General features: G+C 57.9%; 57 protein-coding genes and 1 tRNA gene (1 of these 58 only partly in view). 33 read left to right on the forward strand and 25 right to left on the reverse strand.

Annotation, left to right across the window (positions count from 1 at the left end; all coding sequences use genetic code 11):
* Positions 1–614: the 3' end of a M3 family metallopeptidase gene (locus tag AVO44_RS14540; RefSeq protein ID WP_068338210.1), read on the forward strand. It extends 1402 nt beyond the left edge of the window; only the last 614 of its 2016 coding nucleotides appear in the window; its start codon lies off the left edge, out of view; the stop codon is at positions 612–614.
* Here AVO44_RS14540 and AVO44_RS14545 read toward each other — a convergent pair.
* Genes AVO44_RS14545 through AVO44_RS14570 form a run of 6 tightly spaced genes read right to left on the reverse strand, consistent with a single transcriptional unit; the run spans position 611 to position 7172 of the window.
* Complete coding sequence (locus tag AVO44_RS14545; protein WP_068338212.1) at positions 611–1543, reverse strand: 2-hydroxyacid dehydrogenase; 933 nt, start codon at positions 1541–1543, stop codon at positions 611–613. The genes AVO44_RS14540 and AVO44_RS14545 overlap by 4 nt on opposite strands.
* 15 nt (positions 1544–1558) lie before the next feature.
* Positions 1559–2698, reverse strand: a complete 1140-nt coding sequence (rodA, locus tag AVO44_RS14550) for a rod shape-determining protein RodA (protein ID WP_068338214.1) — start codon at positions 2696–2698, stop codon at positions 1559–1561.
* The gene (mrdA, locus tag AVO44_RS14555; protein ID WP_068338216.1) at positions 2695–4644 is read right to left on the reverse strand and encodes a penicillin-binding protein 2; all 1950 of its coding nucleotides are present in this window, start codon (positions 4642–4644) and stop codon (positions 2695–2697) included. The genes rodA and mrdA overlap by 4 nt, the downstream gene beginning before the upstream one ends.
* Entirely contained in the window at positions 4644–5174 is a 531-nt protein-coding gene (locus tag AVO44_RS14560; protein ID WP_068338218.1) for a rod shape-determining protein MreD, read from the reverse strand. Before AVO44_RS14560 ends, mrdA begins: the two co-directional genes overlap by 1 nt.
* Positions 5167–6069 (reverse strand): rod shape-determining protein MreC, encoded by a 903-nt coding sequence (gene mreC / locus AVO44_RS14565; protein WP_068338220.1) that lies wholly within the window; start codon positions 6067–6069, stop codon positions 5167–5169. The genes AVO44_RS14560 and mreC overlap by 8 nt, the downstream gene beginning before the upstream one ends.
* 56 nt (positions 6070–6125) lie before the next feature.
* A complete protein-coding gene (locus AVO44_RS14570; protein WP_039523195.1) occupies positions 6126–7172 on the reverse strand; it encodes a rod shape-determining protein in 1047 nt (348 codons plus the stop codon).
* 154 nt (positions 7173–7326) lie between these two features.
* Between AVO44_RS14570 and AVO44_RS14575 the strand changes: the two genes are divergently transcribed.
* Positions 7327–8118 carry a 23S rRNA (adenine(2030)-N(6))-methyltransferase RlmJ gene (locus AVO44_RS14575; protein WP_068338222.1) on the forward strand — a complete coding sequence of 264 codons (792 nt, stop codon included), beginning with the start codon at positions 7327–7329 and terminating at the stop codon, positions 8116–8118.
* A 161-nt stretch (positions 8119–8279) separates the two neighbouring features.
* Here the strand turns inward: AVO44_RS14575 and AVO44_RS14580 are convergent, their stop codons facing one another.
* On the reverse strand, positions 8280–9854 hold the full coding sequence (locus AVO44_RS14580) for a 2-isopropylmalate synthase (protein ID WP_068338224.1): 1575 nt from the start codon (positions 9852–9854) through the stop codon (positions 8280–8282).
* 287 nt (positions 9855–10141) lie between these two features.
* Between AVO44_RS14580 and AVO44_RS14585 the strand changes: the two genes are divergently transcribed.
* Positions 10142–10807 carry an SDR family NAD(P)-dependent oxidoreductase gene (locus AVO44_RS14585; protein WP_068338226.1) on the forward strand — a complete coding sequence of 222 codons (666 nt, stop codon included), beginning with the start codon at positions 10142–10144 and terminating at the stop codon, positions 10805–10807.
* Positions 10808–10811: 4 nt separating this feature from the next.
* On the opposite strand, the gene AVO44_RS14590 is transcribed toward AVO44_RS14585, so the two are convergent.
* Positions 10812–12248 (reverse strand): MORN repeat-containing protein, encoded by a 1437-nt coding sequence (locus AVO44_RS14590; RefSeq protein ID WP_068338369.1) that lies wholly within the window; start codon positions 12246–12248, stop codon positions 10812–10814.
* 146 nt (positions 12249–12394) lie between these two features.
* Here AVO44_RS14590 and AVO44_RS14595 point away from each other — a divergent pair, with 146 nt between their 5' ends.
* The 3 genes from AVO44_RS14595 to AVO44_RS14605 all read left to right on the forward strand — a co-directional run bounded on the left by AVO44_RS14595 (position 12395) and on the right by AVO44_RS14605 (position 16092).
* A complete protein-coding gene (locus AVO44_RS14595) occupies positions 12395–14053 on the forward strand; it encodes an NAD+ synthase (RefSeq protein WP_068338228.1) in 1659 nt (552 codons plus the stop codon).
* Positions 14054–14370: 317 nt separating this feature from the next.
* Positions 14371–14604, forward strand: a complete 234-nt coding sequence (locus AVO44_RS14600) for a hypothetical protein (protein WP_068338230.1) — start codon at positions 14371–14373, stop codon at positions 14602–14604.
* Positions 14605–14763: 159 nt separating this feature from the next.
* Positions 14764–16092: an NAD(P)/FAD-dependent oxidoreductase gene (locus AVO44_RS14605; RefSeq protein ID WP_068338232.1), complete on the forward strand. Its 1329-nt coding sequence runs from the start codon at positions 14764–14766 to the stop codon at positions 16090–16092.
* A 4-nt stretch (positions 16093–16096) separates the two neighbouring features.
* Here the strand turns inward: AVO44_RS14605 and AVO44_RS14610 are convergent, their stop codons facing one another.
* Positions 16097–17029, reverse strand: a complete 933-nt coding sequence (locus AVO44_RS14610) for an MBL fold metallo-hydrolase (protein ID WP_068338234.1) — start codon at positions 17027–17029, stop codon at positions 16097–16099.
* A 190-nt stretch (positions 17030–17219) separates the two neighbouring features.
* On the opposite strand from AVO44_RS14610, the gene gltX reads away from it, so the two are divergent.
* Complete coding sequence (gltX, locus tag AVO44_RS14615; protein WP_068338235.1) at positions 17220–18545, forward strand: glutamate--tRNA ligase; 1326 nt, start codon at positions 17220–17222, stop codon at positions 18543–18545.
* 51 nt (positions 18546–18596) lie between these two features.
* On the opposite strand, the gene AVO44_RS14620 is transcribed toward gltX, so the two are convergent.
* Positions 18597–19166 (reverse strand): gamma-glutamylcyclotransferase family protein, encoded by a 570-nt coding sequence (locus AVO44_RS14620; RefSeq protein WP_068338237.1) that lies wholly within the window; start codon positions 19164–19166, stop codon positions 18597–18599.
* A 93-nt stretch (positions 19167–19259) separates the two neighbouring features.
* Here AVO44_RS14620 and AVO44_RS14625 point away from each other — a divergent pair, with 93 nt between their 5' ends.
* Positions 19260–19706, forward strand: a complete 447-nt coding sequence (locus AVO44_RS14625; protein WP_068338239.1) for an RrF2 family transcriptional regulator — start codon at positions 19260–19262, stop codon at positions 19704–19706.
* Here AVO44_RS14625 and AVO44_RS14630 read toward each other — a convergent pair.
* Together AVO44_RS14630 and AVO44_RS14635 are read right to left on the reverse strand one after the other, a co-directional pair.
* Positions 19703–22231 (reverse strand): ABC transporter permease, encoded by a 2529-nt coding sequence (locus tag AVO44_RS14630; protein WP_068338241.1) that lies wholly within the window; start codon positions 22229–22231, stop codon positions 19703–19705. The genes AVO44_RS14625 and AVO44_RS14630 overlap by 4 nt on opposite strands.
* Positions 22228–22923 (reverse strand): ABC transporter ATP-binding protein, encoded by a 696-nt coding sequence (locus AVO44_RS14635; RefSeq protein WP_068338243.1) that lies wholly within the window; start codon positions 22921–22923, stop codon positions 22228–22230. Before AVO44_RS14635 ends, AVO44_RS14630 begins: the two co-directional genes overlap by 4 nt.
* Before the next feature lie 47 nt (positions 22924–22970).
* On the opposite strand from AVO44_RS14635, the gene AVO44_RS14640 reads away from it, so the two are divergent.
* Entirely contained in the window at positions 22971–23621 is a 651-nt protein-coding gene (locus tag AVO44_RS14640) for an arylesterase (RefSeq protein ID WP_068338245.1), read from the forward strand.
* Here AVO44_RS14640 and AVO44_RS14645 read toward each other — a convergent pair.
* From AVO44_RS14645 to ettA, 6 genes are all read right to left on the reverse strand, one after another.
* Complete coding sequence (locus AVO44_RS14645; protein ID WP_068338248.1) at positions 23608–24168, reverse strand: L,D-transpeptidase; 561 nt, start codon at positions 24166–24168, stop codon at positions 23608–23610. The two genes, AVO44_RS14640 and AVO44_RS14645, sit on opposite strands and share 14 nt — an antisense overlap.
* Before the next feature lie 188 nt (positions 24169–24356).
* Positions 24357–24563, reverse strand: a complete 207-nt coding sequence (locus tag AVO44_RS14650) for a cold-shock protein (RefSeq protein WP_068338249.1) — start codon at positions 24561–24563, stop codon at positions 24357–24359.
* Between the two features lie 212 nt (positions 24564–24775).
* Positions 24776–25309: a hypothetical protein gene (locus AVO44_RS14655; protein ID WP_068338251.1), complete on the reverse strand. Its 534-nt coding sequence runs from the start codon at positions 25307–25309 to the stop codon at positions 24776–24778.
* Between the two features lie 451 nt (positions 25310–25760).
* Positions 25761–26285 (reverse strand): hypothetical protein, encoded by a 525-nt coding sequence (locus AVO44_RS14660; protein ID WP_157769987.1) that lies wholly within the window; start codon positions 26283–26285, stop codon positions 25761–25763.
* On the reverse strand, positions 26278–26475 hold the full coding sequence (locus AVO44_RS21080) for a hypothetical protein (protein WP_157769988.1): 198 nt from the start codon (positions 26473–26475) through the stop codon (positions 26278–26280). The genes AVO44_RS14660 and AVO44_RS21080 overlap by 8 nt, the downstream gene beginning before the upstream one ends.
* A gap of 28 nt (positions 26476–26503) precedes the next feature.
* Positions 26504–28171 (reverse strand): energy-dependent translational throttle protein EttA, encoded by a 1668-nt coding sequence (ettA, locus tag AVO44_RS14665; RefSeq protein WP_068338255.1) that lies wholly within the window; start codon positions 28169–28171, stop codon positions 26504–26506.
* Between the two features lie 137 nt (positions 28172–28308).
* Between ettA and AVO44_RS14670 the strand changes: the two genes are divergently transcribed.
* From AVO44_RS14670 to dacB, 3 genes are all read left to right on the forward strand, one after another.
* The gene (locus AVO44_RS14670) at positions 28309–28779 is read left to right on the forward strand and encodes an MOSC domain-containing protein (protein ID WP_068338257.1); all 471 of its coding nucleotides are present in this window, start codon (positions 28309–28311) and stop codon (positions 28777–28779) included.
* A gap of 32 nt (positions 28780–28811) precedes the next feature.
* Positions 28812–29432, forward strand: coding sequence for a nicotinate-nucleotide adenylyltransferase (locus tag AVO44_RS14675; protein ID WP_068338259.1), 621 nt, complete (start codon positions 28812–28814; stop codon positions 29430–29432).
* Between the two features lie 66 nt (positions 29433–29498).
* A complete protein-coding gene (gene dacB / locus AVO44_RS14680) occupies positions 29499–30977 on the forward strand; it encodes a D-alanyl-D-alanine carboxypeptidase/D-alanyl-D-alanine endopeptidase (protein ID WP_068338261.1) in 1479 nt (492 codons plus the stop codon).
* A gap of 2 nt (positions 30978–30979) precedes the next feature.
* Here the strand turns inward: dacB and AVO44_RS14685 are convergent, their stop codons facing one another.
* A complete protein-coding gene (locus AVO44_RS14685; RefSeq protein WP_068338262.1) occupies positions 30980–31402 on the reverse strand; it encodes a tellurite resistance TerB family protein in 423 nt (140 codons plus the stop codon).
* Positions 31403–31485: 83 nt separating this feature from the next.
* Entirely contained in the window at positions 31486–31953 is a 468-nt protein-coding gene (locus tag AVO44_RS14690; protein WP_068338265.1) for an Lrp/AsnC family transcriptional regulator, read from the reverse strand.
* 108 nt (positions 31954–32061) lie between these two features.
* On the opposite strand from AVO44_RS14690, the gene phhA reads away from it, so the two are divergent.
* From phhA to AVO44_RS14715, 5 genes are all read left to right on the forward strand, one after another.
* Entirely contained in the window at positions 32062–32862 is an 801-nt protein-coding gene (gene phhA / locus AVO44_RS14695) for a phenylalanine 4-monooxygenase (RefSeq protein ID WP_068338266.1), read from the forward strand.
* A 7-nt stretch (positions 32863–32869) separates the two neighbouring features.
* Positions 32870–33223, forward strand: coding sequence for a 4a-hydroxytetrahydrobiopterin dehydratase (locus AVO44_RS14700; protein ID WP_068338268.1), 354 nt, complete (start codon positions 32870–32872; stop codon positions 33221–33223).
* 122 nt (positions 33224–33345) lie between these two features.
* Complete coding sequence (locus AVO44_RS14705; protein ID WP_068338371.1) at positions 33346–34920, forward strand: lysine--tRNA ligase; 1575 nt, start codon at positions 33346–33348, stop codon at positions 34918–34920.
* 48 nt (positions 34921–34968) lie between these two features.
* Positions 34969–35370, forward strand: a complete 402-nt coding sequence (locus tag AVO44_RS14710) for a DUF4864 domain-containing protein (RefSeq protein ID WP_068338271.1) — start codon at positions 34969–34971, stop codon at positions 35368–35370.
* A gap of 142 nt (positions 35371–35512) precedes the next feature.
* The gene (locus AVO44_RS14715; protein ID WP_068338272.1) at positions 35513–37801 is read left to right on the forward strand and encodes a glycosyl hydrolase family 28-related protein; all 2289 of its coding nucleotides are present in this window, start codon (positions 35513–35515) and stop codon (positions 37799–37801) included.
* Positions 37802–37845: 44 nt separating this feature from the next.
* On the opposite strand, the gene AVO44_RS14720 is transcribed toward AVO44_RS14715, so the two are convergent.
* Positions 37846–38475, reverse strand: a complete 630-nt coding sequence (locus tag AVO44_RS14720; RefSeq protein ID WP_233421994.1) for a hypothetical protein — start codon at positions 38473–38475, stop codon at positions 37846–37848.
* A 179-nt stretch (positions 38476–38654) separates the two neighbouring features.
* Here AVO44_RS14720 and AVO44_RS14725 point away from each other — a divergent pair, with 179 nt between their 5' ends.
* On the forward strand, positions 38655–38981 hold the full coding sequence (locus AVO44_RS14725) for an antibiotic biosynthesis monooxygenase family protein (protein ID WP_068338276.1): 327 nt from the start codon (positions 38655–38657) through the stop codon (positions 38979–38981).
* Positions 38982–39046: 65 nt separating this feature from the next.
* Positions 39047–39454, forward strand: coding sequence for a universal stress protein (locus tag AVO44_RS14730; protein WP_068338372.1), 408 nt, complete (start codon positions 39047–39049; stop codon positions 39452–39454).
* On the opposite strand, the gene AVO44_RS14735 is transcribed toward AVO44_RS14730, so the two are convergent.
* Complete coding sequence (locus AVO44_RS14735) at positions 39439–39942, reverse strand: HugZ family pyridoxamine 5'-phosphate oxidase (RefSeq protein WP_068338278.1); 504 nt, start codon at positions 39940–39942, stop codon at positions 39439–39441. The genes AVO44_RS14730 and AVO44_RS14735 overlap by 16 nt on opposite strands.
* Before the next feature lie 148 nt (positions 39943–40090).
* Here AVO44_RS14735 and AVO44_RS14740 point away from each other — a divergent pair, with 148 nt between their 5' ends.
* The 4 genes from AVO44_RS14740 to AVO44_RS14755 all read left to right on the forward strand — a co-directional run bounded on the left by AVO44_RS14740 (position 40091) and on the right by AVO44_RS14755 (position 42095).
* On the forward strand, positions 40091–40486 hold the full coding sequence (locus tag AVO44_RS14740) for an excalibur calcium-binding domain-containing protein (RefSeq protein ID WP_233421995.1): 396 nt from the start codon (positions 40091–40093) through the stop codon (positions 40484–40486).
* A gap of 98 nt (positions 40487–40584) precedes the next feature.
* Positions 40585–40875, forward strand: a complete 291-nt coding sequence (locus AVO44_RS14745) for a hypothetical protein (RefSeq protein WP_068338279.1) — start codon at positions 40585–40587, stop codon at positions 40873–40875.
* A gap of 48 nt (positions 40876–40923) precedes the next feature.
* Positions 40924–41277 carry an MmcQ/YjbR family DNA-binding protein gene (locus AVO44_RS14750; RefSeq protein WP_068338281.1) on the forward strand — a complete coding sequence of 118 codons (354 nt, stop codon included), beginning with the start codon at positions 40924–40926 and terminating at the stop codon, positions 41275–41277.
* A gap of 371 nt (positions 41278–41648) precedes the next feature.
* Positions 41649–42095 carry an NYN domain-containing protein gene (locus tag AVO44_RS14755; protein WP_068338282.1) on the forward strand — a complete coding sequence of 149 codons (447 nt, stop codon included), beginning with the start codon at positions 41649–41651 and terminating at the stop codon, positions 42093–42095.
* Positions 42096–42099: 4 nt separating this feature from the next.
* Here the strand turns inward: AVO44_RS14755 and uvrB are convergent, their stop codons facing one another.
* Positions 42100–44286, reverse strand: coding sequence for an excinuclease ABC subunit UvrB (uvrB, locus tag AVO44_RS14760; protein ID WP_068338284.1), 2187 nt, complete (start codon positions 44284–44286; stop codon positions 42100–42102).
* A 150-nt stretch (positions 44287–44436) separates the two neighbouring features.
* Between uvrB and AVO44_RS14765 the strand changes: the two genes are divergently transcribed.
* The 3 genes from AVO44_RS14765 (at position 44437) to AVO44_RS14775 (ending at position 45508) form a co-directional block, all read left to right on the forward strand.
* Positions 44437–44748: an ETC complex I subunit gene (locus AVO44_RS14765; protein ID WP_068338286.1), complete on the forward strand. Its 312-nt coding sequence runs from the start codon at positions 44437–44439 to the stop codon at positions 44746–44748.
* Positions 44749–45213 carry a GNAT family N-acetyltransferase gene (locus AVO44_RS14770; protein WP_068338288.1) on the forward strand — a complete coding sequence of 155 codons (465 nt, stop codon included), beginning with the start codon at positions 44749–44751 and terminating at the stop codon, positions 45211–45213. It abuts the gene before it with no gap.
* 217 nt (positions 45214–45430) lie between these two features.
* Positions 45431–45508: transfer RNA gene (locus AVO44_RS14775), tRNA-Arg, on the forward strand.
* A gap of 28 nt (positions 45509–45536) precedes the next feature.
* Here the strand turns inward: AVO44_RS14775 and AVO44_RS14780 are convergent.
* Together AVO44_RS14780 and AVO44_RS14785 are read right to left on the reverse strand one after the other, a co-directional pair.
* Positions 45537–46505 carry a DMT family transporter gene (locus tag AVO44_RS14780; RefSeq protein ID WP_068338290.1) on the reverse strand — a complete coding sequence of 323 codons (969 nt, stop codon included), beginning with the start codon at positions 46503–46505 and terminating at the stop codon, positions 45537–45539.
* 9 nt (positions 46506–46514) lie between these two features.
* Entirely contained in the window at positions 46515–47129 is a 615-nt protein-coding gene (locus AVO44_RS14785) for a nitroreductase family protein (RefSeq protein WP_068338292.1), read from the reverse strand.
* Between the two features lie 147 nt (positions 47130–47276).
* On the opposite strand from AVO44_RS14785, the gene AVO44_RS14790 reads away from it, so the two are divergent.
* From AVO44_RS14790 to iolE, 7 genes are all read left to right on the forward strand, one after another.
* Positions 47277–48170, forward strand: coding sequence for a LysR family transcriptional regulator (locus tag AVO44_RS14790; RefSeq protein ID WP_205626548.1), 894 nt, complete (start codon positions 47277–47279; stop codon positions 48168–48170).
* Positions 48171–48419: 249 nt separating this feature from the next.
* Positions 48420–49433 carry an inositol 2-dehydrogenase gene (gene iolG, locus AVO44_RS14795; protein WP_068338294.1) on the forward strand — a complete coding sequence of 338 codons (1014 nt, stop codon included), beginning with the start codon at positions 48420–48422 and terminating at the stop codon, positions 49431–49433.
* Positions 49434–49554: 121 nt separating this feature from the next.
* Positions 49555–50475: a sugar ABC transporter substrate-binding protein gene (locus AVO44_RS14800; protein WP_068338296.1), complete on the forward strand. Its 921-nt coding sequence runs from the start codon at positions 49555–49557 to the stop codon at positions 50473–50475.
* A 66-nt stretch (positions 50476–50541) separates the two neighbouring features.
* Positions 50542–51648: an ABC transporter permease gene (locus AVO44_RS14805; RefSeq protein ID WP_068338297.1), complete on the forward strand. Its 1107-nt coding sequence runs from the start codon at positions 50542–50544 to the stop codon at positions 51646–51648.
* A 1-nt stretch (position 51649) separates the two neighbouring features.
* On the forward strand, positions 51650–52468 hold the full coding sequence (locus tag AVO44_RS14810; RefSeq protein WP_068338300.1) for an ATP-binding cassette domain-containing protein: 819 nt from the start codon (positions 51650–51652) through the stop codon (positions 52466–52468).
* A gap of 88 nt (positions 52469–52556) precedes the next feature.
* Entirely contained in the window at positions 52557–54389 is a 1833-nt protein-coding gene (iolD, locus tag AVO44_RS14815) for a 3D-(3,5/4)-trihydroxycyclohexane-1,2-dione acylhydrolase (decyclizing) (RefSeq protein ID WP_068338302.1), read from the forward strand.
* A complete protein-coding gene (gene iolE / locus AVO44_RS14820) occupies positions 54386–55288 on the forward strand; it encodes a myo-inosose-2 dehydratase (RefSeq protein ID WP_068338304.1) in 903 nt (300 codons plus the stop codon). Before iolD ends, iolE begins: the two co-directional genes overlap by 4 nt.
* The last annotated feature ends 204 nt before the right edge of the window (positions 55289–55492 follow it).

Below are 55492 nucleotides of genomic sequence, written 5' to 3' on the forward strand. Positions count from 1 at the left end.
ATCAAATGTTGTCTAACGTGACCTATGAAAGCATTTCGGGCACCAGCGTGGCGCGTGATTTCGTCGAGTTGCCCAGCCAGCTTTACGAACACTGGCTGGAAGTCCCCGAGGTTTTGGCCGAATTCGCAACCCATGCCGAAACCGGTGAAGCGATGCCACAGGACATGTTGGAAAAGGTGCTGAAGGCCGCCAATTTTGATCAAGGGTTTCAGACGGTGGAATATGTCGCCTCGGCATTGGTGGATCTGGCGTTCCATGAGGGCGCAGCCCCGGCAGATCCAATGGTGAAACAGGCTGAGGTTTTGGCGGAAATCGGTATGCCGCGGGCTATTGGTATGCGGCACGCCACACCGCATTTTGCCCATGTCTTTGCCGGCGACGGATATAGCGCAGGTTACTACAGCTACATGTGGTCCGAGGTCATGGACGCAGACGCCTTTGCCGCGTTTGAAGAAGCAGGCGGTGCATTCGACCCGGAACGCGCCAAAGCGCTGGAAGAAAACATTCTGTCCACCGGCGGTTCGCGCGAGGCCGAAGACCTGTATCTGGCCTTCCGGGGCAGGTTGCCGGGTGTCGAAGCGCTGTTGAAAGGCCGCGGGTTGATCGCGGCCTAGTACCCTAACGTCCGATCCACGAGGTGCAGGAAGGGTTCGCCTTCCTCTCCTCGGCGGATGTTCTCACAGATCACCTGTGCCGCTGTGACGGGACGTGTTTCCGACGCGATATGCGGTGTGACCGTGACGTTCGGATGGGCCCAGTAAGGGTGGTCCGGCGGCAACGGCTCGACCCGGAACACGTCAAGTGTGGCGTGCCCGACCTGTCCCGTTTTCAGCGCGTCTAGCAAGGCGTTATCGTCGATCAACGGTCCCCGACCGGGGTTGATGATACACGCCCCCATGGGCAACAGGGCCAGAGTTTTGCTGTTCAGAGTATTCTCTGTCGCTGGTGTATCCGGCAACAACAGCACGACGATCTCGGCTTGTGACAACGCGGTCAGCAACCCATCCTCGCCATACAGGCAAGTGACACCGGGGATGTCCTTGGATGTGCGGCTCCAGCCGGTGACATGAAAATTCAATGCGGCCAACGCCCGTGCAGCGGCTTCGCCCAACGCGCCAAGGCCGAGAACGCAAACCAGACGTTCACTGGCCAAAGGTGGTGCGTCAGGGGTCCAGACCCCATCCTGAACTGTTATGTGGTGATCCATGCCAAGGTGATAACGCAGCACGTGCCCCACCACCCATTCCGTCATGCCTTGCGTCAAACCGTGATCCACCATCCGCGCAAGCGGTACGGTCAGCGTCGCATTGCCCGCAATCTGTTCAACCCCTGCCCAAAGGCTGAGTACCGCTTTCAGCCGGGTGTAGGGCGTAAAGTCCATCAACCCTCCGTTCGGGGCATAAACGACGTAATCCACCTGATCCGGTGCGAATTCCGTCCCAAGGCAGAAGTCCAGCCCGGCTTCGGTCAGGCCCTTGGCCAGCAGGGGTTCGTACACGGGCCACAGTTCAGGACGCGCGGAAAACAGGACGTTCACGGGCATAAAAGACCTTTCAAATCAGCGGGGGCGGTGGATATGGGCGCTTTGGACGATGCCAAATGCAGCCATCAAAACCAGCATGGCCGAGCCACCATAGCTGACCATCGGCAGTGGTACACCGACAACCGGAGCCAAGCCCATGACCATTGACATGTTGACGGCAAAAAACAGGAAAAAGTTCAGCGCGATGCCCAATGTCACCAGTGACGAAAAGCGATCCTTGGTAGACAACGCCGTGACGAGACAGAACACGAGGATCAGAGCATATAGTGTCAGCAGGGTAATGCCGCCGACAAAGCCGAATTCCTCGGCCAGTGTGGTGAAGATAAAGTCGGTGTGTTTTTCGGGCAAGAAGTTCAGCCGCGACTGCGTCCCCTGCATGAACCCGCGCCCGTTCCAGCCACCGGACCCCAGCGCGATCTTGGACTGGGTAATGTGATATCCGGCCCCTAACGGATCAGTGGACGGGTCAAGAAATGTATCGATCCGCCGGAACTGATAATCCTTGAGCAATTGCCAGTCGGTCCCCCGGCTGTTGAATACCGTGGCAATCAGGCCCACCACGGCTGCGATGACAGCAGCGAAATAAGCCCAGTGGACACCGGCCAGAAACATCAGCCCTCCGCCCGCTGCCAGCAGCAGGATCGACGTGCCAAGGTCGGGCTGTTTCAGAACAAAGAAAGTCGGGATCAGGACCAGGATGACGGGGATCAGAACCCACAATGGGCGCGACGTTTTATGGGATGGCAACCAGTCGTAGTAGGCAGCCAGAACCATGACGAGAGCAACTTTCATGACCTCGGAAGGTTGTAGCCGCATGAAACCAAGGTCGATCCACCGTTGCGCGCCCATGCCGACGGTGCCGAAGAACTCAACAAACACCAGCAGGGCAATTGAGATCAGATAGGCCAGCACAGACATATTCCGCCAGAACCAGATCGGGACCAGCGCAACGATGAACATGACCGCAAGGCCCAGACCAAATCGCTCCATCTGCGGCTCGGCCCACGGGGTCCACGACCCGCCGGCCACGGAATACAGCATCAGGAATCCGGCGCTGGCGACGCTGATCAACAACAGGGTCAGCGGCCAGTTCATATACAGGAACTTGCGAAAGCCCGATGGCGTGGATTTGACGGCGTATTCAAGATAGCTCATGCGCGGTCCTTCTCGGTCGGACGCGCTTTGGGGCGACGGTCGCCCTCCAGCCTCTTTTGCTGTTCCTTGATTTTTTCGCGGTCAGCTACCGGATAGGCTTCAAGTGGGGGCGTTCCGTTGTACAACGCCTGCAGCATGATATCGCGGGCCACCGGGGCCGCCGCCTTGGACCCGCCACCGCCATGCTCGACCACGACTGCCACGGCAAATTTCGGATTGTCATAAGGGGCAAAGCTGACAAACAGCGCGTGGTCGCGGCGCTCCCATGGCAGATCCTCGTTGCGGATCACACCGGCGGCCCGTTCGGCCTTGGTGATATTGCGGACCTGACTGGTGCCGGTCTTGCCTGCCATGCGCAGGTCATCAGCGATGATACGACTGCGATAGGCTGTACCTCCGCGGTCGTTTGAAACCGCGAACATGGCCTTGCGTATGAATTCCAGATTGGTTGGGCTGACGGCCAGCGGCTCACCTGCGCCAGAGGGTTGTTCAACCCCGTTTACCGATCGCACCAAACGCGGTTTTACAGCGCGCCCCGTGGCGATCCGTGCCGTCATGACCGCCAGTTGGAGTGGTGAGGCCAGCATGAACCCCTGACCGATCGACGCATTTGCCGTGTCGCCAGTCAGCCAGCTTTGCCCGTGAACACGTTCCTTCCACTCTTGGTTCGGGGCCAAGCCAGCGGCGACTGCGGACATAGGGATATCGTGTTTGACACCCAGACCGAAAATGCGAGCCATCTCGGAAATCTTGTCGATTCCGGTGCGCAGCGCCACGTCGTAATAGTAGACGTCGCAACTGCGTTTCAGCGACAGATTCAGATCGACCGTTCCGTGCCCGCCGCGTTTCCAGCAATGAAAGCGGCGGCTGCCGACTTTAAGGTGACCAGGGCAGTAGACAGTGTTTGAAGGCCCGACCACGCCGGCCTCAAGCGCAGCCATGGCGGTAATCATCTTGAAGGTTGATCCGGGCGGGTACGTGCCCTGAACAGACTTGTTTGCCAGTGGGCGGTAATTGTCCTGTGTCAGCGCCCGATAATCGGCCACTGAAATGCCGCGCACGAAAAGATTCGGGTCGAAACTGGGGGCCGAACTTATGGCCCGGAGATCACCGGTCTCGCAGTCGATGACAACGGCGGCGGCGCTTTCTCCGGCCAGCCGGGCCTGCGCATATTGTTGCAAGTCGGCATCGACCGAGAGCTGCAGATCAGCACCAGCCTCGCCTTCTTGCCGGTCCAGCTCGCGCATAACGCGGCCAGTGGCGTTGACCTCGACACGCTTGGCTCCGGCTTTGCCGCGCAAAGCGCCCTCTTGCTTGGCCTCGAGCCCCACCTTGCCGATCTGGAACCGGGGAATGCGCAGCACCGGTTCGGGGTCTGCGATCTGGCTAAGATCATAGTCACTGACCGGGCCGACATAACCGACCACATGGGCGAAATCTTCATAGCGCGGATATTGCCGGGTTTGACCGACTTCGGGGATCACGCCGGGCAGGGCCGGGGCGTTGACGGCGACTTTGGATATATCGGCCCAGGTGACCTGATCAGCCAGTGTAACAGGCAGAAAAGGTGCCGAACGCCGCATCTCTGCCTTGGCGCGCTCTATTTCATCTGAGGTCAGAGGGATCAGTTCCGAGAGTTTGGCAATCACCTGATCGACATCTCCGGCGTCCTCGCGCACCATGACAATGCGGTAAGAGGGGGAGTTCTGGCCAATAATCTCGCCGTTCCGGTCGTATATCCGGCCACGGGTTGGCGGGATCAAGCGGATGTTGATCCGGTTTTCCTCGGCTAGAAGGCGGTATTCATCGGCCTGCTCGACCTGCATGAACCGCATCCGGGCCGCCAACCCGCCAATAAAGGCGGCCTGTAGCCCGCCGAGGATCAGCGCCCGTCGGGGCAGGCGTTTGTATGCGAGACCTTGGGCTTTGGGTTTGCGCTGTTTCATCACGCCCCCACTATACTGTTATTGGATACAGAGACACGCCGAACGCCAAAGATGTTCTGGCTGAGCAGAACGATCAACGGATAAACCGCGATTGTCAGAACCAGTTGTATCACCAGCGGGCCAAATGCTGCCTGTTGCACAGATAGGATAGCAAGAATGACACGATTCAGCATGAAGACCGCTGTAACAACCACTGCGACAGTCGAGCATTCACCAACAAACCCCATATCGCGCATGCCATACGCAGCCGAACGCAGGTAGGACGCGCCCAGTACGACCAGCGCTGCCAATAGTCCGGGTGGGCGTTGCAGCAACAGGTCTGCCATCAGCATCACAAAGGCCACAAGAAGTGTCGGAACATATTCAGGCCGTCGCAGCACCCATGCGAAGGTCAGGGCGATCAGAAGGTCAGGAAACGGCCAGCGGTCCGGTTGCGTATCCAGCGGAAGAAGGTGAAGAAACAAGATCAACATGGCCAGAAAAAGATACAGCACCCGTTTGGACCAAAGCTGAGAGGTTGGGCTATCCATCCCCGACCTCCGCCGGGTTAAGCGCCGTTTCGGGGGTTCCGGGGCCAACAATATCTCCGGGATCGCGGATCGGGGGGGCAGATTTGTACCGCAACACCCGAAGGAACTCGAGCCGTTCGAAATCTGCCGAAAGGCGCACCCGCAGGCGGCCCCCGGGGTCGGCAGTGATCTGACCGATCAGCAGGCCGCCAGGGAAAACCCCACCATCGCCCGAGGTTACAACACGGTCGCCGGGGCGCACGAGTTCCCGGTTCTCAAGGAACTCAACGGCGGGTGCAGGCGTGTTATCGCCGGTGATCAGCGCGGTTTGGCCCGAGGGCTGGATGGTGGCCGGAATCGCGCTTGAGGCGTCGGTCAGCAAGATCACCCTTGCTGTGTCCGGCCCCACACCAGAAATCCGTCCGACGACGCCGATGCCGTCCATCGTGGCCCACCCATCGGTGATGCCGTCACGCTCGCCCACGTTCAGCAGAACCGATTGCCGGAAAGGTGATCCGCTGTCGGCCATCACAACACCGGTGATATAGGTCAGGCGGGGATCAAGACGTACGTTGTTCAGGTCCAGCAGCCGGGCATTTTCCTGCTCTAACTGCAACGCGGCCTCTTTCCAGGCGCGCATCAGGCGCAGCTCGCTACGCAATTCCTGGTTCTGTTCGCTCAGGCGTTGATAGCTTTGGAAATCGCGTGCGAGATTGACCACGGCGGTGACCGGAACCATCGCCCATTCCATCGAAGGAACCACCCGGTCCACGACCTGCGCACGGAACCTTTCCACGCGGGGGCTGTCGATGCGCCAGACCAGAAAGATGCCAAGCAGGCACAGCACCACAATCCCCACAAGCAAACGGCGGAGGGGGGTTGTGTATTCGTCGCGCTGTGATCGGTCCTTTGCCACAGGACTCCTTCCCGTGCTGCTCTTGCCCGAGTTGTTACCCCGAAAGGGTGCGCGCCTTAGCTTTCGTAGTCAATCGCGTGGCGCAGTTGTTTTTCGTATTCCAGCGCCTTACCGGTGCCCAAAGCCACACAGTTCAGGCTTTCGTCGGCAATCGACACGGCCAGACCTGTCTGCTCGCGCAAGGCAAGATCCAGATCGCCCAGCAACGCACCGCCACCGGTCAGCATCACACCGCGGTCCACGATATCCGCCGCCAGATCAGGCGGCGTGGTCTCAAGCGCGGTCATCACTGCCTCGCAAATCTGCTGGACGGGTTCTGACAGTGCCTCGGCCACCTGCGCCTGGCTGATCTCGATTTCTTTCGGCACACCGTTCAACAGGTCGCGGCCCCGGATATGCATCGACTGGCCCCGGCCATCGTCGGGCATACGGGCGGTGCCGATGGTGGTTTTGATGCGCTCGGCGGTCGATTCACCCACCAGCAAGTTCTGCTGGCGGCGCAGGTAGGAGATTATGGCCTCATCCATGCGGTCGCCACCGACACGCACCGAACGCGCGTAGACGATGTCACCCAGCGATAGAACAGCCACCTCAGTCGTACCGCCGCCAATATCAACGACCATGTTGCCGGTCGGATCGGTGATCGGCATGCCGGCGCCAATGGCAGCCGCAATTGGTTCTGCAATCAGGCCCGCGCGCCGGGCGCCTGCGGACAGAACCGACTGGCGGATTGCGCGTTTTTCAACGGGTGTTGCGCCGTGCGGGACGCAGACGATGATTTTGGGTTTCGAGAAAGTCGAGCGTTTGTGGACCTTACGGATGAAGTGCTTGATCATCTCTTCCGCAGTGTCGAAATCTGCAATGACACCTTCGCGCATCGGGCGGATCGCCTCGATCGAGCCGGGGGTCCGGCCCAGCATCAGCTTGGCGTCCTCGCCCACGGCCAGCACTTTCTTGACGCCGTCTTTTACGTGGTATGCAACCACAGAGGGTTCAGACAGGATGACGCCGCGCCCTTTGACATAAACCAGCGTGTTCGCTGTCCCAAGGTCGATAGCCATGTCCGCTGTGAACAGGCCGCCCAGATTGCCAAAGATCCCCATGATTCCCCTGATCCTGTATGTCGTTTTTCTACTGCCCGCGACTCGACGGTTCCGGGACGGATGACTTATAGGGTGCCAGCACGTCCGGTAAAAGGGCTGATTCCGCGACGATCAGCACCTTTCCGCCTTATTAAGTGGGACTTTAGAAGGCAATATGCTCTCATATCAACATATTTACCACGCTGGAAATCTGGCTGATGTGCAAAAGCACGCATTATTGGCATGGGTGCTCGCTTATCTGACCCAAAAGGACAAGCCACTTACCTACATAGAGACCCACTCTGGACGGGGCTTGTACAAATTGAACGCGCCCGAGGCGCTGCGTACAGGCGAGGCGGCAGCAGGTATCCAGCGCGTAAGGCAGGCAAGTTGGTTTTGCGCGGATCACCCTTTGGAACGCGCAATCCGAGCGGTCCAAAAGCGGCACGGGGCTGAGGCCTACCCGGGCTCACCCATGATTGCTGCCAGTATTCTACGGGATCAGGATAGTCTGCACCTTGCCGAGTTGCACCCGCAGGAACACGCTGCATTGGCGATGATGATGTCTCCGTATGGCGCCAAGGTTTATCGTCAGGACGGCTTTGAACTCGCACAGTCCTTGTTGCCGCCTACACCGCGACGCGGCGTTCTGATGATTGACCCGAGCTATGAGGTAAAGTCTGAATATGATCGCCTGCCCAGAGTTATCTCCAAACTGCATCGCAAGTGGAATGTCGGTGTAATCGTGTTGTGGTATCCTGTTCTAAGGGATGGCCGCCACAGCGCCATGATTTCGGCACTCAAGTCGCAGAACCTGCCAAAATCCGTCTGTCACGAGGTTCGGTTTGATCCAGTGCGCGAGGGGCACGGAATGGTTGGCTCGGGTATGTTCATTGTCAATGCCCCCTTTGGAATCGAAGACGAGGCAACCCGCCTGACACGCTTGTTCGAGGGGCTTCGAAACTGACTCGAATCCACAGTTTGCTCCCGCCTTGTTCGTCCGCATCATAGATGCGAACAAAAAACGTTGGGCCCGGCAGCGCACCATGGCGCGCTGCCGGGCCCAAAACCCAAGAAGGGGCGGCGCAGCCGGGCCGCCGCGGGTGCGGGAGCCTTTGGCCGTCGCGCCTAGGTCAGGTCCTTGTAGCTTATCTCGCGCGCGTCTGAGCCGGGGCCGGTTTTTTCGCGGCGTACGATCAGGCGGTTCAGGGCGTGGATATATGCCTTGGCCGATGCGACGACCGTATCCGTGTTGGCCGATTGACCAGTGGCGATCATACCATCTTCTTCCAGACGCACGGAAACGGTGGCCTGTGCGTCTGTACCCTCGGTTACGGCATGCACCTGGTACAGCTGCAAATGGGCCTTGTTGGGATAAATCGCGCGGACTGCCTTGAATGTCGCGTCAACCGGGCCGTCGCCGTGTTCGGTCGCGATGACATCCTTGCCGTCCACTTCCAATTCAACGGTTGCTTCGGCTTTCCCACCGGTGCCGCAGGTGACCTTCATGGAAACCAGTTGCAGGTGGTCGTTCGCTTCGTCATCGTCCAGCGTCATCAGCGCGATGAGGTCGTCGTCGAAGACCTCTTTTTTACGGTCGGCCAGATCCTTGAACCGCACGAAAATATCCTTGAGCTGGTTGTCCCCGATCTCATACCCCAGCGTTTCCAGCTTGTCGCGCAATGCCGCGCGGCCCGAATGCTTGCCCAATGGCAAGGATGTGCCAGACAGACCGATATCCTCGGGGCGCATGATTTCGAAGTTTTCGCGGTTCTTCAGCATGCCATCCTGATGGATGCCGCTTTCATGGGCAAAGGCGTTCTTGCCGACAATTGCTTTGTTGAACTGCACATTAAAGCCGGACACGGTCGCGACGCGGCGCGAGATGTGCATGATCTTGGTCGTGTCAATGCCCGTCTTCCATGGCATGATGTCATTGCGGGTGCGCAGTGCCATCACCACCTCTTCCAAGGCGGTGTTGCCCGCGCGTTCACCCAGACCGTTGATCGTGCACTCGATCTGCCGCGCGCCGCCCGCAACTGCGGCCAGAGAGTTCGCGGTCGCCATGCCAAGATCGTTGTGGCAATGGGTGGCAAAGATCACTTCGTCCGCGCCCGGCACGGTTTCGATCAGGCGCTTGATCAGATCGGCACTTTCCACCGGAGCGGTATAGCCGACAGTGTCGGGGATGTTGATCGTCGTCGCACCGGCCTTGATGGCAATCTCAATCACGCGGCACAGGTAATCCCATTCCGTCCGGGTCGCATCCATCGGCGACCATTGCACGTTTTCACACAGGTTGCGGGCGTGGCTGACCGTTTCATGGATCTTGTCGGCCATCTCATCCTGCGTCAGGTTCGGAATAGCGCGGTGCAGTGGCGAGGTGCCGATGAAGGTGTGAATGCGGCTTTTCCCGGCGTGTTTCACAGCCTCCCAGCAGCGGTCGATATCAGCGAAATTGGCGCGCGCCAGACCGCAGATGCGACTGTTCTTCGACCGCTGGGCAATTTCGGACACCGCCTTGAAATCACCTTCGGACGCGATGGGAAAGCCGGCTTCGATAATGTCCACGCCCATCTCGTCCAGCAGTTCGGCGATCTCGAGCTTTTCGTCATGGGTCATGGTGGCGCCTGGGCTTTGCTCGCCGTCGCGCAAAGTGGTGTCAAAGATCAAGACACGGTCTTGGTCGGTCACGTTGGTCATGGGAATCTCTTTCTTCTTCTGTCCTAAAGCCTATGGCGCGCGGGCGTCCTCCTCTGAGCGGGCGCGCCGGTTGGCACGCTCAGAGGCGGATTAGGATCAGTAGGCCACGCAGTGACGCACCGCTAAGGGCGGTGTCGGCAACAAGGATATCTGCGCGGTTGATCATGGGCAGAGTGTATACATCGCCTGCGTGGAATGAAAAGACCCATTTGCAGCGTAAAGGCGGTAAGTGGGATTCTTTTATACGCCACATTGATCCTTCCGCGCAGACGGCTAGGTGAAGCACCATGGAGAAAGCACTAATCATCGGCGCATCGGGGGGAATCGGGCAGGCGGTCTGCCAGCAGCTGACCGGGCGGGGGGTAGCTGTAACGGCCTTGTCACGTTCGACAGACGGATTTGACCTGACTGACCCTGACCGCGTTCATCACATCTTGGAGGAAATCCCCGGCCCTTTTGACCTGATCTTCGTTGCCTCGGGTGCGCTGGAAATCAAAGGGTCAGAACCGGAAAAGACCTTCAGAACCCTGTCAGCGCAGGCGATGATGGATCAATTCGCACTCAACGCTGTTGGGCCTGCACTTGTGCTGCGCCACGCAGCGCGCCTGTTGCCGCGTGACCGTCGCGCGGTTTTCGCGGTGCTTTCGGCGCGGGTCGGCTCGATTGGAGACAACCGTCTGGGCGGATGGGTCAGCTATCGTGCGGCAAAGGCCGCCGTGAACCAGATTGTTCACACCGCGTCTATCGAACTGGCGCGGACGCATAAACAGGCGATTTGTGTCGCCCTTCATCCCGGTACGGTAAAAACCGAGTTCACCCGCAAATACCTTGGTCGCCACCCTGCGGTTGAGCCGGACGAGGCCGCAGCAAACCTCCTGAATGTCACGGAACGCCTGACCCCGGCGGATACCGGAGCGTTTTTCGATTGGGCGGGAAAACCCGTGCCTTGGTGATGGCTCAGCCGTCCGAGTCCGCGGGCGCCACCTCGGGTGTCTCATCTGTCGACGTCGCAAGCGCACCGTTTTCCCAAACACCGGTTTCGACTTCACCATTGGCATAGCGCATGGTGCCATTGCCCTGACGCTTGGCATCGACAAAGCTGCCTTCGTACACGTCCCCGCTTGGGTAAGTCGCGACGCCATCGCCGGTGATTTTGCCCTCGGTCCACTGGCCAGTATAGCTGAAGCCGTTCGCCATGACGATCTCACCCTGCCCGTGTCGCTGTCCGTCGTTGAATTCACCGGTGTAAACCGTGCCATCGGGATAGGTCGCCATACCGGTTCCCTGGCGCAGTCCATCGACCCAGTCGCCGTCATAGATATAGCCGTTGGCTGAGGTCAGAACACCTTTGCCGTGGTTCTTGGCATTCCTGAATTCACCTTTGTAGACAGTGCCATTGGGATAGGTCGATACACCCTGGCCCTCGATGACCCCAGCGATCCACTCTCCTTCATATGTCGATCCGTCTGTATAGGTGATGCGACCATTGCCTTCGGCCAGGTCGGCCCTGAAATCCCCGACATAGATCGAGCCGTCGGGATAGGTCACTTCGCCCAGGCCTTCGATCAGACCATTGGTCCACTCGCCGGTGTATACATATCCGTCGGTCCCGGTATAGGTGCCCTGACCGTGGCGCAAGTCGTCTGCATAGTCGCCTTCGTAGACGTCGCCGTTTGCGTAGATGACCTTGCCCTTGCCCTGACGGCGCCCTTCGACAAGCGTGCCTTCGTAGACATCGCCATTCACGTAAGACAGGCGTCCGGTCCCGGTTATGCGATCTTCCGACCAGTCGCCCACATAGGTCATGCCGTCAGGCAAGGTCAGGCTGCCCTGGCCGTGGCGTTGACCGTCCTTTATGTCACCCTCGTAAACGCCGCCTTCGGCATAGGTGATCTTGCCCTTGCCCTGTTTGACGCCGTCGACCCACTCCCCGTCATAGCTATAGCCGCTTGGGTCGGTCAGAACGCCCGATCCGTGATACCGGGCGTTCTGGAAGCCGCCTTCATAGCGCGCACCATTGGCATAGATCGCTACGCCCTGACCGTTTATGGTGCCATCGGACCACTCGCCTTCATAGCTGCCACCGTCGGCATAGATGATTTTGCCGCGCCCTTCGGGCTGGCCATTCGCAAACGTCCCTTCGTAGACAGACCCGTTTACATAGCGGGCAATCCCCTGACCCTGAATCTCACCCTCGGACCATTCGCCGGTGTATTCGAACCCGTTCGGCAGGCGATAGGTTCCGGTGCCGTGGCGCAGCCCGTTTTCGAAGGTGCCCTCGTAGACGCCGCCGACCTCATCATCTTTGGTGATCACCTGACCGTCTTGCGCGGTGGCGCCGGTGGCCATCAGAGCGATCGCTGACGCGGCAATGGAAATGCGGAAAGTGTTCATGATTGGTCCTGCCTGCCAGGTTTTCATCCTTTCAACCAAAACTAAGGTACCGTTGGGGTCAGAGCAACGAGTTTTGCACCATTTGCCTTTTACTCGCGCAACGATCTGCTACATGGCAGTAAGACTGACGAGATCATGAGAGCAAAATGGCCGACCGCTTCCGCATCACTCTGGCGCAATTAAACCCCACCGTGGGGGATATTGACGGAAATGCCAACAAGGCGTTCGCCGCGTGGGAGCAGGGGCGCAAGGCCGGGGCCGACCTGGTGGCTTTGCCCGAAATGTTCATCACGGGCTATAATACGCAGGATCTGGTCATGAAGCCCGCATTCCACGCGGCCGCGATGGCCCGGGTCGAAGCCCTGGCCAAAGACTGCGCTGACGGCCCGGCTGTTGCGATTGGCGGCCCGTGGGTCGAGAATGGTAGCCTTTACAATGCCTACCTGATCCTCAAGGGCGGTCGGATCAGCAGCAAGGTTCTGAAACACCACCTGCCCAACGAAACCGTGTTTGATGAGGTGCGCCTTTTTGACTCCGGGCCTTTGGGCGGCCCCTATGCCGTTGGGAATACACGCATTGGCAGTCCGATTTGCGAAGATGGCTGGCATTCGGATGTGACCGAAACCCTTGAGGAAACAGGGGCGGAATTCCTGTTGATCCCCAATGGCTCGCCCTATTTCCGCAACAAATACGATGTGCGGATTAATCAAATGGTGGCGCGTGTCGTCGAAACTGGTCTGCCGCTGATTTACCTGAATATGGTGGGCGGCCAGGATGACCAGGTTTTTGATGGCGGGACGTTCGGCCTGAACCCAGGGGGCGAACTGGCATTTCGCATGCCCATCTTTGACGAAGCGAACAGCCACATAGATCTTGAGCGCGGCGATGATGGCTGGCGTATCCTGCCTGCCGAAATTGCGCCGCAGCCCGATGAATGGGAGCAGGACTATCGCGCAATGGTGCAGGCCTTACGCGACTATATGGGCAAAACCGGGTTCAAGAAGGCGCTGCTGGGGCTTTCGGGCGGTGTGGATTCTGCCTTGGTTGCGACCATCGCGGTTGATGCCATCGGGGCTGAGAATGTCCGCTGCGTGATGCTGCCGTCTGAATACACCAGCCAAGCCTCTTTGGACGATGCCGAAGCGGTCGCGAAGGCGCTGGGCGTTCATTATGACTATGTGCCGATTTCAGACAGCCGGGCGGCGGTGACGGACACTTTGGCCTCACTTTTTGACAGCCACGAACCTGACGTGACCGAAGAGAACATCCAGTCACGATTGCGTGGCCTGTTACTGATGGCAATCTCGAACAAGTTTGGCGAGATGCTGTTGACCACGGGTAACAAATCCGAAGTCGCTGTGGGCTATGCCACAATTTATGGTGACATGAACGGCGGATATAATCCGATCAAGGATCTGTATAAAACCCGCGTGTTCGAAACCTGCCGATGGCGCAACGCGAACCACCGCGACTGGATGATGGGTCCTGCGGGCGAGGTTATCCGCCCCTCAGTCATCGACAAACCCCCCAGTGCCGAGCTGCGTGAAGATCAGAAAGACAGCGACAGCCTGCCCGATTACCCGGTTCTGGACGCGATTCTTGATATTCTGATCGATCAGGAAGGTTCGATTTCCGACTGCGTGGCCGCCGGTTTCGATGAGGCTGACGCGCGGCGGGTCGAACATCTGATCTTTATCAGCGAATACAAACGCTTTCAGTCTGCCCCCGGAACACGTCTGACCCATCGCGCATTTTGGCTGGATCGCAGGTATCCGATTGTGAACCGTTGGCGCGACCAGGGCTGACGCGCATGGACGTGCTCTGAGAGGGCAATTCAGGGTTTCCTGATCGGAAATAATGCCATTGGATCAATAAACACTGTTTCGTAATCGAGTGGTAGTGTTCGTGTTTTCGAGCCTTTCCTAAGGCTGACGTCTTGAAATCACGACATTTTTTTGCCACATTTTTGCTTGATTGACGCCCCAACCGTGGGCGGCGTACCCCAATTCCGATTGTTCCGGATCACGGTGCGTAATGTGTGTGACGTATGAGTTAACGATTTGGTGGTATTATGTATGAAAGGTACGACAAGTCGCTTCACCCGCCTTTAAGGTACAAGTCCATGGAGACCGAGGGAAAGGCTCTGGACGAGGCGAAGGTGGATGCTGCGATTTCGGATCTTCTGCGTGAGGAAGAGCCCGAAGACCCCGAGCCCGAGGCTGAACCCGCGAAAGCACAGCTCAGCTTTCCTGAACTGCCCAAGCAGGCGGAAATAGATGAGAAAGCAGAACCCAAAGAAACCGGTCTAGGGGCGGCAATACTTCAGAAATTGGCCGAGCTGCGCGGCGCAGCTTAAGCTTCGGTTTATTCGGGGTGTATCGGCGCGCAATGTCGCGCCCTTTGGCGTGTTCGCCACAGCTTAAAAAAATTCTTTGATCCTGCGGCATAAGGCATGTTGCCTATGGAAGCGCTTCGCGCATTCATGGCGGTTCGAGCCATGACGTAAGAGCAGTTGATGCCCGGCCCAAAGCCAACCCATGTAGAACCCGATTTGCACCTGCCCAAAGCCGTGGACGTCGTCGTCATTGGCGGCGGTATCATAGGCGCGTCGACAGCCCTTGAATTGTCTGAACGTGGCGCATCCGTGCTGCTATGTGAAAAAGGCCAGATCGCAGGTGAGCAAAGCGCACGCAACTGGGGATGGGTACGGCTTGGAATGCGCGACCCAAGGGAAATCCCGCTTATGGTCGAGGCGCTGCGCCTGTGGCAGGGGCTGGATCAGCGCATCGGCCGGAAGACTGGGTATACGCGGTCTGGTATCCTTTTCGGCGTATCCGGCAAGCGAAGCCGAGGTCAACTGGAACGCTGGCTGCAGCACGTCGACGGATTACAGACTGGTGCGATGTTGGTGGACTGGGCGGATTTGAACGCGCTTTTACCCGGCAATCAAACGGATTTTGACTGCGCCCTCTACATGCCGCAAGACGGGCGGGCCGAGCCGCAATGGGCGGCCCCCGCGATCGCCGAAGCCGCGCGGGACAGGGGCACCGTGCTGATGACCAATTGCGCTGTGCGAAGTGTCGAGTTTGACGGCAACCATATCTCTGGTGTCTTTACCGAGCGCGGTCGTGTTGCATGTAACTATGTGGTTCTGGCTGGCGGTGCCTGGTCCCGACTTTTTGCAGGAAACGCCGGGATTGAGCTGCCGCAGCTTAAGGTTCTGAATACGGTGCTAAGGACTTCGCCGGTTGATGGGCCGGACACTGCGCTTTGGGCTGACGCGTTTGCTCTGCGAAAACGCGCGGATGGAGGATACTCAATCGCGTCTGGGCACGAGAATACCGTCGACATCGTACCTGATAGTTTTCGGCTGCTCCGGCCATTCCTGCCCGCCTTTGCGCAGGAATGGCGTTCTCTGCGCTTTCGTCTGTCGCACCGGTGGCGCGTCGAAGCGCGCGAGGATCGAAGCTGGCTGCCCACCGATGTAACTCCGTTTGAAAAATGTCGGATTCTTGATCCAGAACCGTCCGCCAAGGTGCTGCGGCGCGCCTGGGCAAAAGCGCGCAAAGGGTTTCCATCGCTGGAGAAAGCCGAAATCATTCAAAGCTGGGCGGGTATGATTGATGTGACCCCGGATGCAGTCCCGGTGATCTCGGGCGTAGATGATATGCCGGGCATGTACATCGCCACCGGATTTTCGGGTCATGGGTTTGGTATCGGTCCGGCAGCGGGTCGCCTGATGGCCGATCTGGTCGCGGAGACCACGCCGTGTGTCGATCCGGCCGCTTTTCGCCTGTCCCGTTTCACGGATGGCTCCAAAGTGCGACCGGACCCCGGGTACTGAAAGATCAGCCCATCATCTGATAGCTGACCGGAACAAAGCGGAACCCGTCCCCACGGGTTTCAACAAAGCCTGCCGCCGGAAAAGGCATGTGATAGCCGATCATCGGCACCTTGTCGGCGGCCAGCATACCCAGCACGTTGCGTCGCGATGCGGTGGCCGCCGCTTTGTCCATGTCAAAAACAACCTCCCATTCCGGGTGAGCGAAGGACCAGACATAATGGTTCGCCAGATCCGCTGTCAGTATTAGGCGCTGGCCGTTGCTTTCCAGATGGTAAACCGTATGCCCCGGCGTGTGCCCGTATGCGGCGACCGCAGTGATGCCGGAAGTCACCTCGCCACCGTCCCCGAGAAAGCTCATCTTCTCGGCCAGCGGGGTCACTTTGGCAGCGACCAGATCACCGACGCGATTGCCAGCGTCTTGTGCAGACCAGAAGTCATACTCGGGCGACGCGGTGACATAGCGGGCATTTGGGAAGGTCGGCGCGTCATTGGTTGTCATGCCGCCGATATGGTCGGGGTGCATATGGGTGATGACAACGACGTCGATCTGGTCTGGGGTTACGCCGGCATCGGCCAGCGCGGCCTGAATACCGCCTTGTCCGAGGCCGGTGTCGAACAAAACAAGCTCGGACCCGGTATTGACCAGCGTTGGGGTAAAGAAAAACTGCGCCACATCAGGCGAGATGAAGTTTTCGGCCGAGACCCTGGCAAAATCCTCATCCGATGCGCCGCCGCCAAAGATGTCCTTGGCACCGTCGCGGGGCAGGCTACCGTCAAGCAGCGTCGTGACAGTGAACTCCCCCAATTTAAAGGATTTGGCGATGGTCGAATTGGCTTTGGTCTCAACGCCTTCGGCCAACAACGGTGACGCCGCTGCGGCAAACGGCAAGGCTGCTGCGGAACCAAGTGCCGCGCGACGGGTTAGTTTGATGGTCATTTTGCTTCTCCCTGTCAGTGTACTTTGGGTGAGGTAGGTCGGCGCAAGTCTCTTGCCAGATTATAGGCAGGCGATCTGGTCTGCGTTAATGAACAAAGCGTGTTTGTATTTGCTCGTGCTGCCAACCTGAATGCCTTTACTGGACAATTGGTCAATCCTGTGACAAGAGCCGCGCCAACAGGAGAGCTCCATGACCACGACCCGTTTCGCCCCTTCGCCCACCGGCTTTATCCATGTGGGCAACCTACGCACTGCCCTCATGAACTATCTGATCGCCCGCAAGGCTGGCGGTACGTTCATTCTGCGTATCGACGACACTGATCCCGAGCGGTCGAAAGAGGAATATGTCGACGCGATCAAGCAGGATCTGGAGTGGCTGGGCCTGCATTGGGACCGGGTGGAGCGTCAGTCAGAGCGTCTTGATCGGTACGCCGAAGCGGCTGACAAGCTGCGCGAAATGGGCCGGTTCTATGAGGCGTTTGAGACGCCGACCGAATTGGACCTCAAGCGGAAAAAGCAGCTGAATATGGGTAAGCCGCCGGTCTATGACCGGGCCGCGTTGAACCTGTCGGAGACCGAGAAAGAAGCCCTGCGCGCCGAGCGTGGCAATGGCGTGTGGCGTTTCAAGCTGGATCATGAGCGGATCGAGTGGACTGACAGTATCCTGGGGGATATTTCGATTGATGCGGCATCCGTCTCTGATCCCGTCCTGATCCGGGGTGATGGCCAAGTTCTTTATACGATTGCCTCGGTCGTGGACGACACCGAGATGGGCGTGACCGATGTGGTGCGCGGCTCGGACCATGTGACCAACACCGCGACGCAGATACAGATCATCGAGGCGCTGGGCGGAAAATGCCCGCGTTTCGCACACCATTCGTTGCTGACCGGCCCGCAGGGTGAGGCGCTGTCGAAACGTTTGGGCACCTTGGCCCTGCGCGACCTGCGCGAACAGGGTGTTCAGCCGATGGCCTTGCTGAGCTTGATGGCGCGTCTGGGCTCGTCGGACCCAGTCGAGCTGCGCTCGGACATGGCCGAATTGATCGACGGCTTTGACGTCAGCCGGTTCGGTGCCGCACCAACAAAGTTCGACGTGCAGGACCTTTTCCCGTTGACGGCAAAGCATCTGCAATCCCTGCCACTGGCGGACGTTGCCGACGCGGTTTCAAAGGCTGGTGTGCCGGACGAGCTGGCCGAGGACTTCTGGGCCATGGCGCGTGAGAACATCACCACTCTGGGTGACCTGAAAGGCTGGTGGGAGCTGTGCCGCGACGGGGCCGAGCCTCTGATCGCCGATGAAGATCGCGAGTTTATCGCTGAGGCCGTCGCTTTGCTGCCGGAGGTTCCGTTCGATGCAGAAACCTGGGGCACTTGGACGAAAGCGGTGAAAGAGGCTACCGGCCGCAAGGGAAAAGCGCTGTTCATGCCACTCCGCAAGGCGCTGACTGGCATGGAACGCGGGCCGGAAATGGCAACTCTGCTGCCACTGCTTCAGGTGATCCGCGCACGCGGTTGATCACGGCGCATCTGAATTCGTGAAAGGCAGGGCCAAAGGGTCCTGCCTTTTTCATGCCGTCTGAACGAACCGGACTGCAAGGCGGTGCAGGCGGTCGTCTACAAACTCGGTCTCGTGTGATTTCAGCCGTTGGTGGCGTGTGTATCGCGGTTCGGCTCGGTCATTTAGAATTGGGGCCTCCCACCCATCGGTCGAGGCAAAGAACCGATCTGCGCCCTCTTCTCCGAAGGCGCGCAGATATCCCTGCACCACGACGTCGATATAGCTGAGCAACAGCGGATGGCGGTTGGTCGGGTCGTTTTGGCGTTCGTGCGGCACTGCGTAAACGGCGATCTCAACGTTGTGGGTCAGGGGATGCGTGACCGACTGCGTGGCGGGCACCCGGTCATAGGCCCATTCCCGTTCATCCAAAGCAGCCCAGTCGTTTCCGGGGACATGGGCGATCATCCCTTCGATTTCACAGTTCGGATCCGGGACTGCGGTCAGGAAGGCCACCGGGCGCAGATCCGTGTGGCGCCATGCGCGCCGCCATCCCTTCAACCGGGCTGGGCGCGGATCGGGGAAATCATGGGTCGAAAGGTTCACAAGGCTGCCGTAGCCAAAGAAATAAGGGTCAGCCATGGGCTCATGTCCTTCAAATGCGATTGATGTATGTCAAACCGCTTTTTTATCAGACATGCAATAAGGTCTTACGCTGAAGTGAGGGAGGGCATCATGCGTATTACCAAGCGGACAAATATTGCAGTGCGGCTGTTGATGTATTGTGCTGCGCATCCGGATCGGTTGGTGACAAAGGCCGAGATCGCGGATGTCTGCAATATCTCGGAAAACCATCTGGCGCAGGTGATCAACCAGCTAAGCCAGCTGAACTACCTTAGCACCCAACGCGGCCGTAACGGCGGCATGTCTCTGGCGCGCCCTGCTGATCAGATTCGTATCGGGTCGGTGTTCCGTCATGTGGAGGGGAACCTGCCGATTGCAGAATGTTTTGCCGATGCCGGCAACACCTGTCCGCTGACGGATGCTTGCCGCCTGCGCGTGGCTCTGCGGGATGCTGCCGAAGTCTTCTACGCCTCGCTGGACGAAATTACGCTGGACGCGCTGGTCTGTGACAATGACCGGCTGTTGCAGATCCTGCAACCGGTGGCCTGCGTCCGCTAGTCCGTGGCGCGTAGGATACGGGCTGGGCGAACCGCCAGGGGGCGCAGGGCAAACAGAATGCCTGCGGCTAGGGTCACGGCGATGCCAGCAAGGACAATGCCCAGTGCCGAAGACCAGATGACAACGAACCCGGTGTCAAAGATATAGGTGGCAACGGCCCAACCTCCGATTATACCAGTCAGCAGGGCAACGCCGCCTGCTGCCGCACCAAGAAGGACCGAGCGCAGCGCAAAGCTGAACAGGATACGTCGCCGGTCTGCACCCAGCGTCTTGAGGATCGCGGATTCGTAGCGACGCGCGCTTTCTCCTGCGGCGGCGGCTCCGATCAGAACCAAGAATCCGGTCAGCAACGAAATGCCTGCTCCGTAAGAGGTCGCTGCCGCCAATCCGGACAGAAGACCAGAAACGCGGTCAATCGCATCACGTACCCGGATGGCGGTGATGTTCGGAAACTGCCCGGCCAGATCACGCAGGATGGCGGCCTCAGCATTCTCTTCGGCGTAAACAGTGGCGATAAAACTGTGCGGGGCACCTGCAAGGGCTGACGGGTTCATCGACATGATAAAGCCCATGCCAGCGGTTGAAAAATCAACTTCGCGCAGGGAGGTGATCTGCGCGGTGATATCCCGACCCAGGATGTTCACGGTCAATTCGTCGTCAAGGGACAGACCCATTTCTTCGGCCTCTTCTGCCGCGAAACTGATTTGTGGCACGCCCGCGTAGTCGTCAGCCCACCATTCCCCTGCCGTGATCCGGGTATTGTTCGGCGGAGCGGCTGAGTAGGTCACGCCCCGGTCGCCATCCAGCACCCAATGATCTCCTGCCACCTCGCGCGCGGGCTGACCGTTGATCTGCGTGATGATCCCGCGCAGCATCGGCGCGCTTTCGATACGGCTGACAGCGGGATCAGAGTCCAGCCGTTCGGTAAAGCCGGGCATCTGGTCCTTCTGGATATCGACAAAGAAATACGACGGCGCCACATCCGGCAAGTTGCCCGAGATCGCGTTGCGCAATGTGCCGTCGATCTGGCCAACAGCAGCTAAAACCGAAAGACCCAACCCTAGCGACAACACGACCGAGGCCGCCCCTTCACGCGCGTCAGATATAGCGGACAAAGCCCACCGCAGGGCGGGTCGCCCGCGTGCCGGGGTGGTGCTGACGCGGGCCAGTTTGCGGATCGCGACGGCAGACAAAGCCAAGAGAAGCAGAGCGCCCACCAGCCCTCCGCTGGTCCAGAGTGTCAAGCGGGTCGAGCCGCTGAACCATGCCGCTGATGCGACCAGAAGCGCAAGCCCGACGCCGGTTGCCAACACGAACTGTATGCGAGGAAGGGTGCGCGCCGAAGATAGCGCATCCCGGAACAGTGTCGCTGCGCGTACTTCTTCTGTGCGGGCGAGGGGCCAGAGCGTGAACAGAAAAGCTGTCAACGCTCCGTAAAGTGCCGCCTCGGCCAGCGGTCGGAGGTAAAGCGCAAAAACCGCAGGCACCGGCAATTGAGCCTCAATTAGCGGAGCCAGCAGAACAGGAAGCACACCACCCAGCACAAGTCCCAAAAGGATGCCGATGCCGGACAGGACACCGATCTGTATCATGTAGGTTTGAAAGATCGTCGCGCGATCTGCCCCCAAGGTTCGCAGCGTCGCGATGGTTTCGGTCTTTTGCGCCAGATAGGCCCGGACGGCGGCTGAAACACCAATACCCCCGACGGCCAGCCCGGACAGTCCCACGAGAATCAGGAAAGCGCTTAGGCGGGCGACAAACTCGGCAATCCCCGGTGCACCATTGCGCGCGTCGGTCCAGCGCATGCCGGTGCCGTCGAAACTCTGCCGTGCGGCGGCTGACAGGTTGTCCAAGTTGGTGTCAGGTGGCAGTGCCAGACGGTACTTGGTGGAAAACAACGTTCCCGGTGCCAGCAGGCCAGATGCCCGCAAGTCCTCCGTTCGAACCAATGTGCGCGGCCCAAGGGCAAATCCATCTGCAGCACCGTCCGGCTCGTGGATCAGGGCAGCCATCAGCACGAAATCCTGTGTGCCAAGGGCAAAGCGGTCTCCGACGGACAAGCCCAGCCGATCCATCAGCACCGGGTCCATGACTGCGCCGGGCAAGTCCTGCGCGCCATCCAAAGCGGTGGATAAGGGCTGTTCCGGGTCAAGCCGGGGTAGGCCCAACAATGGATAGGTCGCATCGACTGATTTTACCTGTGTTAGCGCGCGCTCGGGTTCCTCGCCCCGCCGGACCACTGCCATCGAGCGGAAATCGACCACCTCGGAGACTTCCGTCGCGGTCCGAGACATCCAGTCGCGTTCTTCCTGACTGGCGAAGCGGTACGTGAACTCCATTTGGGCGTCGCCACCCAGCAATGCCGCACCTTCCTGGGTCAGGCCGGCCTGGATGGCTTGACGCACCGATCCGACGGCAGCAATGGCGGCAACACCAAGCGCCAGACAAGCCAGAAACACCCGAAAGCCCGGTAGGCCGCCCCGCAGTTCGCGGCGCGCCAGACGAGCGGCCAGCCGCAGGCTCATTCTGCGGCCTCTTGCTGGATGTCTTCGGCAATGGTTCCGTCTCTTAGCCGAACGACCCGGTCGCATTTGCGTGCCAGACTGTGGCTATGTGTGACTAAAACCAGAGTTGCGCCGTGCCTGTCGCGCAGATCGAACAGCAAATCAACGATGGCGGCACCGGTTGTCTCGTCCAGATTGCCGGTTGGTTCATCGGCCAGCAAAATCTGAGGCCGCGGCGCGGAAGCCCGCGCCAGGGCCACCCGTTGTTGTTCACCCCCCGAAAGTTGCGCCGGATAGTGATCGCGGCGATGCGACAGACCAACGGCTTCAAGCTCTGCGCCTGCCCGATCAAACGCATCACGATGTCCGGCCAGTTCCAGCGGCGTGGCCACATTTTCAAGTGCCGTCATCGTCGGGATCAGGTGGAAATTTTGGAAAACGACCCCCATCGCGTCGCGACGCAAGCGGGCCAGCGCGTCTTCATCCATATCGGTCAGGTTGTGGCCCAGTGCGGTGATCACGCCCGCCGTTGCCCTTTCCAACCCGCCAAGCAGCATGAGCAGCGAGGATTTGCCTGACCCCGAAGGCCCAACCAGCCCCAGTGTTTCGCCTTGCGATACCGTCAAAGTGATATCGTGCAGGATATTCACCCGCCCGGCATTGCCATCCAGCGACAAAGCGGCATTTTGAAGCGAAAGAACGGGTGTTGTCATAGGTCTGTCCAAATGGGAGTTATCACTTGGGATATGGAGCAGTTCTGATGTTGCGCAAGGCTTTGATGTCGGTGCTGTTTATGTGCTGCGGTATTGCAGCCACAGCCGAGCAGGTCGTTATCGCCGCTTTGGGAGATTCGCTGACACAAGGGTACGGGCTGCCGCAACAGGACGGATTTGTGCCTCAGTTGGAGCGATGGTTGCAGGCGCAGGGTGAAGATGTGCGTTTGATCAATGCGGGGGTGTCCGGTGATACGACTGCCGGGGGCGCAGCACGGGTAGGCTGGACCCTGACCTCCGAGGTCGATGGAATGATCGTTGCGCTGGGTGGAAACGACTTGCTGCGGGGGATCGACCCGGCGGTGTCGCGCGCCAATCTCGAGGCGATTATCCAGGCCGCCGATGCGTCAGATGTTGAGGTTCTGCTGATCGGTATGCAGGCGCCTGGAAACTATGGGATCGATTACAAAGAGGCGTTTGACGCGATGTACCCAGAATTGGCTGAAGCTTATGAAACAGGCTATGCCCCAAGTTTCTTCACCGGATTGACTGCCGAAGGCGATCCGGATGCCGCCCGGAAATTCATGCAACCGGATGGCATCCATCCAAACGCCCAAGGCGTGGCCTTGATCGTAGAAACCCTTGGCCCCTATGTGCTGGACCTTGCGCGCGACACAGAAGTGATCAGACGACCGTGACCACCGTGCCGATCGGCACGCGCGCATACAGATCTATCACATGCGAATTCAGCATCCGGATACAGCCGTTTGACGCAGCGCGCCCAATGGTTTGCGGTTGAGTTGTGCCATGAATGCGGAAATAAGTGTCGATCCCGTTCTGAAACAAATACAGCGCCCGTGCGCCGAGCGGGTTGTCGCTTCCGCCGGGCTGCACATAGTCGTTATCCTTGAAACGGGCATAGGTAACGGGTTCACGCTCAATCATCTCGTCGGTGGGGCGCCATGTTGGCCACTCTTTCTTGACGTCAATCGTGGCGGTGCCCGTAAACTCGAGCCCGGCTTTGCCGACACCACACCCGTAGCGGATCGCCTTGCGTGGTTCGGTCACGAAGTAAAGGTAGAAGGACCGTGGCACCACAAGCAACTGGCCCGGCAGAAAGTCTTTCTTGATCCGCACGTATTGCGGCGTGGGATCGTATTCGACAGCTTGGTTCTTTGCCGTTGCAATGCCGGGCACAAGGCCGGCAGCGGCTGATGCTGTCAGGAATGTACGACGCGTGAACATGGCAGCTCTCTTCGACAAAACTGAATAAACCTAGACATAATGTCGAGAGGATAGCCGATTAGGTCAATCGCTGCAGTAAGTAACCTGCATTTGATGTCATCTCGCGGCCACACTTGCGGGCAGCAAAACGATGCAGTGAATCTGTCAGGGCAGGATAGGGCAGAGGAATGCTCTGCCCTTAGAGCTGCTTATACAAGCTCGATGTTGTCAGCGCTTTCGCGGCCGTCACGACCCGAGCGCAGCTCGAACGTGACTTTTTGGTTGTCGGCCAGACCGGTCAGGCCCGAACGCTCGACGGCTGAGATGTGCACAAACACGTCCTTGCCACCTTCTTCGGGTGCGATGAAGCCAAAGCCTTTGGTTGTGTTGAACCATTTAACGGTGCCTGCGGGCATATCCGTTTTCTCCTGTTTTAATGCTGCCCACGGGGTTGCGGCAGCCCGGCGTCGTCGTCTGGATCGAATGACTGAGCGCCGATAAAGGAGACAGTAGGTCGAAGTAGAAAAACGTAAGCGCGGTCCTTATGCCATTGGTAAAGGCGCAGGGCAAGTGGCGTCTATCGGAAGTGCAGTCTGGGCAACAAACAGCCGATCGTAGCAGGGCTGGTTCAGATATTGTACATCTTGCTTTCCATCGGGAACATCTTTCGGATCGCTCTTAGGCTGTTTTCCGAAAGGACTAGTGGTTTTTTGTCCTTCTCTGTTTTTTCAGCTCCTTCCGACTGATTGACATGCGGAAGCTGTTTTTGATTTTTTCTGGCGCGAGAAAACGCTTTCAAACTACGAGTTTGTATCGCTTCGGCTAAAGCAGGAAATCTTCGGTCGTCCATTTGACGTGACAACCACCGGTTCAACTGTTCTGTATTTTCTAGCCGAAACAGACGGTTGATATGGTTGTTGCCCGCGCGATCAAAGGCGTGGGCTTCAAGGCTGAGTGGGGACAGGTTGTCGGTAGAAATCCAACTGGGTGCAAGCTCTTGCCAAGCCGGGTCCATGCCTACCGAGCCGAATTGAATCCAGTGTTCGAAGTCCATCTTGGAGTTCTCATCCCACGTGGGCTGGTAGTTGTAGTTGCTGTCGGAGTCTGGTTTGAAAAACCGATAATAGGACCACAGCATGTCGGCGGGATGTCGGGTGGTCATGAAAAATTTGAGCTTTGGGTGATGGGGGTACAGCTCTGCCAGCTTAGCTTTGACATAGGGCGCCGTATCGTGGGGGTGAAAATTTTTGACCTGACCGGCTACGTCGACTGCAAAGTCCCCGTGTTTCTTGGAAATGTAGGGCCAAAGATGTGTACGAATAGATGTAGAGCCACATCGCGGTTTGGATATGAAAACAAGGCCCTTGGAGAAAAGTACTCTCACAAATTTGATCCTTTGGCTGTCTGTCTGCGGTGGTGTTGGCCAACAGACGCACACTGAAACAGTTTGGTCGCGTTGCCAAGCTTGCAAGCTGTGGCAAAAACAAAAAGGGGGGGCGGCGCAACGCGTGATACCCGGCGTGTTTCAGGCGCGTTTCGGATCAAGCCAAAGACCGTTGCGCGCGCATTTTTGGGGGCTCAGCGCGAGGACAGGAAGCCGCATGCAATGGCGTTTAATCGGATACAGGCAGCTCTTGAACCGTTGTTCTGTATCGTTTGGACGCAATAAAACAGCGCGGTAACTGATCGATCACCTCGTCGATCGGGTCATACACACGATCTGCTTTTGCCTTCAGGTCAGCCGGGATGTCCTTGGGTGCGCGGTCCCGTCGTTCAGGCGGTTTGAACTCCAGCCCGGTAAAGCGCGAGATGGTATCCTGGTATTCCCAAATCGCGTCATAGTGGACACACAAAACAGGAACGTCTTCGAAAGTCACCCATTCCTTGATTTGACGCGCCTGCTGAAGCACGTCGCGCTCGAACAGTTCGTCGTAGGTTCCATTGGCGTGCAGGTGATAGAAGTGCGATTCGATCCAGTCTGGACCATATCCTTCCATCGCGGCATGGACGGAAAACGCGGAATCCTTGGCCGGTCCAAAGCAGAACACGACTCGTGTGTTTTCCGGCCAAGAGGACAAAGATTGGGGGAAGTCATGTGTTTTGTATACGCAGGGTGCACGGAATGTCGCGTCATTCATGCGGGCGACAAAGCTCGAGTGTTTCACGGCTCTGGGCTTGATTTTTTTCAATGATTTTAAAAGAGCCAGGAAAGTCATCGTGCTGCCTGACCGGCCATTGCTTGCGACTATAACGCAGTTTTCCGGGGCATTTTGCAGCAGACGCCGCAATTGCAGCGGCGCGAGCCTTTTTCGAACGCTCCGCATCCATTTTTCCCTGCGGGCTTTGATAAAGCCGATCACCGCGCAAACTTCTTGTGTTTCAACCGCTTGGGCTCCAGTGCGTCCGGGCCGAGCCTGCGCTTCTTGTCCTCTTCGTAATCTTCGAAATTGCCCTCGAACCACTCCACATGCGCGTCGCCCTCAAAGGCCAGAATATGCGTGCAAATCCGGTCGAGGAAAAAGCGGTCGTGGCTGATGACCACGGCGCAGCCGGCGAAATCGACGAGGGCGTCTTCCAGTGCGCGCAGGGTTTCGACGTCCAGATCATTGGTTGGTTCGTCGAGCAGCAGCACGTTGCCGCCCTCTTTCAGCAGGCGGGCCATGTGGACGCGGTTACGCTCACCACCTGATAGCAGCGAGACCTTCTTCTGCTGGTCGCCGCCCTTGAAGTTGAAGGATGAGCAATAGGCGCGGGAATTGACCTGTGCATCGCCCAGTTGGATGACCTCGGCGCCGCCTGTGATCGCCTCCCACACGGTGTCGTTGTCCTTGAGGTCGTCGCGCGACTGGTCGACATAGGACAGCTGCACCGTATCGCCTAGCGTGATGGTGCCGCTGTCGGGCTGTTCCTGCCCGGTGAGCATCTTGAACAGCGTCGATTTACCGGCACCGTTGGGGCCGATGACGCCAACTATACCGCCGGGGGGCAGGGCGAAGTCCAGCCCTTCGATCAGTTGTTTGTCGCCCATGTGTTTCGACAAGCCCTCGACCTCGATCACCTTGCCGCCAAGGCGCTGGCCGTTGGGTATGACGATCTGGGCGCGGGTCAGCTTTTCGCGCTCGGACTGTTCGGCCAGATCGTTATAGGCGTTGATCCGGGCTTTGGATTTGGCCTGACGGGCCTTCTGGCCCTGACGCATCCATTCCAGCTCGCGCTGCAGGGTTTTCTGCTTGGACTTGTCTTCACGCGCTTCCTGCTCCAGCCGTTTGGCTTTTTGTTCCAGCCATGAGGAATAGTTGCCCTCATAAGGAATGCCGCGGCCACGGTCGAGTTCCAGAATCCAGCCGGTGATGTCATCCAGGAAATAGCGGTCGTGGGTGACGATCAGGATGGTGCCCTTGTAGTCGATCAGGTGCTGTTGCAGCCAGGCGATGGTCTCGGCGTCCAGGTGGTTAGTCGGTTCGTCGAGCAGCAGCATGTCGGGCGCTTCCAACAGCAGCTTGCAGAGCGCAACGCGGCGTTTTTCACCGCCTGACAGCGTTTCGACATTGGCGTCGTCGGGCGGGCAGCGCAGCGCCTCCATTGAGACATCAATCTGACTGTCGAGGTCCCACAGGTTCTCGGCGTCGATCGCGTCCTGCAGGGTGGTCATTTCCTCCATCAGCTCGTCCGAATAATTCTCGGCGATCTCCATGGCGATTTCGTTGAAGCGATCAACCTTGGCCTTTTTCCCGGCCACGCCCAGCATGACGTTTTCACGAACGGTGAGGGATTCATCCAGCTGCGGTTCCTGCGGCAGATAGCCGACCTTTGCACCCTCAGCCGCCCATGCCTCACCCGTGTAGTCGGTGTCGAGGCCCGCCATGATCTTCATCAGCGTCGACTTACCCGCGCCGTTGACGCCGACGACACCAATTTTCACGCCGGGCAGAAAGCTCAGGTGGATGTTTTCAAAGCACTTCTTGCCACCGGGATAAGTCTTCGAGACACCCTGCATGTGGTAGACATATTGATAGGCGGCCATGTCGCGTCCTCTGGGTCGGGGAATTCAGGTTGAAACGCTAGATATCCAAGCCGGGCGGGCGGGGCAAGCTGGAGGTTTTGTGATTTTTACCGCTCACACGTGTCGGCTAGGTTGGCGGCATGGAATAGGGGGATAATTTGTCGGAATTGGCTGAATTGATCGCAGGTTGGGCACAGCCTGGACGGATCGAATGGATCGGTGTGCGGCCAGATCGGCGCGCGCCCATGACTGCAGTTGAAGAGCTTACCCTGACTGCAAATGGGCTAGACGGCGACCGGGGCCGCGCGGGCAAGCGGGCGGTGACGCTGATCCAGCAAGAGCATCTTTCAGCGATTGGCTCGTATCTGGGGCAAGGATCGGTCGCGCCTGACATTCTACGGCGCAATCTGGTGGTATCGGGGATCAATCTGTCGGCGCTCAAGGGGCGCGAGGTACGGGTGGGCGACGCGGTTTTGCGCTTTACCGTCATCTGCGCGCCCTGCAGCCGGATGGAAGAGGCGCTGGGAAAGGGTGCCTATTCCGCTGTCCGTGGGCACGGGGGATGGTGCGCCGAAGTGGTGCAGCCCGGACGGGTCAAGCTGGGCGATGTGGTGCAACCTGTTGATTGACAACGACCCGCAGTTCTGAACATCAGCAGGGGATGTTGCGAAGCTTTATTCCATATGCGCGGTCCGGGCAGGTTGTGGGTTTGTTCGGTGGGTCATTTGATCCACCGCATCCGGGGCATGTGCATGTCACGCTTGAGGCGATGAAGGCGTTTGGACTGGATCGGGTATGGTGGCTGGTGTCGCCGGGCAATCCTTTGAAGGAACATGGGCCGGCACCGCTAGCGCGACGGGTCAATGCGGCCAAGACGGTGATGAGGCATCCGCGCGTTGAAGTCACTGACCTGGAGGCCTTAACCGGGACACGGGCAACCGCTGACACACTGGCGGCGTTGCGACGCCTTTACCCACACGTGAAATTCGTGTGGTTGATGGGGGCTGACAATCTGGCGCAGTTCCACAAATGGAAAGACTGGCGTTTGATCATGGACAGCGTTCCCGTGGGCGTAGTCGCGCGACCGGGAGACAGGATTTCCGCAAGGATGTCTCCGGCAGCGCGGATTTACGCAAAGTATCGCATCGACGGGCAGGCGCGGCACTTGCTGGGGCGGGCGCAGGCTCCGGCTTGGTGTTTTATCAACGCACCGATGATCAATGTCAGCTCGACCGAGATCAGAAGTCGCGGCGATTGGAGCGGCAGGGTGTTGCCCGAATAGCCCCTATCGGCGCATAATCTTATTCAATGGTTGTGCGCCTGTGATCTCTGGGATTTTAATTGACCCATGGTTGAACGTATTTCGCGACGTCTGTTTCTTACAGGTCTTGGGGTCTCGGTCCTGTCGGGTCAGGCTTTGGCTGATGCACCTTTGCATTCCTTACGGCCACAGATGCGGGGCGACCTGCCCAGTGGGGCAGAGCGCCTTATTGAGGCCGCAAGGTTACGAGGCGAGGTTGTCTTTGCCGTGGCCGATGTAGAAACCGGCGCACAGCTTGAGGCGTTTGGCGGTAATCAGGGCTTGCCACCCGCGAGTGTCGGTAAAGCTTTGACCGCGCTGTATGCGTTGGATGTTCTGGGTGCGGACCACCGATTTGAAACCGCGTTGATGGCTGACGGTCCCATTGAAAATGGGGTGTTGAAGGGGGATCTGATCCTGGTGGGTGGCGCGGACCCGTTATTGGACACCGATGACCTTGCCAACATGGCCGCGAACCTGCGTGAAGCCGGCATTACCGAGGTGCGCGGGGCGTTCAAGGTGTATGACGGCGCGTTGCCCTATGTGTTCAGCATTGATCCGGGGCAGCCGGATCATCTGGGATACAGCCCGTCCATCAGTGGTATTTCGCTGAATTTCAACCGAGTCCATTTTGAGTGGAAGCGGGCTGGCAACGGGTATGATGTGACCATGGACGCCCGAACTGCCCGCTACAGACCGTCCGTTGATACGGCCGCGATGCGTGTTGAGAAGCGTAACTTGCCTATCTACACCTATCAGCCAAGCGCGCGGCAGGATCGCTGGACAGTCGCCCGCGCTGCGTTGGGCAATGGTGGCGCGCGCTGGCTGCCTGTCCGCAAACCTGCGCTTTATGCAGGGGACGTGTTCCGGACGCTGGCTCGGTCTAACGGGATTGTTCTTGGACGTGTCCAGATCACGCGGGAAACGCCCCAGGGGCAGGTTTTGGTTGTCCACCAGAGTGATCCGTTGGAAAGCATCCTGCGGGGGATGCTGAAATACTCAACCAATATCACCGCAGAAATGGTGGGCATGGCGGCGTCCAGAGCGCGCGGGGCGGACATTCAAAGCCTGGCGGATTCGGCGGCCGAGATGAACCGATGGGCTAATGAAACTTACGGTGTGACCGGGATTGCGATGGTGGATCATTCGGGGTTGGGCGATGCGTCCCGCGTGGCACCCGAAGATCTGGTGACAGCTTTGGTCGCTGCCCGAAAGGACGGCGCACTGCGACCGCTGCTGAAAAGTTTCGCCCTAGTCGACAGTCAGGGTCGTCCGGTCAGGGATCATCCAATCAAGGTGGATGCCAAAACCGGAACACTGAATTTCGTGTCAGGGCTGGGCGGGTTCATGACGGCTCCGGATGGATCGGAACTGGCGTTTGCAATATTTACCGCCGATGTCGGCCACCGTGCGACGATCCCCCGCGCGCTGCGCGAACGTCCCGACGGTGCCCGCAGCTGGAACCGCAGGTCACGCAAGCTGCAACGTGCCTTGATCGAACGGTGGGGATCGCTGCAGGGCAGTTGATCTCAGGTTGTGTGACGCGCCCGGGCACCGCGTTCAATGGCCGCTGCGTGCAGGCGATCGATGTTCAACTCGTAGCGGATTTCTTCCAGAAGGCGCAGCTCGGTCTCGGCCAGGGACCCATCCGCCGCGGCGACATCACAGGCCAGCGCATAGGCCGTTTCATGCAACCGGTCCGGCAGGTTGTCGCGGATCAGGCCGAACAGGGCATCTAGGCCGTCTTCCTGTTCGAAAAGGTCGAACACGACTTGGGATACGCGCCGCGTACGGTCAGCATCATATTCCGCGAAAACCGGCAGCATGTTGACTGCGCCTTCGATCTTGACCAATTCAGCCGTCCGGATTGTTTCATCCGACGCAGAGATCGCAACCATGATCGCAACAAGGCAATCCTGTGGGGACATTGGGTGAGCTACTTGTTGGGTCATGGTGTCGTCCTGCTTGGGCTTTTCTGCACCCGCACGATAGGTGGACTGACAGGCAGGTTCAACGGATTTTGCCCTCGACCCGGTCAGAGAATCGGCAACGGTCCCCTCGTTTTGGTCTGGCGCAGCACGAAATTGCTGCGGGTATCGCGCACCAAACCGGATTTCAGCAGACGCTGCATGATGAAATGTTCCAGGTTTTCGGGTGTTTTGGCATAAACCTTCAGAATGAAATCATGATCGCCGGTGATTGAGGCGCATTCGACGATCTGCGGTTCTGTCTCAACAAGTCGCAGAAATGCGGTGATGCTTTCCTCTTGGTGATCGCGCAGCGCGACATGGACATATGCGATAGCGTCGAGACCTACGGATTTGGCTCGTACCTGCGCAGTATACCCGGACACCACACCAGACGCTTCGAGATCGCGCACGCGACGCCAGCATTGCGAGGCAGATAGGCCGGTACGGTCCGCAAGCTCTTGCATCGACAATCGGCCATCAATCTGAAGCTGGCACAGGATGGCAATATCAGCGGCTTGGAGATTGTGTTTCATGAAATCTGACTTTGCGAAATATATATATCAAAATGACCTAACTTCTTTGAGGTTTCAAACGAAAACCACCGGGTTTTCAGGCTATACTTTCTGATCGGAGGAAAAGTGATGCCAAAGTCGACCAAGTATGTTTCCAAAGTGGCCGATGCACGCGGCCACATCACCTATACAGCCGAGGAAGACGCCGTTTGGGCTGATCTTTACGCCGCGCAGCAAGAGAATGTGCAGCGTTACATGGCCCGCGACTATCTTGCCGGGTTGGAACGGCTAGACTTGCCGAAGACCCGAGTGCCGTCTTGCGCGGATATCTCGGACCGGCTTTTGGACCTGACAGGTTGGCGGGTGCAGCCCGTTCCGGCGCTGATCGGGTTCAAGACCTTCTTTGGTATGCTGGCGGACAGGGTATTCCCCGCCGCGTCCTTCATCCGTTCGCGTGAGGATTTCGATTACATCGAAGAGCCCGACATCTTTCATGAGATTTTCGGTCATACACCGTTGCTAAGCGATCCGCGCTTTGCGGCGTTCAGCCATGCGATTGGAAAGGCGGGGGTTCAGGCCAGCGAAAAAGACTATGCCTGGTTGATCCGGCTTTATTGGTTCTCAATCGAATTCGGGCTGCGCCGTCAGGATGGTGAGATCAAGGCGCTGGGGTCGGGGCTTGCGTCATCGCCTACGGAACTTGTCTACGCCGTAGAAAGCGATATTCCCGACCGCGATCCGTTCGATGTTCTGACTATACTGCGCACGCCGTATCGGATCGACATGCACCAGATGGGGTACTTCGTGTTAAACTCACCCGAGGAGCTGTTTGCAGCCGCCGAGCGTGACCTGCTGGCAGATGTACATCAGGCGCAATCCCTTGGATTGCTGCCAAACAAGTTCCCACCCAAGTCAACCGCAGCGGAGTGAACCCGTCATGCCACAATCAGCAGAAACCTGCAGCCTGTCCGACCGAACCTGTGTGCCATGTTCCGGTGGCGTTCCGGCTTTGACCCAAGCCGAGGCCGAAACGCATATGGCCGAACTCGCGCCTGATTGGAGACTGGACGAAGAAGCCAAAGAGCTCAGCCGTCACTACACGTTCAAGGGTTTTGCCAAAGCGACCTATCTGGCCAATCTCTGCGCGTGGATGGCAGATCAGCAGGGGCATCACCCGGATGTAACTTTTGGCTGGGGCTATGTTGACGTCAAGCTGACCACGCATGAAATCGGTGGCCTGAGCGAGAATGACTTTATCTGGGCCGCGAAACTGGACCAGATGACTGCGTAAAACAGCCATTCCATCACGAAAAACAGCGGGCTTTATTGACTCATGCTGCACCGGCACAATAGGAGGGGCCGGTCGGTTGCATGCGGCGACTGACGCTGATTTTCCCGATGGAGCAAATAAATATGTCTGAACTGCGCGAAACCGCGATGTCGTCCAAGGCCTGGCCTTTTGAAGAGGCGCGCCGGTTGCTCAAACGCTATCAGAAAGGTGCTCCGGAAAAGGGATATGTGCTGTTTGAAACAGGGTACGGCCCGTCGGGATTGCCGCATATCGGAACGTTTGGTGAGGTGGCGCGGACCACGATGGTCAAGCGCGCGTTTGAGGCACTGTCCGACATTCCGACCAAGCTGATCTGTTTCTCGGACGATCTGGACGGCATGCGCAAGGTTCCCAGCAACGTGCCCAATCCTGAAAAGCTGGAAGAACACCTGCAGCGCCCGCTGACCTCGGTCCCTGATCCGTTTGGCGAATATCCCAGCTTTGGTGAGCATAACAACGCGATGCTGCGCCGGTTCTTGGACACGTTTGGTTTCGAGTATGAGTTTTACTCGGCCAAAGAGTTCTACGAGTCCGGTCAGTTCGACGAAATCCTGAAGCGCGCTGTCGAGAAATATGATGACGTGATGGCCATCATGCTGAAAAGCCTGCGGGAAGAGCGGCAGCAAACCTATTCGATCTTTCTGCCGATCCATCCGGAAACGGGTAGGGTTCTGTACGTGCCCATGAAAAAGGTCTGTGCCGAGACCTATACCGTTACCTTCGATGACGAGGATGGCAAGGAATGGACCGTTCCTGTAACAGGTGGCAACGTCAAGCTTCAGTGGAAGCCGGACTTCGGTGCGCGTTGGGCGGCGTTGGGCGTCGATTTCGAGATGTATGGCAAGGAGCACGCCACCAACGAAAAGATTTACGATGGGATCTGTCGCGCGTTGGGCGGACGCGCACCCGAGCATTTCTCATATGAGCTTTTCCTGGATGAGAACGGTCAGAAGATATCCAAGTCCTCTGGCAATGGTGTGTCGATTGACGAATGGCTCACCTATGCGCCGACCGAGTCGTTGGCCTATTTCATGTATCAAAAGCCCAAGACGGCCAAGCGGATGCATTTTGATGTGATCCCGAAAGCCTATGACGAGTATCACCAGCAGTTGCGTGCGTATCCGGGGCAAGACCTGAAGGCACAGTTGAACAACCCGGTCTGGCACATCCATGGCGGTGATGTTCCAGAGTCGACCTTGATCGTGCCCTTCGCGATGCTACTGAACCTTGCGTCGGTTTCTGGTGCCGAGGACAAGGAGGCGCTTTGGGGCTTTATCCGCCGCTATGCGCCCGAGGCCACAGCCGAGAGTCATCCCGACCTCGATCAGGCAGCCGGGTTCGCGGTGCGGTACTTCAACGACTTTGTCAAACCGACACGTCAGCACCGTACGCCGACGGATCAGGAGCGTGAGGCGCTTGAGGCGTTGAAGGCTGCTTTGGAGTCCTATGACGGTCCTATCGAAGACGAGGCGCTGCAATCGGTGGTTTACTCGATCGGGCGCGAGCGGTTCGACCCTATGCGCGGTTGGTTCACAGCGCTTTATGAGGTGCTGCTGGGCGCCTCGCAGGGGCCGCGATTTGGTGGATTCATCGCGCTATACGGCGTGAGCGAAACGATCGACCTGATCAACAAGGCATTGGCCGGTGAACTGGTCTGATTTGACCTGACATCGCGTGGGGCTACCCTTGGTTCAGGAGGAATCCCCATGCGTCGTTTATTGCTTGCTATTTCGTTTTGTGCCGGTCTGGCGTCGGGGGCACTCGCCCAGAGCGATGAGATCGAAAAAAACATCGCAGCCCAAATTCAGGCGTTTGAGGCTGATGACTTTGCCACAGCCTTTACCTATGCCAGCCCCGGTATCCAGCGCCTGTTCCAGACGCCCGAGAATTTCGGCGTGATGGTGAAGCGTGGATATCCGATGGTCTGGCGCCCGTCCGAAGTGCGGTTTCTGGAACTGCGAGACGTGGGCGGATCGCTATGGCAAAAGGTCATGATCACCGACATTGATGGCCAGGTGCATATTCTCGATTACCAAATGGTTCCACTTGAGAATGGGTGGAAAATCAACGGCGTACAGCTTTTGGGTAATTCCGACCCTGCGGCCTGACGCAACACCACCGTCACGGTGACATGATCGGCGGTTAATCCCTTTTCAGTACTCAGGCTTTTGCGTTCGGGGCGTGTGACCCCGGACACTGGGTTCATGCGCATGGCGGGCCGCCGCAGGCGCAACTGGGAAAGGGTTTTCTATGAATAAGGCAATCACCGATGGCATCGTGTTTATGCCGCCTGCTTTCGCGAATGGTCTGAATGTGTGGTCCAGCGGCGACGGAACGCCGGGTTCTCCGACCTATGACGGGTCGGGAACCGGCGCGTATGTACCGGCTGATGCGGATTTCGGCGGGTGCCTGGAAATCTTGAAGGTCGACGCAACGCAGCGCTTGCGCTACATGGGCCAGACCCCGTTGTTGCCGGGCTGCTACCTGCAGATCAAGGCGCGCGTCAAAGCCATAAGCGGCCCGCTGCCCGACGTGCGCATCGCCGCGTGGGCCGGCGGTGCCGGAGATGTGCAGGTCACCGGTGTTGTTGAGCAGGGACCGGCAACGCAGCTATCCGGTTACGGCACCGTGCATGAAATCACCGCAATTGTCGGTACAGGCCAACGGCCCGGTGTCGACATGCCTTGGGGCGTTGAGGCGCTGTACGGCCATTTCGGTATCGACATTGACGGCGCGAACGGAGCCGTGGTGCGTGTCGATGATATTGAGATCACAGACGTCACCGGCGTGTTTCTGCGAAACCTGATCAGCCTGGTGGACGTCCGTGATTTTGGTGCTGTTGGGGATGGGGTAACAGATGACTCTGCCGCGTTCGAAGCTGCGGATCAGGCGGCTAACGGTCGTCGGGTGTTTGTTCCCGAAGGGACCTATTTTCTGGCGCAGAACACCTCAATGGCAACTGAGATTGATTTCGAGGGCACAGTTACGATGCCGGGCGATAAGATGCTGCTTTTGACCAAAAGCTTTGATCTGCCAACCTACATCAATGCTTTTGGCAACGAAATGCTGGCGTTTAAAAAAGCGTTTCAGGCGTTGCTCAACAATTCGGACCATGAGTCATTGGATATGGGTGGGCGCAAGGTGTCGGTCACCGAACCGATTGATATGGCTGCTGCGGTTCCGAACCGGCAATCCGGTTTCTCAACCCGCCGTGTGATCCGCAATGGACAATTCGACGTCCAAAACAGCTCGGCCTGGGATACCGAGACTTTCACCTCGGTCGCAACATACAACCCCAACGACCCCACGCGTCTGGTGAACGTGGCCAATGTTGCCAACATCCCGGTCGGTTCGCTTGTGCAGGGCAGCGGCGTCGGGCGCGAGATTTATGTCCGCTCGAAGAATGAGGGCGCGGGTGAGATTACGCTGAACGCGCCTATCTATGATGCTGCCGGAACGCAGACCTTCACCTTTTTATCGTTCAAATATTTGCTGGATTTCAGTGGTTTCAGCACCCTGCGCAAATTCGGAATGGAACAGATCGAGTTCCAGTGCAACGGCCGCAGCAGCGCCATCCGTTTGGCTCCGTCGGGCAGCACCTTCGCGTTGGCGAACTGTTTTATCAGCCGCCCCAAAGACCGCGGGATCACCTCGATCGGGACGGGATGTCAGGGAATGTTGATCGACACTTGCCAGTTCCTGTCCACCGAGGAATCTTTCAATGTTTCGGATCGCAAGTCCATCGCACTGAATGCCACGGCCAATGATGTAAAGCTGCGCCACAATAGGGCCGTGCGGTTCCTGCATTTTGCCGTTCTCGGTGGTACGAACAACATGATCCTTGGCAATCACTTTTTTCAGGGTGACAGCATTCCGCAAGGCGTTCGCAGTCCCGGATTGATCATGATCGGCACGTATAACAGCTCGACCATCTCGGGGAATTACATCGACAACTGCTTTATCCAGTGGACTAACGAACGGGATGCAGATCCTGTCTACCGAGCTGGGTTTTCGTTCAGTTCGATGGCAATCACCGACAATATTTTCTATTCCAGTGAAGTTGCGCCCTGGTTCAGCTACATCACCATCCGCCCGCATGGCGCGGGGCATTTCTTGAATGGTGTTGTTGTCACAGGGAACAAATTTCGGTCCACAAGCGGAAGCATCAATCGGGTAGATCAGGTGGATACCTCTTTTGCCAGCCTGAACAGCTATGCGCATCGGAATGTCATGTTCGAAAACAATACATTTCACGGGGTGGACCAAAAAGTCGCGAATCCCTTGCGGGTGACGTATTCGCAAGGTTCCGCATCGCAGGCTTGGTCAATTCAGACTGCGGGAGAGTTGCCATTTGGTGGCTACGCACGCAGCTGCGATGCTGTCACCGCACTGGGGCCGCTGAAAAACGTATTTGGTCTGACGACCTATGCGACCCCGTATGTTGAGCTGGAGCAAGGTGCGTCGAGAGACGCCATCAACCTGCGGTGGCCCGAGGCTGTTAGTGGGGAAGTCTCAACCCTCATTCGTATGGAAAGCTAATGCCTTTTGTGGCCGCCCCCGCACGGGCGGCCACTTCGCTGACTTCAGAAAGTGTTCCAGAGTGCAAATTTAACACCCGTGTCGTTGCGTGCCTTATTGCGTTCAAAGCCCAGCACCCAGGTCCTTCCGTTGTCTCGCCCACGAATCAGGACCGAAGGCCGAACAGTCCAAAACAGTGAGCTTTCAGGCGTGTAGCTCGTTTCAATTTGCATCATGGGATTAAGCAGCCTGTCCCCGGACAGGCCAGTGGTAATGTCGAGCTTGCGGAACACTGCGTCATGCGTGCGGTTCTCCCATGCCGCGTCAACCGCAAACCATCCGTTGCCCAACCCGGTCTGGAACCCTTTGCCGTAAGACAGGGTCAATTTGTACATCGCCCAGGACCCAAACAGCCTGTAGTGAGCGCCAGCGCCGAACTCTGCTGCAAAACGCCCCCAGTCATCGAAATCAGCAACCGGAACACGCGCGAATACAAGTGCGTGGCCAAAGTAGTCCCGGTTTTGTTCCAAATCCAAACCGATTGTCACCTTTGGCCTAAGCCCGTATTCGGCATACAGCGCGGTTTTGTAATTGAAGCTGCCATCAGGGTCTTTGAAAGCCGTAACCGAGGCCGCAGTGAATGCAGCATCCTTTTCACGTAGCCAGGCGCCAGACCAAGCCGGGGCTGCAGCCATTAGGAGTAAAAAAAGAAAAACGACTCGGCACATGCGCAGAGCATCGGCCAGTGTGGTTAACGGATGGTTAGTATTTTGTTTATTTCTTGGAAACCAACAAAAGTGGCAGTGTCATCCAGCGAAACGCAAGACCTTACCAATTACTGTGTTAGTCTTGGTACAAATAAGGGAGTATCCAGATGCCGAAAATTTCCGAGAATGCGAGCGTCCAGACAGTCATCACCACTTTTGAAATGACACCGGGCACCTGCCAAGACCTGCTTGAGGCGCTGACCGATGCCTATTCCGAGTTCATTTCGAAACAGCCAGGGTTCGTTGCCGCTGGTCTGCACGTCAATGATGCACAGACGCGAATTGCCAATTATTCGCAATGGACCCGGCGCGAAGATTTTCTGGCTATGCTGCGCACTCCTGAAATGCGGGATCGCAACCGCAAGATCAACGAGCTGTGCAAAAGCTTTGAGCCGGTCATGTATGATGTGGCTGAAACATTCGGCAGTTTCTGACCTAGATCAATGACTTGGCGCGCGGCGCCATCCAGGTTGCAGAAACGAAAACGGAGGCGCGCGCCATGTACCACAATATCCTTGTCCCCATATCCTTTGATGCTGAACGGGACATTTCCGGACCGCTAAAACTGGCTGAACTGCTCTCGACGCCAGATGCAAGGGTCACGCTATTGCATGTGGTCGAACACATACCAAGCTATGCGATTTCGTATATGCCACCCGAATACTTGTCCGAGGCCCGCAAGGCCCTGAAGGTCGAGTTGGATGACCTGGCGGCCAAACTGCCCAATGCGACCGGTGAGGTGGTTGAGGGGCATTCCGGACGCACCATTCTGGACTGGGCGGAAACCCATAAACCGGACCTGATTATCATGGCGTCGCACCGGCCGGGCATGCAGGACCTTCTGCTGGGGTCGACCACCAACCATGTGGTGCGTCATGCCGCCTGCGCGGTTCACGTGGTGCGCTGATCGGGCCACAGATCTGCTTGGGTAAGCCGCCACGCTTTGCCGAAGCCACCATTTAGCAAGGCATCTGAGATGTCGAACCGAACAAAACCGAAATCGGCGAAATCGACGTAGAGTTTCGCTTTCGGTCGCAGGGTCAGATACCGCGACCGCAAGGTGGTGTGGTCAGCGCTTTCGCGTGAAATGAAACGGGCTGTGGCGTGCAGCGTCAACCGAGGATGGGTCAGGGGATCACCGGTTTTGCCGGGGTCCCCGACCAGCAGCGCACAGGCCGGGTTCGTACGCAGTGCTTGGGTATGATCCGCCAGGGTCGAGATCAGCGTCACCGGTCCGCCTGCGTCATCCGTGGCCAGCGCGATGCGCGATACCGAAGGCAGCCCAAGGTCCGGTCGCAAGGTAGCAAGGGCGGCATGGCGCGCGCCATCGATCAACTCGCGGGCTAACGTACGGGCAGTATCGTCGACCGGGCGGAAGGGGTCGGTTCGGCTCATGTCTTGGGTCTCGCGGTTTCAAGCGCTCAAACAATAGCCGCATCCGTTGTTCTGTGCGAGCGCTGGCTTCCGACCGGTCTTGCGTCTCGGTTTCGCCACAAACTCGGTTTAACAGAATGCCATGTCCCAAAAGACGCGCATAGAAAACATGGACACCCCCGCCCCGAAGGTTTCGCGACGCCAGCGACGGGCTGAGGCCTTGCGCAAGCGTGCCCTGTCGCCGATCAGAATCATGCTCATGGTTCTTATGCTGCCGGTGACTACTATCGGCATCGCGGTCGGTGTATATCTGCGGACCTCGGAATTCGAACATGATGAGGCGTTGCTGCACCTGATTGCCTTGGCTGGATGTAACGCGGTCGAAAACATCGTGCCAGGACCCTTTGTGGCTGGCGGGCCAGGCTATCACAAGCGCAACGACCCGGATGGCGATGGCGTGGCCTGCGACACCCGCAGCGTGGTTTTCGAACCAAGCGCGCCGCCGCAGCACACCGAGGCACCCGCAGCACGCAGGGTCGGAACCGCCAAGTTCGTGCGGCCCTGATCCCGAAGTCTGAGAGAATCCCCTAGGGTATGTTACACTGCACCAGACGCGCCGTTTTGGCCGTCATTGGGGGTTTCGCCCTGACAGGGAGGAAAGACATGTTTGCACGCATTACTCAGTTCAAAATGAAGCCCGGCATGCGCAATGCTGCCGAGGCCAAAATGAACGAATTGAAAGATCAGATCATGGGCATGGATGGTATGCACAGCTTTACCAATGTCATGAATGAAGACGGCACCGGATTTGTCGTTGCTGTCGTGCAAAGCGAGGAGAAATCGAACGCAAACGCGCCCAAAGTGGCCGAGCTGTGGGGCCATTTTGCCGAGTTCCTCGAAGGCCCGCCGTCGCCTGCCGGGTTCGACGTGGTTGTCCACTGGGACAAGGGATAAAGCCCGACACAGCTTGCCTTATTTCGATCAATCGCCAATCTTTGGGCGATGACCCGCGATGAGTTCAACAGTTTTTGCGCCAGCCTCAAAGCCACGTCCCACGTGGTGCAATGGGGTAATGCGGATGTGTGGAAAGTGGGCGGCAAGGTGTTTGCCATCTGCGGTTGGAACGAGGGGCGCGATGCCTTCACGTTCAAAGCCACCGATCTGGCCTTCGAGGTGCTGCAGGATGAGCCCGGCATCCGCCCCGCCCCCTATCTGGCCTCACGGGGGATGAAATGGCTGCAAGTCTACGAAGAACGCGGGATGAGCGACGACTCCCTGCGCGAACATATCGTGACGTCTTATGATCTGGTTGTGGCCAAACTGACCAAGAAGACGCGGGCTGAGTTGGGGGTTTAGGGTGGGTGATACTAGGTGCTGGGTGCTTCGAGTCGCGTAAATCTTCCGCCGGCACTACGTGCGTGCTGCGTTCTCGGATTATTGAGCCTTGGGCTTCATGCGTGCTGAGCAGGGTGTCCAGTTTCGTCATGGAAACTGTACGGGAATGCGATCTATGATTATTAATGGAAAGGGGGAATGCAGAGCTGCAGGTTTGAAGTGTGATTGGGCTAAAGAAGCGATAGAATCGTTGTATTGCAGAGTCTTGTAAATTTGCTATCAACCTAGGAATGATTGGATCATCTCTTCTTCTGCTTATTTCAGCAAGTCTCACATTTTGGTCTGTAGTGACTTTCGGCCCAAATTTGACACTGCCACTGCTGTTGGGTTCAATGGGAACCGTCGTAGCTTCAATTTTGCTACTGAGATTCAAACTCCGCAAACGGACAAACTGGGTCATAGTTGACGGATCGAATGTGCTGTATTGGGACAAAGACGAACCTAGTTTGCACTCGGTCAGATTGGTCATTCAAAAATTGGTTCTAGATGGTTTTGAGCCAGTACTGTGGTTCGATGCTAACGTCGGTTACTTGGTCTCTGGCCGATACATGAATCCCGCCAGTCTATCAAAAGCTCTTCGATATCCGGCGCGTCGAATTACAGTTGCGCCAAAAGGAACACCTGCCGATCCGCTTTTGATCAGCGATGCGGAAAGGTTGAGGGCACTTATCGTCACAAATGATCGCTTTAGAGACTGGCAAGAGCATTTTCCCGAAGTTACAAAGCAGGACGCGTTTTTGCGGGGGAGAATAAAAAACAACCAAGTCTACTTAAGATAGAGTGCTACCGCTTCCTTCTCTTCACATTCCCACCCCGCTGCCCCGGTCTGCCAGCCGTTGAACGCCCGCGTGATTTCACTGCATCTTCCGAGGCTTTCTCGACCGCCCATTGGCGCGCCATGGGGTCGTCGGCGACGGCGAGGTCGACCGCTTCGAGACGTTTGATCTCATCCCGGATATTGGCGGCCTCTTCGAATTCAAGGTTCTCGGCGGCCTTGCGCATTTGTTCGCGCAACCCGTCCAGATGGGCCTCAAGGTTGGCGCCGTGCATCGGTTTGTCGATGGTGGCGGTGACGCGGTTCATGTCCACGTCGCCTTCGTAGAGACCGGCCAGAACATCCTCGACATTCTTTTTCACCGTCGCGGGCGTGATGCCGTGTTCCTCGTTATAGGCGATCTGCTTGGCGCGGCGGCGGTTGGTTTCGTTCAGCGCGCGCTCCATCGAACCGGTGATCTTGTCTGCATACATGATCACCCGGCCATCGGCGTTCCGCGCGGCGCGGCCGATGGTCTGGATCAGCGAGGTTTCGGACCGCAAAAAGCCCTCTTTGTCGGCGTCAAGAATGGCGACCAGCCCGCATTCGGGGATATCGAGCCCCTCGCGCAGCAGGTTGATGCCGACCAGCACGTCGAACGCCCCCAATCGCAGGTCGCGCAGGATTTCTATGCGCTCAATCGTGTCGATGTCCGAGTGCATGTAGCGGACCTTGATGCCCTGTTCATGCAGGTATTCGGTCAGGTCTTCGGCCATGCGTTTGGTGAGCGTCGTGACCAGCGTGCGATAGCCATTGGCGGCGACCTTGCGCACTTCGTCCAGCAGATCGTCCACCTGCATCGAGACGGGGCGGATTTCAACCTCAGGGTCTAGCAGGCCGGTGGGTCGGATCACCTGCTCGGTGAAAACGCCGCCGGATTGGTCCAGCTCCCACGCGGCAGGGGTGGCCGAGACAAAAACCGATTGCGGGCGCATGGCGTCCCATTCTTCGAACTTGAGGGGGCGGTTGTCCATGCACGACGGCAGGCGGAACCCGTGTTCGGCCAGTGTGAATTTACGCCGATAGTCGCCCCGGTACATGCCGCCGATCTGCGGGACGCTGACGTGGGATTCATCTGCAAACACGATGGCGTTGTCGGGGATGAATTCGAACAGGGTCGGGGGCGGCTCACCCGGCGCGCGACCCGTCAGATAACGCGAGTAATTCTCGATCCCGTTACATACGCCGGTGGCCTCAAGCATTTCCAGATCGAAATTGGTGCGTTGTTCCAGTCGTTGGGCTTCCAGCAGTTTGCCTTCGCCCACCAGTTGGTCGAGCCGGATGCGCAGTTCCTTTTTGATCCCGATGATCGCCTGCTGCATCGTCGGCTTTGGCGTCACGTAATGGGAATTGGCATAGACGCGGATCTGCTCCATCGTGTCGGTTTTCTCGCCGGTCAGCGGGTCGAATTCGGTGATCTGCTCTAGTTCCTCACCGAAGAAAGACAGCTTCCACGCGCGGTCCTCAAGGTGGGCGGGCCAGATTTCCAGGGAATCACCACGCACCCGGAACGAGCCGCGCTGAAACGCCTGATCGTTGCGGCGATATTGCTGCGCGACCAGATCGGCCATCACCTGCCGCTGGTCATACTCCTTTCCGACCTTCAAATCCTGCGTCATCGCGCCGTAGGTTTCGACCGAGCCGATGCCGTAGATGCACGAGACCGAGGCGACGATGATCACGTCATCGCGCTCCAGCAATGCACGCGTGGCCGAGTGGCGCATTCGATCGATCTGTTCGTTGATCTGGGATTCTTTTTCTATGTACGTGTCGGACCGCGGCACGTAAGCCTCGGGCTGGTAATAGTCATAGTATGAAACAAAGTATTCGACCGAGTTTTCGGGGAAGAACCCTTTGAACTCGCCATATAGCTGCGCCGCGAGTGTCTTGTTGGGCGCAAGAATGATAGCGGGGCGCTGGGTTTCCTCGATCACCTTGGCCATAGTGAATGTTTTGCCCGTCCCGGTCGCGCCCAGAAGCACCTGATCACGCTCACCGTCCAGAACACCGCCGGCCAGTTCCTTGATCGCTGTCGGCTGATCGCCTGCCGGGTTGAACTCGGTGTGCATCACGAATGCCTTGCCGCCTTCCAGCTTCAGGCGGGCGCGAACGTCATCGGCGGTCAGCTGGGTCTTGTCGGAATGAGCGTATGCCATAGGGGATTCCTTTCGCGCCTGATTTTGGTCTGTTTTTGTTCTTGTTCAAGGGGGCATCTCCAATCATCGAAATTGCGACAATTGCGGACTTGTCCGCGCCGCGTGTCTGGCGCATATACAGCAATAGCCAAGTGAGTACGGAGAGGCGACATGCGCGCACGGATTTACAAGCCTGCCAGGAATGCGATGACCTCGGGGATGGCCAAAACCCGAAAGTGGGTTCTGGAATACGCCCCTGCTTCGGCGCGTGAGGTTGATCCGCTCATGGGGTGGACCTCGTCCAGTGACACGCAAACCCAAGTGCGTCTGAAATTCGACACCAAGGAAGAGGCGCTGGACTACGCCAAGGATAACGGGATTGAGGTGCAGGTCAGCGAGCCGCACAAGCGCAAACCAAACCTGCGCGCCCGTGGGTATGGCGAAAACTTCGCTCCTGACCGGCGTGGTGCCTGGACGCACTGAATGATCGAGATCAGGCGCGTTGACCCGACCTCTGACGCGTTGCGCCCGGTGATCACGGCCCATTTTGCCCATGGCCAGACGGCGGGGCCTGCGGAAAGCAATCACACGATGGATGCGCTGGCGTTGGCCGGTCCTGATGTTAGGGTCTGGGCGATCTACCATGAAGGCCAACCGGTTGGATGCGGTGCGCTCAAGGCACTGCCGGACGGTACGGCCGAGATAAAGTCGGTACATATTCTGACGCAGATGCGCGGGCGCGGTCTGGCAAGGCAGATGATGAAGCACCTAGCAGATCAAGCGCGATCCGAGGGTGTTTCAGCCTTGGTCCTGGAAACCGGCGCAGCCCATCTTCCGGAATATGACGCCGCGCGGAAACTGTATGAGGGATTGGGCTACGCTTACTGCGGGCCGATCATCGGGTACGAAGACGATCCCAACAGCGCTTTTATGCGGTTGGCTCTTTAGGGTCGCAGATCAAGCGCCCCGTACCGGCCCTAGACTTCAGACCGTGGGGTTCTGGTTGCATATAGCCGAAGTCGTATTTTTGCTAACCTGCGCTCAAAGAAGACCTTATCACCGGTGTCAATTGCTTAAGTTAAGCGGTGACAAATCACCAAGGTTTCCCTGCTCGTCACCAAGTTGACAATCCATAACAATTGCCTGATACAGCGCGAATACGAGTGGGCCGTTAGCTCAGCTGGATTAGAGCAGGGAACTTCTAATTCTCAGGTCGGGGGTTCGAGTCCTCCACGGCTCGCCACTTCTCTGGTCATTTTCTCCCGACAGGTTCAGGTTTGTGGGTTCGGGCGCGTTACAGGTTTTGCGTCATCGCTCCGGGCTTTCAGGTTCGCTTGCAGAACAAGTGTTGCTACAATCGCCAGCATCACACCAGGCCATGTCGCCATTGGCGGCAAGCTGTCCCCCAAAGCCAATCCGATAAACAGAACAAGGGCCGGGTTTAGGAACGTGTAAGACGCCACACGCGTTGGCCCGATCCGAGTGGTGCTCCACTGAAGTATGAAGAACGTTACAATCGTAGTGAATACCGACAGGTAGGCGATTCCGGCAAATACCTGCGTCGGGATCGATGACCATTGCACCTCGGCCAGTCGTGGAAGGGACAGCAACAGCAACCAAACAGCGCCGGTCGCCAGAATCCAAAAGGTCATCCGGGCCATCGGCTCACCTCGGTGCAGGACTTTTACCAGTGTACTGTATGCCGCGAGCGCGAGTGTACCTGTCAGGAACACCAAATCACCCTGGCCGACTTCAAGCGCGAGGAAAGCGTGCGGGTTCCCCCGAAAAATGACCCAGATCGCGCCGACGGCTCCGATGGGTAAGGCCACGCGCGCCGAAAGCGTCATCTTCTCGCGCAAGAGGATCGCAGCCATGGTGGCCGTGATGATCGGGTGCAAGGCAAAAATCGCCGCTGTATTCAGCGGTGTGGTCGTGCGCAACGCGGCGAACATGCACCAGAAAAACGCAACCATCAACAGGCTCAGCACTCCGTACCGCAGCAAATCGCGCAGCGTCGGCAGCACAAGCCCAAAGCGCCAAATAACAAGTGGCGCAAACAACAGGGTTGCAAGGGCAAACCGGATCAGCGTTAGCACAACGCTATCGAGACCGGCGGTGATGGCCGACGCGACCGGAAAAGACGTGGCAACAAGAAATGTCGCCACCAGCATCAATCCGTGAACCGGCAGGTCAAGGCCGGTTCCGGATTTTGAGATAGGGTTACTCAATTGCGTCGGCATTTCAACCTCCTACTCCGCTGCTATTGGGTTGAACCGGCTTGGGAACGGGCCCGAAAATGAAATTTGTTCCAGTGGCATCCGGTCGCTGGGGGCCTCACGAGTTTGCAGGTCTTCGGGAAGGCGGCTGGCATCGGTTTGACGCCCGATTGCGATCCCGATTTCCACCTTGAATCGGTCCGGCAGTTCCAGCACCTCAGACGCGCGATCAAAGGCAAGACCCGCCATCGCATGAGCGGCATATCCAAGTGCCGTAGCCTGAAGCGCAATTTGTGCCCAGGCGGCTCCTGAATCGAAGCTGTTGTAATGCGAGACCGCATCAGGCCGGGTTTCGTCGCCGGGCATCACGGTATCCGACACCAGAAAGACCAGCGCCGAAGCCTCTGCCGCCCATTGCTGATTGAACGGATCAAGCAGCGAGATGAAGGTCGACCAATGCGCGTCTTGCCGTTGGGCATAGAGAAACCGCCACGGCTGCACATTGTAAGCAGATGGCGCCCAGCGGCCTGCTTCAAGAATGGTCATAAGATCCTGTTCGGGCATTGCAGAGGCGTCGTAGGACCGCGGCGACCAGCGCGACAGGAAAATAGGTTCAACGGGGTGATGAGGGGTTCTTGCAGCTTGCATTCAAAACTCTCCTTAAGGCTTCGGGTGTCGATTGTTCGGCGTGTGGTATGCGGTTGAACTGCCCCGCCACCGTCATGATCAAAAATACGCTCGTAGCAACGAGTGGAGAATGTAGTGTTTGGTGAAAACATCATTCACTGATAGTGAATGACGATGGATCGTATGACCGCACTGACCGTCTTTCGAAACGTGGTTGAGCTTGGCAGCTTTGCAGCGGCTTCCCGGCAGTTGGGCTTGTCGCCCGCTGCGATCAGTAAAAATGTAAGCGAGTTGGAGGCGCATCTTTCCGTGCGTCTCATCAACCGCACCACACGGCGTATGAGTCTGACTGAGGCCGGAACCCTTTACTTTGAACGCGTGGTGCAGGCACTCGACGACCTCGCGGAAGCGGACGGCATACTTCAGGCTGCGCAGAATACACCTTCGGGATTGCTGCGCGTCAGTGCCCCGATGACCGTAACGCTGGTTAGATTATCGGACGCAATTCCGAAATTTCTGCTCCGCTATCCTGAGATTTCGCTGGATCTGAGGCTTGATGACCGTCGGGTGAACCTTGTTGAAGAAGGCTTCGACATTGCTCTGCGCGGCAGCGACAACCTGGAAGATTCGGGCCTTATCGCACGCAAGTTGGCGACAATGGACCATGTGCTTTGCGCGGCGCCATCGTATTTGGAAACGCATGGTCGGCCCCAGCAGCCCGAGGACCTGGCACAGCACAATTGTATTCAATTCAGCTTGTCAGACCATGCTACGAAATGGACCTTCCACAATGGTAAACGAACGGCGAGCGTGCCCATAAGCGGGCGCTACAAAGTCTCGTCCAGCCTTGCCGTCCGCGACGCTTTGTGTGCGGGGTTCGGCATCAGCGTCATTCCCAGAATGTATGTCGCACAGGACATTGCCACAGGACGGCTTTGCCCGGTTTTGCAAGACTGGACACCGAATGAAACATCGCTCTATGCCGTCTACCCTTCAAGGCGGTTTATAGTCTCGAAGGTTCGGGTATTTCTCGACTTTCTGGTCGATGAGATGAGTGCGTGACCCAAGGCGCAATCTGGTCAATTGGCTTGCCACCATATGATGAGGACTGGCCGCATCTTTTGCACGCATTGGGCATGGCGCAGGGCTAATCACGCTTTGGCGGAACGGTTCCGCGATTGACCTCAGTTCATTCCGTTTTGCCGCTGTGTCCGCGGTTTTTGCGATGTTGTTTAGCCAGCTTAGAAAAATTCTTGCAACCGGTTGCAAAAATACCCATGGTGTATTCAGTCGAAGAATCAGGAGGATCGCATGCTCAGAGTTGGACTGCTTGGCGCGGGGCGGATTGGCCGGGTGCACGCACAGACCATTTCTGCGCATCCTCAAAGTCGGCTTTGCGCAGTCTCTGATGCGATCTCGGATGCGGCTGAAAGCCTGGCTGCCGAACAGGGTGGCAGGGTAAGTACCTCTGATGACATCATTGCTGATCCGTCGATTGATGCCATCCTGATTGCGACGCCGACAGACACGCATTCTGACCTGATCGAGGCCGCAACACAGGCGGGAAAGGCGGTGCTATGTGAAAAGCCTATTGACCTTAATCTTGAGCGAGCGCTTGCATGTCAGGCGGCAGTTTCAAACACCGATCAGCCGGTGATGGTGGGGTTCAACCGTCGCTTTGACCCAAGCTTTTCAACGCTGAAAACTGCGGCGGATCAGGGTGAAATCGGTACGCCCGAGATGCTTTCGATCACCTCTTTCGACCCCGCGCCGCCGCCGGTCAGCTATATCAAGGTTTCGGGCGGGTTGTTTCGGGACATGATGATCCACGATTTCGACATGGCAAACTATCTGATGGGCCGTTTGCCCGTGCAGATTTCCGCCGTTGGCTCGTCGCTTGTGGACCCCGAGATCGGGCGCGCTGGTGATGTGGACACTGCTGTTGTCACCATGACATACGCCGGAGGTCAGATCGCGGTGATCAAGAATTCGCGTCGTGCAGTGTATGGCTATGATCAGCGGATCGAGGTGTTGGGATCGGGCGGCATGCTTCAAGCGCAGAATATTCTGGAACACGCTGTTGTAAAATCCACCGCTGATGGCGTCACCGCGGCGAAGCCAACCTACTTTTTCTTAGAACGCTATATGCCCGCCTATCGCGCAGAATGGGATGCTTTTGTGCAGGCCGTTCAGGCGGGTTCGGCGATGCCCGTGACGCTTGAGGATGGCGTCGCCGCCCTTGCCATGGCCGAGGCTGCGACCCGTTCTATGCAGTCAGGTCAGCCGGTTGCAATAGAGGATGTTTTGAAACCGGTTGCAAAATGATGGGATATCCGGAAACTGAAACAAGCTCCGCCAGCTTCCGGAGCAGAGGAGATTCGGTTCGTCCGGATGATTGGGGCTGACGCCCCACAAAAGATAGACTGTTCTTATGGGAGGAAACCAAATGAATAAGTTCGTAAAAGGCGCACTGGCTGCCGGTGCTCTGGCTCTGGCCACGCCAGCATTTGCGCAGGAAATCGTGGTTGTGTCGCACGGTCAGGCAAATGACGCGTTTTGGAATGTCGTGAAGAACGGGGTCGAGCAGGCCGGTAAGGATGTCGGCGTAAACGTGGAATATCGCGCGCCTGAAACCTTTGACATGGTGGCCATGTCGCAGCTGATCGACGCTGCAGTGAACCAGGAACCCGATGGGCTTATCGTTTCGATCCCGGATGCAGACGCGCTGGGGCCGTCAATTGAACGCGCGGTCGCGGCCGGCATTCCGGTGATCTCGATCAACTCGGGGTCTGACGTGTCCAAGGAGCTGGGTGCGTTGCTGCATGTTGGCCAGGACGAATTCGATGCTGGCAAGGCCGCTGGCGAGGCGCTGGCCGCGATGGGCGGCACAACAGCGATCTGCGTCAACCACGAAGTAGGCAACGTCGCGCTGGACTTGCGTTGTGAAGGCTTCGCTGAAGGGTTTGGCGGAGAGGTTGAGGTGCTTCCAACGTCAAACGACCCATCGGAAATCGAATCCAAGGTCTCCGCAGCTTTGGCTTCGAACGAGGCCGTGGACACCGTGATGGCGCTGGGCGCCAGTTCGGCGGGTGAGCCTGCTGTCGCGGCTGTCAAAGGATCGGGCCGCGAGGTGAACGTCGCTTCTTTTGACCTGTCAGCAAACTTCCTGCAGTCGATTGCGGATGGCGATGCGGCTTTTGCGATTGACCAGCAACAGTATCTGCAAGGCTACCTTGCGGTGAACTTCATGGGGCTGCACGCCAAGTACGGTCTTATGCCCGGCGGCAATGTGCCCTCGGGTCCCAATCTGGTCACTCAGGAAAAGGCTGCGCAGGTGATTGACCTGTCAGCGCAAGGCATCCGCTAAGCCTTTTGGTCTGTGACAACGGAAACGGCGCGGCGTGCGCCGTTTCAACCTAAGTGGGAGGAGAGCATGAGCCAATCAGCGCCCGTCGCAGCTGACGAAAGGGTCAAGAGCGAACCGTTTCTGACCAAATTGATGAAACGCCCCGAACTCGGCGCAATGGCCGGTGTAATCCTGGTGTTCATCTTCTTTGCAATCACCGCCGATGCGTCCATGTTTACCTTGGCCGGTGTGATGAATTTCATGACGCCTGCCGCCCAGTTGGGCATCCTGGCCATTGGGGCCGCGTTGCTGATGATCGGCGGAGAGTTCGACCTGTCGATTGGGTCGATGGTGGCATTCTCTGGCTTGTTTTTCGGTGTTTGCGTGGTCACCTGGCAATTGCCGCTGATGGCTGCCATCCCGATGACTTTTGTTTTTGCGGCCATGGTCGGCGCGGTCAACGGCAACATTGTGATCCGATCCGGCCTGCCGTCATTTATCGTGACGCTGGCGTTTCTGTTTATCCTGCGCGGCCTGTCTCTGGTTGGTTTGAAAATGGCAACCGGTGGCTCAACCCAGTTGCGGGGAGTACGCGATGCCACCGAAAATGACTGGCTGGCACCGTTCTTTGCGGGCGAAGCGTTTGGAGGTCTGTTCAGTTGGCTGGCGGCCAATGGCCTGATCGATACGTTCAAAAGCGGTGCGCCGAAAGTGCCGGGAATCCCGGTCGAAATCCTGTGGTTTATCGCGCTGGCTCTGGTTGCCACTTATGTTTTGCTGCGTACACCTGCGGGGAACTGGATCTTTGCCTCAGGTGGCGACAGGATTGCTGCGTCAAACTCAGGTGTGCCGGTCAACCGCGTCAAGGTCTCGTTGTTCATGCTGACAGCTTGCTGCGCCGCCCTGGTGGCCATCATCACCGTGATGGACGCAGGGTCAACCGACGCGCGCCGCGGTTTCCAAAAGGAATTCGAAGCGATCATCGCAGCCGTGATCGGTGGCTGCCTGCTGACCGGCGGCTATGGCTCGGCCATTGGGGCGTTCTTTGGCTCGATCATCTTTGGCATGGTCGTCATAGGCCTGACCTATACCGACTTTGATCAGGACTGGTTCCAGGTGTTCCTGGGCGCGATGCTGCTGATTGCAGTTCTGTTCAACAACGCGATCCGTAAACGCGTAACCGGGGAGCGCTGATATGACCGAAGATACCAAGTTCCATCACGGCGATGCGACCGACGCGGCCCCCATCGTTGAAATGAAGAACATCGAAAAGCACTTTGGCAACATCATCGCACTGGCGGGTGTCAGCTTTGACGTCAAACCGGGTGAGTGCCATTGCCTGCTGGGCGACAATGGTGCGGGCAAATCGACCTTCATCAAGACCATGTCCGGGGTTCACAAACCCACCAAGGGCGAGATCTTTTTCGAAGGCAAACCGCTGCATTTCGATACGCCGCGCGACGCGATGGAGGCGGGGATTGCAACCGTGTTCCAGGATCTTGCCATGATCCCGCTGATGAGTGTGACGCGCAACTTCTTCATGGGGCGCGAGCCGACCAAGGGGAAGGGGCTGTTGAAACGCTTTGACGTGGACACCGCCAATGAGGTTTGCATGGAAGAGATGCGGAACATGGGCATCAACCTGCGGGGACCGGACCAGGCTGTCGGCACCTTATCAGGTGGCGAGCGTCAGACGGTCGCCATCGCCCGTGCGGTGTATTTCGGCGCCAAGATTCTGATTTTGGATGAACCGACCTCGGCCCTTGGGGTACGTCAGACCTCGAACGTTCTGGCAACCATCGACAAGGTGCGCAGTCAGGGCGTTGGTGTTGTTTTCATCAGCCACAACGTACGGCACGCCTTGGCGGTCGGGGATCGTTTCACTGTTTTGAACAGGGGCAAGACCTTGGGCACCGCGAAACGAGGCGAAATCACGCCCGAACAACTACAGGACCTTATGGCAGGCGGTCAGGAAATGGCCGAGTTGGAAGGGTCCTTGGGCGGAACGGTTTGACTCCGTTTCTATCTATTCGGTTATTCGGTTCAAAAATGACTAAAATCTCAAGAATGGCCAGAACGGCCTTGTGTTGAAAGGGATCACAATGGGCAAGACAGTCCGACTGACCGCAGCGCAAGCTTTGGTGCGCTATCTGGGCGCGCAGATGAACGAAGCCGGAGAGCCGTTTATCGCAGGCGTCTGGGCCATCTTTGGTCATGGCAATGTGGCCGGGTTGGGTGAGGCGTTGCACGCCGTCAAAGACAGCCTGCCCACTTACCGCGGTCACAACGAACAGACCATGGCGCATTGCGCGATTGCCTATGCCAAGCAGATGCGGCGCACTCGCGCGATGGCCGTGACCTCGTCGATCGGACCGGGGGCGACCAATATGGTGACGGCGGCTGCGCTGGCGCATGTGAACCGTCTGCCGGTTCTTCTGCTGCCGGGCGACGTCTTCGCCTCTCGCGGACCCGATCCGGTGTTGCAGCAGACCGAGGATTTCACCGATGGAACCGTCAGCGCAAACGACTGTTTCCGCCCGGTCAGCCGGTATTTTGACCGTATCTCGCGGCCCGAGCATTTGCTGACCGCGTTGCCGCGTGCCTTCCGCACGATGACCGACCCGGCCGATTGTGGCCCGGTGACGCTGGCCTTCTGTCAGGACGTACAGGCCGAAGCCTATGATTATCCCGAAAGCTTTTTTGAGCCGCGCGTCTGGTATCAGCGCCGTATCCGCCCGGATGAGGCCGAGCTGGCCCGAGCGGTCGCTGCGATCAAGGCGGCCAAGCGCCCCGTGATCGTGGCGGGGGGCGGGGTGCACTACTCGGGGGCCACCGACGCGCTGCAAAGCTTTGCCGAAACGCACAACATTCCGATAACCGAGACACAGGCGGGTAAGTCGTCGCTGGCCTGGGACCATCCGTTGAACCTTGGCCCCATTGGCGTGACCGGAGGAGAACCCGCCAACACCCTCAGCACCGAGGCTGGTCTGGTGTTGGCTGTGGGCACACGTTTGCAAGATTTTACGACCGGCTCATGGGGCCTGTTTTCGAACCCCGACCGCGAGATGATCTGCCTGAATACGTCCGCCTACGATGCCGAAAAACACGGTGCCATGCCGCTGCAATCCGACGCGCGTGTGGGGCTTGAGGAACTGAGTGCAGGTCTGAACGGCTATCGCGCACAGTCCGTTGCCGACACTCTGAAGGCCGATTGGTTCGGCAAGGTCGACCGACTGACCGACGCTCCCGGCGAGGGCAACGCGCTGCCAACCGACATGCAGGTCATCGGTGCGGTCCAACGGGCCTCGAACGACGATACGGTTGTGATGTGCGCGGCGGGTACGATGCCCGGTGAGCTTCACAAGCTATGGAAAGCGCCGCGGCCCGGGGCTTATCATATGGAATACGGCTTTAGCTGCATGGGGTACGAGATCGCGGGCGCGATGGGTATCAAGATGGCTCAGCCGAATCGTGACGTGATCTGCTTTACCGGTGACGGCACCTATATGATGGCGAATTCGGAAATGGCGACGGCGGCGATGATGGGAATCGCGTTTACCGTGGTCATTACCGACAATCGCGGGTTTGGGTGTATCAACCGATTGCAGATGGGCACTGGTGGTGCCGAGTTTAACAATCTGCTGGATCACGCCGTGCATGAAACTCCGTCGGCAATCGACTTTGCGGCCCACGCGGCGGCGATGGGGGCGACATCGGTCAAGGTCAGTTCGATTGCCGAGTTCGAAGACGCGCTGGCTAAACGGGGCGACATCAATGGCCCCTATGTTGTGGTTATCGATACTGACCCGTACCCGTCCACCGAATTTGGCGGTACGTGGTGGGAAGTGGCTGTGCCCGAGGTCAGCACCCGCCCCGAAGTAAACGAAAAACGTGCGGCCTATGAGGTCGCGCTCAAGGAAAGAAACACGAAATGAGCGTGAAAATCGGAATCTCTCCGATCGCATGGCAGAATGACGACCTGCCGGATCTTACGGCGGCCTTTACTATGGAGCAGGCCCTGAAAGAAGCGCGCGAGATCGGCTATACCGGTGTTGAGCGCGGCCAGCGGATGCCCAGCGATACCGAAGGGCTGCGCGCCTATCTTGAGGCGAACGATATCGCGTTGTGCGGCGGCTGGTGTTCCGGTGCATCGCTGGTCAATGATTTCGCGACCGAACGCGAAGCTGTGCGCGGACAGGTCGAACAATTTGTGGCCCTGAACAGCCCGTGCATTGTTTATGCCGAATGCTCGAACACGGTTCAGGGGCAGATTGGGACTCCGGTCAATGACAGGCCGAAACTTTCGAAAGATGACGTGTTGGCATATGCCGCCAAGATCACCGAGCTGGCGAAATGGATGGCCGATCAGGGCATGCCGATGGCCTATCATCATCATATGGGCACCATCATCGAAAGCGAAGATGACGTGAACTGGCTGATGGAGGGTTCGGGACCAGAGGTGAAGCTGTGCTTTGACACCGGCCATCTGCTTTTCGGCGGCGGTGATGTTCTGGCGACCCTGAACCGTTGGGGTGATCGTGTTCACCACGTCCATTTCAAGGATATTCGCCCGGCCATTGTGCAGGACGCCCGCGAGAATAACCTCAGTTTCCTCGATGCAGTTATTGCAGGTGCTTTTACCGTGCCCAGTGACGGTTGCATCGATTTTCAGGCAGTTGCGAATGCGCTGAAAGCGATGGACTATGACGGCTGGATCGTGGTCGAAGCCGAACAGGATCCGGCCAAGGCACCGCCCTACGACTACTCCAAAATGGGCTACGACCACATTGTCGAAATCTGTAAAACGGCCGGGTTGCAGATAGCAGCGGGATAAGGCCGTCCGGTCAGCGCAGCGCGGCGACACTACGAGAGGGCGATGTCATGGTGAACCACAGGCTTGGATATGTCGGCTGTCTAAACCGCGCGGCTTGTGATCGAAAGGAACTCAAGCGCTTGACCGTTCAGAAACTTTCGACCTCGCGCTCAAAGCAAATGTTCTGAAGCAAGAACCGGGCAGGTGATATGACCGCCCCCACGG

Origin of the sequence: Ruegeria profundi, from assembly GCF_001507545.1 — a bacterium.
Lineage (GTDB): Bacteria > Pseudomonadota > Alphaproteobacteria > Rhodobacterales > Rhodobacteraceae > Ruegeria > Ruegeria profundi.

Excerpts from the sequence above, each read along its gene's own strand:
- AVO44_RS14585 (WP_068338226.1), top strand. The coding sequence starts at position 10,142 with ATGGAGAAAGCACTAATCATCGGCGCATCGGGGGGAATCGGGCAGGCG.
- uvrB (WP_068338284.1), bottom strand. The coding sequence starts at position 44,286 with ATGGCATACGCTCATTCCGACAAGACCCAGCTGACCGCCGATGACGTT.
- AVO44_RS14710 (WP_068338271.1), top strand. The coding sequence starts at position 34,969 with ATGCGTCGTTTATTGCTTGCTATTTCGTTTTGTGCCGGTCTGGCGTCG.
- AVO44_RS14780 (WP_068338290.1), bottom strand. The coding sequence starts at position 46,505 with ATGCCGACGCAATTGAGTAACCCTATCTCAAAATCCGGAACCGGCCTT.
- AVO44_RS14560 (WP_068338218.1), bottom strand. The coding sequence starts at position 5,174 with ATGGATAGCCCAACCTCTCAGCTTTGGTCCAAACGGGTGCTGTATCTT.
- AVO44_RS14675 (WP_068338259.1), top strand. The coding sequence starts at position 28,812 with ATGTTGCGAAGCTTTATTCCATATGCGCGGTCCGGGCAGGTTGTGGGT.
- AVO44_RS14700 (WP_068338268.1), top strand. The coding sequence starts at position 32,870 with ATGCCACAATCAGCAGAAACCTGCAGCCTGTCCGACCGAACCTGTGTG.
- AVO44_RS14785 (WP_068338292.1), bottom strand. The coding sequence starts at position 47,129 with ATGCAAGCTGCAAGAACCCCTCATCACCCCGTTGAACCTATTTTCCTG.
- AVO44_RS14600 (WP_068338230.1), top strand. The coding sequence starts at position 14,371 with ATGGAGACCGAGGGAAAGGCTCTGGACGAGGCGAAGGTGGATGCTGCG.
- AVO44_RS14725 (WP_068338276.1), top strand. The coding sequence starts at position 38,655 with ATGCCGAAAATTTCCGAGAATGCGAGCGTCCAGACAGTCATCACCACT.
- AVO44_RS14730 (WP_068338372.1), top strand. The coding sequence starts at position 39,047 with ATGTACCACAATATCCTTGTCCCCATATCCTTTGATGCTGAACGGGAC.
- AVO44_RS14740 (WP_233421995.1), top strand. The coding sequence starts at position 40,091 with ATGGACACCCCCGCCCCGAAGGTTTCGCGACGCCAGCGACGGGCTGAG.
- AVO44_RS14610 (WP_068338234.1), bottom strand. The coding sequence starts at position 17,029 with ATGACCATCAAACTAACCCGTCGCGCGGCACTTGGTTCCGCAGCAGCC.
- AVO44_RS14640 (WP_068338245.1), top strand. The coding sequence starts at position 22,971 with ATGTTGCGCAAGGCTTTGATGTCGGTGCTGTTTATGTGCTGCGGTATT.
- AVO44_RS14650 (WP_068338249.1), bottom strand. The coding sequence starts at position 24,563 with ATGCCCGCAGGCACCGTTAAATGGTTCAACACAACCAAAGGCTTTGGC.
- mrdA (WP_068338216.1), bottom strand. The coding sequence starts at position 4,644 with ATGAAACAGCGCAAACCCAAAGCCCAAGGTCTCGCATACAAACGCCTG.
- AVO44_RS14770 (WP_068338288.1), top strand. The coding sequence starts at position 44,749 with ATGATCGAGATCAGGCGCGTTGACCCGACCTCTGACGCGTTGCGCCCG.
- AVO44_RS14630 (WP_068338241.1), bottom strand. The coding sequence starts at position 22,231 with ATGAGCCTGCGGCTGGCCGCTCGTCTGGCGCGCCGCGAACTGCGGGGC.
- AVO44_RS14660 (WP_157769987.1), bottom strand. The coding sequence starts at position 26,285 with ATGAATGACGCGACATTCCGTGCACCCTGCGTATACAAAACACATGAC.
- AVO44_RS14705 (WP_068338371.1), top strand. The coding sequence starts at position 33,346 with ATGTCTGAACTGCGCGAAACCGCGATGTCGTCCAAGGCCTGGCCTTTT.
- AVO44_RS14735 (WP_068338278.1), bottom strand. The coding sequence starts at position 39,942 with ATGAGCCGAACCGACCCCTTCCGCCCGGTCGACGATACTGCCCGTACG.
- AVO44_RS14685 (WP_068338262.1), bottom strand. The coding sequence starts at position 31,402 with ATGACCCAACAAGTAGCTCACCCAATGTCCCCACAGGATTGCCTTGTT.
- AVO44_RS14745 (WP_068338279.1), top strand. The coding sequence starts at position 40,585 with ATGTTTGCACGCATTACTCAGTTCAAAATGAAGCCCGGCATGCGCAAT.
- AVO44_RS14580 (WP_068338224.1), bottom strand. The coding sequence starts at position 9,854 with ATGACCAACGTGACCGACCAAGACCGTGTCTTGATCTTTGACACCACT.
- ettA (WP_068338255.1), bottom strand. The coding sequence starts at position 28,171 with ATGGCCGCCTATCAATATGTCTACCACATGCAGGGTGTCTCGAAGACT.
- AVO44_RS14570 (WP_039523195.1), bottom strand. The coding sequence starts at position 7,172 with ATGGGGATCTTTGGCAATCTGGGCGGCCTGTTCACAGCGGACATGGCT.
- AVO44_RS14575 (WP_068338222.1), top strand. The coding sequence starts at position 7,327 with ATGCTCTCATATCAACATATTTACCACGCTGGAAATCTGGCTGATGTG.
- iolG (WP_068338294.1), top strand. The coding sequence starts at position 48,420 with ATGCTCAGAGTTGGACTGCTTGGCGCGGGGCGGATTGGCCGGGTGCAC.
- AVO44_RS14590 (WP_068338369.1), bottom strand. The coding sequence starts at position 12,248 with ATGAACACTTTCCGCATTTCCATTGCCGCGTCAGCGATCGCTCTGATG.
- AVO44_RS14690 (WP_068338265.1), bottom strand. The coding sequence starts at position 31,953 with ATGAAACACAATCTCCAAGCCGCTGATATTGCCATCCTGTGCCAGCTT.
- AVO44_RS21080 (WP_157769988.1), bottom strand. The coding sequence starts at position 26,475 with ATGGATGCGGAGCGTTCGAAAAAGGCTCGCGCCGCTGCAATTGCGGCG.
- AVO44_RS14800 (WP_068338296.1), top strand. The coding sequence starts at position 49,555 with ATGAATAAGTTCGTAAAAGGCGCACTGGCTGCCGGTGCTCTGGCTCTG.
- AVO44_RS14635 (WP_068338243.1), bottom strand. The coding sequence starts at position 22,923 with ATGACAACACCCGTTCTTTCGCTTCAAAATGCCGCTTTGTCGCTGGAT.
- AVO44_RS14655 (WP_068338251.1), bottom strand. The coding sequence starts at position 25,309 with ATGACCACCCGACATCCCGCCGACATGCTGTGGTCCTATTATCGGTTT.
- AVO44_RS14625 (WP_068338239.1), top strand. The coding sequence starts at position 19,260 with ATGCGTATTACCAAGCGGACAAATATTGCAGTGCGGCTGTTGATGTAT.
- AVO44_RS14765 (WP_068338286.1), top strand. The coding sequence starts at position 44,437 with ATGCGCGCACGGATTTACAAGCCTGCCAGGAATGCGATGACCTCGGGG.
- rodA (WP_068338214.1), bottom strand. The coding sequence starts at position 2,698 with ATGAGCTATCTTGAATACGCCGTCAAATCCACGCCATCGGGCTTTCGC.
- dacB (WP_068338261.1), top strand. The coding sequence starts at position 29,499 with ATGGTTGAACGTATTTCGCGACGTCTGTTTCTTACAGGTCTTGGGGTC.
- iolE (WP_068338304.1), top strand. The coding sequence starts at position 54,386 with ATGAGCGTGAAAATCGGAATCTCTCCGATCGCATGGCAGAATGACGAC.
- phhA (WP_068338266.1), top strand. The coding sequence starts at position 32,062 with ATGCCAAAGTCGACCAAGTATGTTTCCAAAGTGGCCGATGCACGCGGC.
- iolD (WP_068338302.1), top strand. The coding sequence starts at position 52,557 with ATGGGCAAGACAGTCCGACTGACCGCAGCGCAAGCTTTGGTGCGCTAT.
- AVO44_RS14805 (WP_068338297.1), top strand. The coding sequence starts at position 50,542 with ATGAGCCAATCAGCGCCCGTCGCAGCTGACGAAAGGGTCAAGAGCGAA.
- AVO44_RS14720 (WP_233421994.1), bottom strand. The coding sequence starts at position 38,475 with ATGGCTGCAGCCCCGGCTTGGTCTGGCGCCTGGCTACGTGAAAAGGAT.
- AVO44_RS14645 (WP_068338248.1), bottom strand. The coding sequence starts at position 24,168 with ATGTTCACGCGTCGTACATTCCTGACAGCATCAGCCGCTGCCGGCCTT.
- AVO44_RS14545 (WP_068338212.1), bottom strand. The coding sequence starts at position 1,543 with ATGCCCGTGAACGTCCTGTTTTCCGCGCGTCCTGAACTGTGGCCCGTG.
- AVO44_RS14715 (WP_068338272.1), top strand. The coding sequence starts at position 35,513 with ATGAATAAGGCAATCACCGATGGCATCGTGTTTATGCCGCCTGCTTTC.
- AVO44_RS14750 (WP_068338281.1), top strand. The coding sequence starts at position 40,924 with ATGACCCGCGATGAGTTCAACAGTTTTTGCGCCAGCCTCAAAGCCACG.
- AVO44_RS14595 (WP_068338228.1), top strand. The coding sequence starts at position 12,395 with ATGGCCGACCGCTTCCGCATCACTCTGGCGCAATTAAACCCCACCGTG.
- gltX (WP_068338235.1), top strand. The coding sequence starts at position 17,220 with ATGACCACGACCCGTTTCGCCCCTTCGCCCACCGGCTTTATCCATGTG.
- AVO44_RS14620 (WP_068338237.1), bottom strand. The coding sequence starts at position 19,166 with ATGGCTGACCCTTATTTCTTTGGCTACGGCAGCCTTGTGAACCTTTCG.
- AVO44_RS14790 (WP_205626548.1), top strand. The coding sequence starts at position 47,277 with ATGACGATGGATCGTATGACCGCACTGACCGTCTTTCGAAACGTGGTT.
- AVO44_RS14810 (WP_068338300.1), top strand. The coding sequence starts at position 51,650 with ATGACCGAAGATACCAAGTTCCATCACGGCGATGCGACCGACGCGGCC.
- AVO44_RS14755 (WP_068338282.1), top strand. The coding sequence starts at position 41,649 with ATGGGAACCGTCGTAGCTTCAATTTTGCTACTGAGATTCAAACTCCGC.
- AVO44_RS14605 (WP_068338232.1), top strand. The coding sequence starts at position 14,764 with ATGCCCGGCCCAAAGCCAACCCATGTAGAACCCGATTTGCACCTGCCC.